Genomic DNA, 55,510 nt, shown 5'->3' on the forward strand with positions numbered 1-55,510 from the left:
CCTGAGCGTGGCGGTGGAGCGCGATGACGGCACGCTCAAGCGGCTGCGCTCGACGCCGATGCCGCCGGCCGCCTACTTCCTGGGCAAGGTCGGCCTCGTCGCCAGCACGTCGCTCGCGCAGTTCGTCCTGCTCATCGCGATCGCGAAGGTGGCCTTCGGGGTGCAGCTGCCGACGAGCGCGGCCAGCTGGGCGACCTTCGTGTGGGTGTTCCTCCTCGGCGTCGCGTGCGGCACCGTGCTCGGGGTCGCCTACTCCTCGCTCGCCTCCTCGTCGCGGTCGGTGGGCGCCACCGTCATCGCCCCGACGCTCATCCTGCAGTTCATCTCGGGCGTCTACTTCGCCTTCACCGATCTGCCCGACTGGCTCAAGCAGGTGGCCTCGGTCTTCCCGCTCAAGTGGATCGCCCAGGGCATGCGCTCGGTCTTCTTCCCCGACGACTGGCAGACCCAGGAGATGGCCGGGTCCTGGGAGCACGGCCGGACCGCCCTCGTGCTCGGGGCGTGGCTCGTGGCCGGGCTGGTCATCTGCGCCCGGACCTTCCGGTGGACCAAGCGCGGCACGACATGATGGGGCGATGAGCGCCGACCAGCCCGCGGACTGCCGCCCCGCCCCCGGGACGTCGTCCGGCGAGCTCGAGGAGATGTGGCGTCGCCAGCTGGTCTGGTGGCACGTGTTCTTCGCAGTCCTCGTGGCGACCACGGCCGGGGTCCTCGTCGCCGAGGGGCCGGAGCACCTCGGCTGGTCGCTGCTCGGCGTCGGGGTGATCGCGGCTGCCTACCTCGTGTGGGGTCGTGGCGGGATCGGCGACGAGGAACGAGCAGCCGGGATCCGCTACGTCGCCGTCGCGTGGGTCGCCCTGGTCGCGCTCATGGCGGTCGACGGTTCGGGGACGGCGTGGATCCTCACCTTCGGGCTGTTCCCGCAGACGTGGGCGATGCTGCGGCGCAACCACGCTGCCTTCGTGGTGGTCGCCGCGGTCCTGGCCATCGGCGCCGTACGCCTCTGGCAGGCACCGCGCACCGGTGACGACGTCATCGGCATCGCCCTCAGCACCGTGATCACCCTGACGCTCTCGCTCGTCATGGGCCTGTTCATCCACAAGATCATCGGGGAGGCCGACTCCCGGGCGTTCACCATCGACGAGCTGCGCCGCACGCAGGCACAGCTCGCCGCGGCGGAGCGCGCCCAGGGTGTGGCGAGCGAGCGCGAACGCATCTCGCGCGAGATCCACGACACCCTGGCCCAGGGGTTCACGTCCGTGGTGACCCTCGCGCGGGCGACCGAGGCGGCCCTCGACCGCGGCGACCTCGACGTGGTGCGCGAACGCGTGCGCCTCATCGAGCAGACCGCCGCCGACAACCTCTCCGAGGCGCGCCTCATCGTCGCCGAGATGACGCCGGGCCACCTGCAGTCACGGACGCTCTCGGAGGCGCTCGGCCGCCTCGTCGACGCCGTCGCGGCCGAGTCGGGGATGCTGGGCAGCCTCGTCGTGCAGGGCGAGCCCACGGTGCTGCCGGCCAACTCCGAGGTCGTCCTGCTCCGCACGGCCCAGGAGGGCCTGGCCAACGTCCGCCGCCACGCCCGGGCGCACACCTTCGAGGTCCGCCTCACGTATCCCGCCGACGCGCCGGTGACCCTCGAGGTCGCCGACGACGGGGTCGGGTTCGTGCCCGACACTCCCGACCGCGGCTACGGCCTCGACGGCGCCACGGCCCGGGCCGACGAGGTCGGCGGGAGCTTCGAGGTGCACAGCACCCCGGGGTCGGGCACGCGGCTGCGGATGGAGGTGCCCCGGTGACGTTGCGCCTGCTGGTCGTCGACGACCACCCCGTCGTGCGGATGGGCCTGGTGGCGATGCTGTCCGAGCACGCCGACTTCGAGGTCGTCGGTGAGGCCGCCGACGGTGCCGAGGCCGTGGTGCTCGCCGAGCGGCTGGCCCCCGACGTGGTGCTCATGGACCTGCGCATGCCGGTCCTCGACGGGGCGGCGGCCACCGCCAGGCTCCGCGCCGGGGCCGACGGCCCGGCCGTGCTGGTCCTCACCACCTACGACACCGACGCCGACATCGTCAGGGCCGTCGAGGCCGGGGCGAACGGCTACCTGCTCAAGGACTCCCCGCGCGAGGTGCTCGCGGACGCCATACGCCGCGCCGCCAAGGGGGAGACCGTGCTCGCGCCGCCGGTGGTGGCCCGCCTGGCAAGCCGGATGCGGGCGCCGGCAGGTCCGTCGCTGACCGACCGCGAGACCGAGGTGCTGCGGTGCGTGGCCAGGGGACTGTCCAATGCCGCGGTGGGGCGCGAGCTGCACATCGGCGAGGCCACCGTGAAGACGCACCTGCTCCGGGCGTTCGAGAAGCTCGGGGTCACCGACCGCACGGCAGCCGTGACCGCAGCGCTGCGCGCCGGTCTGATCGAGCTCTAGCCCGAGCCCTCAGCCCGGGGCCGAGCCCTCAGGCCCGGTCGTCGGTGAGGCCCTCGAGGGCCTCATCCGTCTCGTCCACGATCTCCTCGGCCGCGGTGTGCCCACGCCGGGCGCGGACGACCTCGACGACCATCGGGATCACCGACACGGCGACGATGGCCAGGATCGCGAGCTCGAGGTGGTCCTTCAGGGCCGGGAACGAGTTGCCGAGGAAGTAGCCGAGGAGGGTGACGACCCACACCCACAGCACCGCGCCGACGCCGCTCCACACGAAGAAGTGGCGGCGCTCCATACGGCTCACACCGGCCACGACGGTGATGAAGGTGCGCACGATCGGCACGAAGCGCCCGATCACCAGCGCCTTGGCACCGTGCTTCTCGAAGAACGCGTGGCTGTCGTCGAAGTACTTCTTCTTGAGGAGGCGGCCGTCGCGCTCGTAGAGCGGCCGGCCCACGGCGCGCCCGATCTCGTAGCCGACGACGTTGCCGGCGAACGCGGCGACGCTGAGCACCAGCAGGGCCACGACGAGGTTCATGCTGAAGTCACCGGTGCTGATGAACAGCCCGATCGCGAACAGCAGCGAGTCGCCCGGGAGGATCGGGAAGAGCAGGCCGCACTCGACGAAGACGATGGCGACGCTCACCCAGAAGAACTGGGAGCCGAAGTGGTCGAGGAGCCACTGGGGGTCCATCCAGTTGGTGCTGAGTGAGTGCATGGGGTCAAGGGTACGGGTCCGACGCGTGTGCACCCTGTGCGCCGCCTGAGGGCCAGCTGCGCTGGACCCGTGCCCAGTCGCGGACCTGGGCGAACGGGTCGGGCAGCGCCCGGGTGCGACGCGGTGGCGCGCCGGTCACCGGCGCGTGGTGGTCGAGCACCGTGGTGAGGATCCCCTCGCCCCGCGTGAGGTGCGGCAGGCGCTGGGCCAGGCCGTGCACCTCGGCCGCCGGGACGTCGCCGGTCAGGACCGCTGCGGAGGTCGCCGACGCGCCGGTGACCCGCGTGGCGTGGGGTACCGCGCGGTGGTGGGGGAGCTCGGCGAGCACCGTCCCGACCAGGTCCTGGGGCACCTCGAGCTCGAACCGGTGCACCGGCGCGCAGACGACCGTCCCCGCGCGGGCGAGGGCCTCGGCGAGGACGAGCCGCGCGAGGCTGCGGAAGTCCGCCGCGGTGCTCGACATCTTCTTGTCGAAGCCGGCGTGCATCGCGCTCTGCCTCGGGTAGTAGCCCGAGTGGGTCACGACGACGCGGCAGTCCGGCACCGCCCAGCCGTGCACCGCCTCGGTGAGGGTCCCGTCGACGCCCTCGCGGACGGCGGTGAAGAACGCCGGCGGCATCGACCCGAGCTCGACCTCCAGGGCGAGCTCGACACCGGTGCCCACTGCTGCGGGCTCGACCCGGAGCCCCACCGTGGCGAGGAACGGGTTGGGGGCGACGTCGATCAGCTGGTGAGCGCTCCCGACGCCCCGAACGCGTTCGACGCAGATCGGGGTCGTGGGGCGGAACGTCGCGGCGACGCCGTGGTCCTCCTCGAGGAAGGTCGCGATGACCTCCTTCTGCACCTCCCCGTAGAGCGACACCGCCACCTCGCCACGGCCGTCGTCGAGCCGCAGGTCGATGAGCGGGTCCTGCTCCGCCAGCTCGGTGAGCGCGCTGAACAGCCGTCCCCGCTGCCGGGGGTCGACCGGGTCGACGACGGTCTCGAGGCTCGGCCGCCCCAGCTCGACGTGCCGGGCTCGCGGCCCGTCGGGGCCGAACGTGTCGCCCACCCGGGCCGCGGTGGGACCGCGGAGCACCGCGATCCGCCCCCGCCCCACGTGTTCGGCGCGGCACAGGCCGTCCGGTCCGAAGACCTCGAGGCCGGTCACCCGCTCGGGAGCCCGCTCGGAGGCCCGGCCGTCCAGCTCGAGCCGGTCGCGGACCCACAGGATCCCGGCCGTCATCCGCACGTAGGTCAGCCGGCCGCCCGCCGTGGTCCGGTCGAGCTTGAAGACCACCCCGGAGGCTCGTGCCCCCACCGCGTCCCCGGCACCCTCGTCCGTGACGAGGTCCTCCCTGCTGCCGTCGTCCGCGACGAGGTCGGTGAGCACGTCGAGCAGGGCACCCACGCCCGCGCCGGTGATCGCCGACCCGAAGACGACGGGGTGCAGCCGAGCGGCGCGGGTCCCGGCGCGCAGGTCCACCCGCTCGGACGCTGCTACCGGGAAGGCGGTGTAGCCGGCCGCGCGGCTGCCGACGTCGCGCGCCGTACCGAGGGGCACGGCCTCCGGGGTGAGCCGGTCCGCGACTTGCGTGAGGACCCGTTCGGGGTCGGCGCCCGCCCGGTCGAGCTTGTTGACGAACAGCACCGTGGGCAGGCCGAGTCGTTGCAGGGCCCGCATCAGCACGAGGGTCTGCGCCTGGACCCCCTCGACCGCCGACACGACGAGCACGGCGGCGTCGAGCACGGCCAGCGAGCGCTCGACCTCGGCGACGAAGTCCGAGTGGCCGGGGGTGTCGACGAGGTTCACGAGGGTGTCGTGCCAGCAGAAGGACGCGACCGCGGAGCGGATCGTGATCCCTCGACGGCGCTCGAGGTCGAGCGAGTCGGTGCGGGTGTCGCCGGCGTCGACGCTCCCGGGGTGGTCGAGGACCCCTGCCTCGTGCAGGATCCGTTCGGTCAGGCTGGTCTTGCCGGCGTCAACATGCGCCACGACCCCGACGGTCAACGTACGCAACTGCCTTCACATCCATTCGGTAGGTGGGTACCTGGCGGGACGTGACGGCAGCTCGCATCGGTTTCTCCGGTCCGTGGTCGGGTGTGCGTACCGGTCCATGGCACCAGAGCGCGCCGCAGGGCGGCAACGGCTTTTCGAGGTCCGGGTGACGCCTAGGGTGGGCGCGTGAGTGAGGACGACCGGATCGAGGAGGTCGGGGTCGGGCCGTGGGTCGGCGAGTGGCCGAGCGGTGACCACTGGGACCCGGAGCTGCTGCGCGACGGCGACCGGCGCAACGTCGTCGACGCCTACCGCTACTGGCGGCACGACGCGATCGTGGCCGACCTCGACACCCACCGGCACGACTTCCACGTCGCGGTCGAGAACTGGGGCCACGACTTCAACATCGGCTCGGTCATCCGCACGGCGAACGCCTTCAACGCCAAGGCCTTCCACATCGTCGGCAGGCGCCGGTGGAACCGCCGCGGGGCGATGGTGACCGACCGCTACCAGCACGAGCACCACCACCCGACCGTCGAGGACCTCGTCACCTGGGCCGGGACCGCGGGCCGGGACGACGAGGGGCGCCCGCGCGCCATACCGCTCATCGGCATCGACAACCTCCCCGGCTCGGTGCCGCTGGAGACCCACGACCTGCCGCGGGAGTGCGTCCTGGTGTTCGGGCAGGAGGGCCCCGGGCTCTCGGACGAGGTGCGTCAGGCCTGCGAGGTGGTCCTGCACATCGAGCAGTTCGGCTCGACGCGGTCGATCAACGCCGGGGCCGCCGCAGCCGTGGCGATGCATGCCTGGGTCCGTCGGCACGTTTTCGGGCAGGCTGTCGATTAGCGCGGAGCTCGTGCGTCATCAGGGTGGAAGCACCCCACCGATGAGAGGACCAGCCATGACCGAGTACCTCGTGCTCCTGCCGAGCCCCGAGGCCAGGTACGCGACCGCGACCGACCAGGAGCTGCAGGACCTGCACACCGCCCACACCGAGTTCGTCCAGCTCCTCGCGGAGCGCGGGCACAAGATGACCGGGGGAGCGCAGCTCACCCCGTCGAGCCGGGCCCGGGTCGTGCGCGGCACCGCCCTCGACGACGTCGCCCTGACCGACGGCCCGTACGCCGAGAGCGCCGAGCAGGTCGCCGGCTACTACCTCGTCGAGACCGACGACGTGGACGATCTGGGGAAGGTGTGCGGCCGGCTGCTCGCGACGCCGTTCCACCCGGCCGTCGAGATCCGCCCGACAGTGCAGATGTGAGGAGCGAGCGATGACCGAGTACGTCGTGTTGATCGTGGGGGACGCCGACCGCTGGTGGACCACCATGGACGTCGCGCAGCGCAAGGCCGGGTACGCCGAGTACGACCGGTTCGGGGCCGAGCTCGCCCGCCGGGGCCACAAGATCACCGGCGGTGCCGAGCTGCACGCCTCCGGTGAGGCCAGGAGCATCCCGGCGGGCGGCGGCACCCCGACGGAGGGGCCGTTCGCCGAGGTCACCGAGCAGGTGGGCGGGTTCTACCAGGTGGAGACCGACGACCTCGACGACCTCGTCGACTGCTGCCAGATCATCGCCGCCCTCGGTGACGGCATCGAGGTCCGGCGGGTGGTCAAGCCGGAGGACCGGCCCTCGTGAGGTACGTCGTCCTCATCGCCTACGAGCCGGGGGCGTGGGAGGCGGCCGACGAGGCGGGGCGCCAGGAGTACTTCGACGCCCACCACGCCTTCGAGCAGTTCGTCGACGAGCACGGCCGACGGCTCGAGAGCGCCGCGCTCTCGGACGCCGACCTGGCCACGACGGTCCGGCACCGTGAGGACGGCACCGCCGTCGTCTCCGACGGCCCGTTCGTCGAGCTGGTGGAACAGGTAGGTGGCTACTACGACGTGGAGCTGCCCGACCTCGACACCGCCATCGCCGCGGCGAAGCTGCTGCCCCGCTCCTACACGGTGGAGGTCCGGCCGACCGTGCGGATCGAGGGGTACGAGAGCCGGTGACCGCAGTCGCCACGGACGACGACCCCCTCGCCAGGGTCGTGCGCGAGGAGTGGGGACGCCTGGTGTCCCTGCTCCTCGCGCGGTTCCGCCGGCTCGACCTCGTCGAGGACGCGCTCGGCGACGCGGTCGAGACCGCCGCCAGGCGCTGGCCCCGCGACGGGATGCCCGACAACCCTGCCGGCTGGCTGCACACCGCGGCCCGCCGGCGGATCCTCGACCGGCTGCGTGGCGAGGCGATGGCCCTGCGCAAGGCGCCGCTGCTCGTCGTCGAGGGAGAGGGCGACGCCGCGCGGGCCGGCGCGGTCCGCGCCGACCCCGGCGACCTCGTGGAGGACGACCTCCTGCGCCTGGTCCTCATGTGCAGCCACCCCGCGCTCGACCCCGCAGCCGCCAGCGCGCTCACCCTGCGCCTGGTGCTGGGGGTGGGCACCGGCGACGTCGCGCGCCTGTTCCTCGTGCCGGAGCCGACCATGGCCGCCAGGCTCACCCGCGCCAAGAAGAAGATCGTCACGGCGGGGATCCCGTTCGCCGTGCCCTCCGCGGCCGAGCTCCCGGAACGGCTCGACGTGGTGGCCCAGACGGCCTACCTCGCCTTCACCGCCGGGTACGCCCCCGGCAGCGGTCCCGACGCCCTGCGCACCGAGCTCGCCGGGGAGGCGGTGCGGCTGGTCCGCGTGGTGCTGGGCCTGCGGCCCGGCGAGCCGGTGCTCACCGCGCTGCTGGCCCTCATGCTGCTCCAGCACTCCCGGCGTGACGCCCGCGTGGACGCCGGCGGGGCGATCGTCCTGCTGCCCGACCAGGACCGCAGCCGGTGGCACCGCGACGAGGTCGACGAGGCCCTCGCCCTGCTCGCCTCGCCCGCCCTCACCGGTCCGGTCACCGTCCAGGCCGCCGGGTACGCCGTGCAGGCCCGGATCGCGGCCGAGCACGCCATCGCCCCCGACGCGGGGTCGACCCGGTGGGACCGGGTCGTGGCGCACTACGACACCCTCCTCGCGCTCGCGCCCACCCCGAGCGCGCAGCTCGCCCGGGCTGTGGCGGTCGCCGAGGCCGAGGGGCCGCGGGCCGGCCTGGCCCTGCTCGACGGCCTCGACGAGCAGCTGCCGAACAGCCACCGGCTCCCCGCGGTGCGGGCCGAGCTGCTGAGCCGGGCCGGCGACGTCGCGGGTGCGCACGCGGCGTACGCACTCGCGATCGACCGCTGCGCCAACGACGCCGAGCGCGCCCTCCTGCTCCGCCGGCGAGAGGCGCTGGACGCCTGAGACACGGGTGTCGTGGGCAGGCGCGGACGTGAAAGGATCGGCGCGACGACGAAGTCCCGCAGATGGCTCTAAGGAGACCCCATGCCCATCGCCACCCCAGAGGTGTACGCCGACATGCTCGACCGCGCGAAGGCAGGCTCCTTCGCGTACCCGGCCATCAACGTGTCGTCCTCGCAGACGCTCAACGCCGCGATCCGCGGGTTCGCCGAGGCGGGCAGCGACGGCATCGTCCAGGTGTCCACCGGCGGAGCGGAGTACCTCTCCGGCCCCACCGTCAAGGACATGGTCGCGGGCTCGCTGGCGCTGGCTGCGTACGCCCACGAGGTCGCCAAGAACTACGACGTCAACATCGCGCTGCACACCGACCACTGCCCCAAGGACAAGCTCGACGGCTTCGTCCGCCCGTTGCTCGCCGCGTCGGCCGAGCGCGTCAAGGCCGGTGGCACGCCGTGGTTCCAGTCGCACATGTGGGACGGGTCGGCCGTGCCGCTCGAGGAGAACCTCGAGATCGCCCGTGAGCTCCTCGACGCCTGCAAGGCCGCGAACGTCATCCTCGAGATCGAGGTCGGTGTCGTCGGTGGCGAGGAGGACGGTGTCGCCAACGAGATCAACGACAAGCTCTACTCGACGCCCGAGGACGCCATCGCCACCGCCAAGGCGCTCGGCACCGGCGAGAACGGCTACTTCATGACCGCCCTGACGTTCGGCAACGTCCACGGCGTCTACAAGCCGGGCAACGTCAAGCTGCGCCCCGAGGTGCTCAAGGCCGCCCAGGACGCCGTGCACAAGGAGTTCGGCACGCCCGACGAGAAGCCGTTCCACCTCGTCTTCCACGGTGGCTCCGGCTCGACCGCCGAGGAGATCGCCGCGGCCGTCGACTACGGCGTCGTGAAGATGAACATCGACACCGACACGCAGTACGCCTTCACCCGCCCCGTGGCCGGCTACATGCTGACCAACTACGAGGGCGTCTTCAAGATCGACGGCGAGGTCGGCAACAAGAAGCAGTACGACCCGCGCGCCTGGGGCAAGGAGGCCGAGGCCGGTATGGCGGCCCGCGTCGTCGAGGCGTGCCAGCACCTCCGGTCGGCGGGCACCCACGCATGAGCGAGAACCTCCTCGGGATCCCCGAGACGCGGCTCCCGGTCGACCCCGCCGCCGCCAAGCTGGAGGAGGGCGTCGCCGCCGACCAGGTGGCTGCTGCGTACCCGACCTCCTCGCTGGCCTGGGCGACGCTCGCCGAGGACGCGCTCGCCGACGGTCGCACCGTCGAGGGCTACGCCTACGCCCGGACCGGCTACCACCGCGCGCTGGACTCCCTGCGCAAGAACGGCTGGCGCGGCCAGGGCCCGGTGCCGTGGGAGCACGAGCCCAACCGCGGCTTCCTGCGTGCGCTCGCCGCACTGGCCAAGGCGGCCGGTGCGATCGGCGAGACCGACGAGGAGCGCCGCTGCACCGAGTTCCTCCGCGACTCCTCCACCACCGGGGCGCGCGAGCTCGGCCTGTAGGCCACGTCGTACGCAGCGGGGCCGGCGCCGTGTGGGCGCCGGCCCCGCTGCTGCGTGCGGCCGTGGGCCTCAGTGCCTGAAGACGACCTCGGCGACCGCGTGCGGCTGGCCGCGCGAGGCCAGGTCGTTGCCGATCCGCAGCTGCAGCGTGTACTCGGCACCGACCCAGGTGCAGTAGCTCGACCCGGCGGCTCCCTCGCAGTGGTCGAACCGGGGCGCTGTCCCCGGCTGCGTCGCGAAGGCGTCCTTGACCGCCGACTCGGTCCCCAGCTGCGTCGCCCGGGTGCGGTCCCCCTTCACCCAGGCGGTGACGAAGGCGATGCCGTAGTCCTGCGCCGAGCGCGGGATCGCCGGGGCATCCTTGCCGGGCGGGGGCGTGGTGGGGGACGGGTCGATGGTGGGCCGGATCGGCTTGGTCGGGACGGGCCTGGTCGCGGTCGGCGACGCCGGGACGGTGGTGGTCACGATGACCGTGGCCGGGGTCTGCGTCGTGGACGCGTCGGTGCCAGGGCCGTCCGCGCCGCCGAAGGGGCCACAACCGGCCAGGAGGGCGCCGACCAGGCCGGCGGTGGCGATCGTGCTCAGCTGTCGGCGCGTGGTCATCGGGGCCCCCGGGTCGTGGACGGTGCGGTCACCAGCATGGACGTCCGGGGGAGCCGGCAGGTTGGGCTCAGGGCGTTAGGGACGGAGACGGCGGGGGGAGGGATCTGGTCGGATCCCTCCCCCCGCCGTCGCCCCCTGGGGGAGGACCGTGGTCCGTCCCGCATTGCCGTCGCCGGTGCGTCCCCTGCGTCGTCGACGAGGTGGGCTCATTGTGCATCGGGACCGCCGCAGATGGTGGCACTATGGTGCCAATGGCCAGATGATGCCGACCGCCTCCGGAGGGCCTGTGACCAGCACCGATGAGCCGCGCCACGAGGTCGAGGCGCTGTTCAGGGACCCCGTCGAGCGGCTCCAGCGCATCCTCGAGCGCGGTGAGCAGCAGCTCGAGGCGCGGCGTTCCGACCTCGCCGAGGTGCGCTACGCGCTCTACGAGCTGACCTCGTCGGGCACCCTCGGACGGGACCGGGCGGCACGGGCGGTCGAACCCCTCCCCGCGGAGCTCGCGCCCCCCGTGGTGCGGCACCTGGTCGACCACACCTCGACGATCGTGCGCCACTGCACGATGACGGTCGACGTCGGGTCGGGGCTGGACCCGGACGTCAACCGCCGCACCCGCGAGCTGCTCGGCGCGGGGGTGTTCCGCCAGCAGACGATCTACCCGATCGACATCATGGAGACCAAGACGGGACGGGCGTGGGTGCGCGCCTGGGCGGACGCGGGGGAGCAGCAGCGGCTCAGCCTCGTGCCGCCCACCGACTTCGTCGTCTTCGACCAGGACGCCGTGGTGGCGTCCGCCGTCTGGGGGGACCCCGCGGCCGACTACGTCCTGATCCGCGACCCGATGCTCGTCGCCGCCTTCACCGCCCTCTTCGACCGGTCGTTCTCGCGGGCCCTGCCGATGGCCCCGGAGGGCGCCCCCGATCCCGCCGAGGGCCAGCTCATGCGCCTGCTGGCCCTCGGTCTCAAGGACGAGTCGATCGCCCGCTACCTCGGCTGCAGCCTGCGGACCGTACGGCGCAGGGTCGCCCAGCTCATGGAGCGGCACGGGGTGCAGACGCGCTTCCAGCTCGGGGTCGCGGCCACCCGGGCCGGTCTCGCCACACTGGTCGACGACACGGACCGGTAGCCGGACGGCCTGCGACCCGGCGTCGCGCCGCCGAGCCGGAGGGTCAACGGGGCCGGGCGAGCCCGTAGTACCTGAGCTTGCGGTAGAGCGTCGCCCGGCTCATCCCGAGCTGGGCGGCCGCGTCGCCGACCGAGGACGGGTGGCCGGCCATCACCCGGACGATCTCGTCGCGCTCGACGGTCTGCAACCGCGTCAGGCGGTGCCCTGCCGGGGCCGAAAAGGCAGGGGGGAGGTGCCGCAGGTCGATGGTCTCGGCCCTCGTCGCAGCGTCCCGCACGACGCGCACGAGCTCGTCGACGTTGCCGGGCCAGTCGTGCGCGAGCAGGGCCTGTTCCGCGGCAGGCGTGAAGCCCACCTCGCGCATCCGGGCCTGGTGGGCGACCCAGTGGGCGAGCGCCATCACGTCGTCGGGGCGCTCGCGCAGGGCCGGCACGGGCACGACGGTGTCGACGAGCGGGCCCAGCGGTGCCGGGACGGCCTCGAGGTCCCCAGCGGTCACGCCCCAGGCGAGGTCGGAGCCACCGCGGACGGACCGGCTCGAGACGGCTGCGACTGCGCGCTGGCGCAGCTCGTGCGCCGCCCACGCCGGGAGGCGGTCGACGTTCTCCACGACGACCGCGGTGTCGGGTTTGGCGAGCTCCGGCGTCCACAGCTCGAGCCAGGCGTCGACGTCCTCAGGAGCGGGGACGTCGGCGCTGAGGACCCTGATGCGCGGGTGTGCCCGGCGCAGCGCCTGCCCGAGGAGGGTCGCGCGGCCCGACCCCGGCTCCCCGACCGCGGCCACGACCCGGCCCGAGCGCAGGGCTGTCGTGACGGCGTCGAGCGCATCGTCCCAGGAGGCCGACATCGACCGCGCCGTACCGGCCGCCGGCTCCAGGCGTGCCTGCTGGACGCGGAAGACACCGCCCTTGGGCGCGGGTCGCGCGGTCCGACCACCGGACCGCGCCAGCATCAGGGCCGTGGTGGTGCTCGCGGCGGACTCGGCCAGCGCGAGCAGGAGCCCCGCGGACGAGCGCGACCACGTCGTGATGTTGACGCACCCCTCGAGGCGGCCGCCGATGGGGTCGATGACCGGGACCGCGGCGCAGGTGTAGGTGCACAGGCTGGCGCTGTAGTGCTCCTCGGCCCTCACCAGGGAGGGGGTCCGGTCGGCCAGGGCGAGACCCAGGCCGTTGGTGCCGGCCTCCCGCTCGGAGAAGGCGAACCCCGGTGCCAGGTGCACCCTGTCGAGCGCGCGCAGGAGGCTCGTGTCACCCGAGAAGCGGTTGAGGACCAGGCCGTCGGCGTCGGTGAGCATGAGGCTGAGCGGCTCGTCGACCAGGGTCTGGTGCAGGCTCTCGAGCACCTCGTGGCCGCACTCGAAGAACAACGAGTCAGTGACCACCGAGCCGGCCCACGTCGGGTCGACGGTCTCGAGCGACACGCCGTACTCCTCGCTGCGGCGCCACGACGCGACCAGGCGCTTCGACGGCGCGGCGACGTCCCCGACCCCCAACGGGGCGGACACTCGCCGCGGCAGGGCGACGTCGTCGTCGGCGGTCATCGTCGACCTCCTCTCGCTGAGGTGAACGGTAACCCCGGGCGGCGCGAGGTGCGGATCCTCGGGGTCTCAAAGTGAGACAGGCCGCTTCTCACATTGAGACGCGGCACCCCTGCCTGCCCGTTCCGGCCGCTCCTAGCGTCACTGGGGTTCGCGACGACGGCGTCGCGAGAGGGAGAAGACCATGTACACGAAGAACGGCGAGAGCTACTTCATCGTCGACGCGCACATCGCCCTGTGGGACGCGCGTCCGGAGAACCTGCGCAACGAGCACGGCAAGCAGTTCATCGACTGCTTCTACGACTACCACCGCAACCTCTCCCCCGAGGAGGAGGTGTGGTCCTACGAGGACTACCTCTACCAAGGCGGACGGCGACTCATCAAGGACCTGTTCGAGGACGGCTACGTCGACCACGCGATCTTCCAGCCGGCCGCACTCACCGAGTTCTACAAGACCGGTTTCGGGCAGACGCAGGAGGCGTTCGAGCTCGCTGCCGCGAACCCCGGCAAGCTGACGTACAACCACAACTTCGACCCCCGCAACGGCGAGCAGGGCCTGGACGACCTGCGGGCCGACCACGAGAAGATGGGCTTCAAGGGCGTCAAGCTCTACACGGCCGAGTGGCACGGCGGGTCGCGCGGCTGGAAGCTCACCGACCCGTGGGCCTACCGCTACTTCGAGGAGTGCCGCAGGCTCGGCATCACCAACATCCACGTCCACAAGGGGCCGACCATCCGCCCCCTGGACCGCGACGCATTCGACGTGGCCGACATCGACCACGTCGCCACCGACTTCACCGACCTCAACTTCATCGTCGAGCACGTCGGCCTGCCGCGGCTGGAGGACTACTGCTGGATCGCCACCCAGGAGCCCAACGTGTACGGCGGCCTCGCCGTCGCCATGCCCTTCATCCACACCCGGCCCCGGTACTTCGCGCAGATCATGGGCGAGCTCCTGTACTGGGTCGGCGAGGACAGGCTGTTCTTCTCCAGCGACTACGCCATCTGGACCCCGAAGTGGCTCGTGGAGCGCTTCGTCGACTTCCAGATCCCGGAGGACATGACGGAGTACGCACCCATCACGACGGAGCAGAAGAAGAAGATCCTGGGGTTGAACGCGGCGAAGATGTACGGCATCGACGTCCCGGCCGAGCTGCGGCTGCCGGAGGCTGACGCGACCGAGACCGGGCCGCGCGACCCTGCGGCCGCCGACCTGGCGACGGTCTGAGCCATGACCGTCCTCACCTCCGAGCAGACGGTGTCGAGGGCTGCGGTCCGACGCGCCCTCGACACCGTCATCGACCCCGAGCTCGACGAGCCGGTGACCGACCTCGGCTTCGTCCGGTCGGTCGAGGTCGACGGCCCTGACGTGACCGTCCACCTGCGCCTGCCGACCTCGTTCTGCTCGCCGAACTTCGCCTACCTCATGGCCTCGGACGCCAAGGACGCCCTCACGGCGCTCGACGGCGTCGGCCGGGTGGTCGTCGAGCTCGACGACCACCACGACTCAGTCCTGATCAACGCTGGGCTGGCGGCGGACGCCGGGTACGTCGGCACCTTCGGCCACGAGGCCGAGAGCAGCCTGGAGGAGCTGCGGATGACGTTCCGCCGCAAGGCCCACACGGCAGCGGCCGAGCGCTGCCTCACCGATCTCCTGCGCGCCGACCCGTCGCTGGACGTGTCGCAGGTCGGCGAGGTGCGGTTGCGCGACCTGCCTGCCGGTCGCACCACCGATGCCCTCCTGCGCCGCCGGGCCGCCCTCGGCCTGCCGGACGGCCCCGACGCGGTGGTGCTGGTCGACCACCGCGGCGTCGGGTACGCGCCGGCCGACGTGCCCCTCGCGCTGCGCCGGGCCCGGGCCACCCGTATCTCGATCGACGGCAATGCGCACTTCTGCCGGGGCCTGCTCCGCACCCGGTACGAGGGGTCGGGCGCCGACCAGTCGCAGCGTCCGGAGGGCGCGGAGCCGACCGACCGCCACCACCTGATCCCCCTGACCGTGAAGGAGTCCCACCGATGAGCACGATGCGAGCCGTCCAGGTCGTCGGCTACCACCAGAAGCTCGAGCTGGCCGAGGTGCCCGTCCCGGAGGCCACCGGGCCGTGGGACGTGGTCGTGAGGATCGGCGGCGCCGGGGTCTGCCGCACCGACCTGCACATCCTCGAGGGCCAGTGGGCGCAGAAGTCGCAGGTCCGGCTACCCTACACGATCGGCCACGAGAACGCCGGGTGGGTGCACGCAGTCGGCTCGGCCGTCACCAACGTGCGCGAGGGCGACAAGGTGATCCTCCACCCCCTCATCACCTGCGGGCTCTGCCGCGCCTGCCGCTCGGGGGACGACGTGCACTGCGAGAGCAGTGCCTTCCCGGGCATCGACACCAACGGCGGGTATGCCGAGTACCTCCTCACCTCGGCCCGCTCGGTCGTGCGCATCGACGACTCCCTCGAGCCCGCCGACGTGGCCGCGCTCGCGGACGCCGGCCTCACGGCGTACCACGCGGCCGCGAAGGCCGCCCGGCGCCTCACGCCGCGCGACACCTGTGTCGTCATCGGCGCGGGAGGCCTGGGGCACATCGGGATCCAGGTGCTGCGGGCGCTGTCGCCCGCCCGGCTCGTGGTCGTCGACCGCAACCAAGCGGCTCTCGACCTCGCGACGTCGATCGGGGCGCACCACGGTGTCCTCGCCGACGGGTCGCAGGTCGAGTCTGTGCTCGACCTCACCGGTGGCCACGGGGCCGAGGTCGTCGTCGACTTCGTCGGGGAGAACGGCTCGACGTCCGAGGGGATCGCCATGACGCGGCAGGCGGGCGACTACCACGTCGTCGGCTACGGCGAGAACGTCGACGTCCCCACGATCGACCTCATCTCCACCGAGAAGAACGTCATCGGCAACCTCGTCGGGTCCTACAACGACCTGCAGGACCTCATGGCCCTTGCCGCGACCGGCGCGGTCACCCTGCACACGCAGAAGTACGCCCTCGACGACTTCCAGCAGGCCATCACCGACCTCGACAACGGCGCCGTCCGCGGGCGCGCCATCCTCGTGCCCTGACCGGGCGCGCCCACCAGCTCTGAGGACAAAGGAGTCCGTCATGAAGAACTACCTCGGGATCGCCGTGTCGATCGGCGTCCTGGCCGCCGCCTGGACCCAGGTGAGCGTCGCCCTCGACCTCGTCACGTGGGTGGCGTTCGCCGCCTGGGCCTGCTACTTCGCGGCCGGCGGTGGCCGCTCCGGCTTCCAGCGGGGCCTCGCCGCGAACCTCTCGGGCCTCGTCTACGGCTTCCTCGTCGCCGCATTCATCGGTGCGGTGTCGTTCCCGGGCGCGCTCGCGGTGTCGGTGGGTGTCGTCGCCGCGCTGATGTGCCTGCAGGCCGGGTGGGCGCCGCTGTCGTTCATCCCCGGCGCGTTCGTCGGGGCGGCGGCGTACTTCGGCACGGCGTTCTCGTTCTGGCCGACGGCCATCGCCCTCGTCGTGGGCGCCCTCCTCGGGTGGGCGTCGGGTGTGCTCGGGGCGAGGCTCCAGGTGGTGACGACCAGGCGGACACCCACGGCCGAGCCGCCGTCCGCCCCGGCCGCCGCCTGACCCCGGGGAGGGCACACAGATGATCCTGATCACCGTGAAGTTCCCGATCCGCGAGGACCGGCTCGAGCAGTGGCGCGAGCTGTCGGACTACTACGCGAGGGCGGTCAACGAGGAGCCGGGCTGCGTGTTCTTCGAGTTCTCGCAGAGCCTCACGCAGCCGGGCTCCTACGTCTGCATCGAGGGCTTCCGCGACTCGGCCGCCGGTGCGGAGCACATGGCCCAGCCGCACGTCGCCCGGTTCATGGCCGAGATGCCCGACATCGTGTCGGCCCAGCCGCAGATCATCTACGTCGACGCGCAGGAGGTGACCGGCTTCGGCCCGATGGGGGAGATCTCCCCGCGCCAGGGCTGAGCACACCGGAACTACCGCCGCCGCACCGTCCTCGGTGCGGCGGCGGTGGTGCGCCCGGTAGCCTTCACCGGTACGGGCCCCGCGCAGTACGCGAGGGCCCGCTGCATTTCTGCTCGACGACCGTGGTGATGGAAGAGGTGCTGGAATGCCGGCAATCGTGCTCGTGGGCGCGCAGTGGGGCGACGAGGGCAAGGGCAAGGCGACCGACCTCATGGGCTCCGACGTCGACTACGTCGTGAAGTTCAACGGTGGCAACAACGCCGGCCACACCATCGTCATCGAGAAGGACGGCAAGCGGGAGAAGTACGCGCTGCACCTGCTGCCGTCGGGCATCCTGACGCCGACCTGCACCCCGGTCATCGGCAACGGCGTGGTCATCGACCTCGCCGTGCTCTTCGAGGAGCTCGACGGCCTGGAGGCCCGCGGGGTGGACACCTCGCGCCTGCTCGTCAGCGCCAACGCCCACATCATCGCGCCCTACAACCGCGTGCTGGACAAGGTGACCGAGCGCTTCCTCGGGTCGCGCAAGATCGGCACGACCGGCCGTGGCATCGGGCCCACCTACGCCGACAAGATGGCGCGCAACGGCATCCGGGTGCAGGACCTGTTCGACGAGAAGATCCTGCGCCAGAAGGTGGAGGCGGCGCTGGCCTTCAAGAACCAGATCCTCGCCAAGATCTACAACCGCCGTGCCGTCGAGGTCGACGAGGTGATGGACGAGCTCCTCGGGTACGCCGAGCGCTTGCGCCCCATGGTCGCCGACACCTCCCTGGTGCTCGAGAAGGCACTCAACGAGGGGAAGACCGTGCTCCTCGAGGCCGGACAGGCGACCCTGCTCGACGTCGACCACGGCACCTACCCCTTCGTCACCTCGTCCAACGCGACGGCCGGTGGCGCCTGCACCGGGTCGGGCATCCCGCCGACCCGCGTCGACCGGGTCATCGCGATCCTCAAGGCCTACTCGACGCGCGTCGGCGAGGGCCCGTTCCCGACCGAGCTGTTCGACGCGAACGGCGAGTTCCTGCGCAAGACCGGTGCGGAGTACGGCACGACGACCGGGCGCCCCCGTCGCTGCGGCTGGGTCGACACCGTCGTGGGCCGCTTCTCGACGCGGATCAACGGCACGACCGACTTCGTCATCACCAAGCTCGACGTCCTCACCGGCCTCGACACGGTCCCGGTCTGCGTCGCCTACGACGTGGACGGCGTCCGGCACGACGAGATGCCCGTCAACCAGACCGACTTCCACCACGCCAAGCCGATCTACGAGGAGCTCCCGGGCTGGTGGGAGGACATCTCCACCTGCCGCACGTTCGAGGAGCTGCCGGGCAACGCCCAGGCCTACGTCCTGCGCCTGGAGGAGCTCATCGGCGCCCGGGTCTCGGCCATCGGCGTCGGCCCCGGCCGCGACGAGATCATCAGCCGCCACTCGCTGCTCGGCGACTGACGCCGGACGAGCAACCGGGCGCCGCCCCCAGAGGAGGCGACGCCCGGTACGACGCGCTGGCTGCGAAGCCCCGTGGCGTCGGTCTGCGGGACCGTCAGTTCTCGCGGCGGCGAGCGACGACGGTCAGGCCCGAGCCGACGAACAGGAGCGCGAGGCCGCCAGCGACGTAGAGCTCGGGGTCGAAGCCGGTGAAGGCCAGGGTCGGCACGGAGCTGGCTGCGCTGGTGGTGGCCTTGGCGGCCGTCTCCGTCTTCACGGCGCCAGAGCCACCGGGGCCCGCGATCTCCTCGCCGCCGGCGTTGATGACCTCGCCGCCGCCGGACGACTCGCCGCCGCCCGTTTCGCCACCGCCGGTGACGGGGCAGGGCTCACCGGCCGGGACGGCCGGGGTGACGAGCTCCTGGCTGTCGTACGCCGGGATGGTCACGACGATGTCCTCCATGTGGGAGACCTCGTCGGTGGCCGGGATCTCGGGCGTGACCAGCACCTGGCGCTCACCCATGACCGCCGGGATCTCGGGCTGGGCCGGGGTGACCACGACGGTGCGGACCCATTCGTACTCGGTGAAGGCGGGCTTCAGGACGCTGGTCTCCTGACCCACGAGCGTGTAGCCCTCGGGGGCGGCCTGGTCGTCGACCGTGTAGACCGTGTCCGTCTGGGTGGTGACGCGGGGCGCGGCGTCGCTGCGGAACCAGCCGTCGCCGGGTGCCTCGGTCGCCGAGCTGGTCCACTGCTTCTCGTAGTGGCTGACTTCGGGGGTCGTGACGGTCTCGTCCCACGCCGCGGTGACCAGCACCTGCACGGTGTGCTCGGGCACGTCGACCACGGTCTCGTCGTGCGCGGGCACATCCACGACGGACTCGGTGTGCTCGGGCACGTCGATGACGGTCTTGTACGTCGCGGCGACGACCTCGTCCCAGGCGGGGGTGATGACCGGGTGGACGTACGGGGTGACCAGCGTCCAGCCCTTGTCGTGGCCGTCGGCCGTGTTCCAGCCGAACGTCTCGTACCGGATCGTGCCCTGCTTGTTCTGGTAGGCGTAGAGGGTCATGTCGTAGACGGCGTCGTGGTGCACGGTGTGCTCCGGGACGTCGACGACCTGCTTGTAGGTGGCCGGGACCGTGATGGTCTTGTAGGTCGCCGGGACGGTGACGGTCTTGTACGTGGCCGGCACGGTGTCGGTGCGGTAGACGGCGTCGTGGTGGACCACCGTGGACGTGGCGGGCTGGTCGACGACCTTGAGCATCCACTCGTAGTCCGTGGTGGTCGTGACCTTCTCCCACTGGTACTGCGTCTGGGTGACCGCAGCGTGCTCCTTGACCTCGCCCGTGGGCGTCCAGCCGTCACCGTCAGGGCCGGTGCTGTTGCCGACGGTCCACTGCGTCTCGGTGTCAGTGACCGCGGGCACGGCCGGGACGGCAGGCGTGATGACGTACGACTCCGTCGCGTACACGGCGGGCACGGCCGGCTGGGCCGGCTGGTCGATGACCTTCTGCTGGCCGACGACGACGTTCTCGGCGTCGTGGTGGACGGTGGTGTAGACGGCCTCGACGGCCGGTGTGCCGCAGCTGGGCGCGGCGTGGGCGGTGTTGGCGATCATCAGCGGGCCGGTGGCCAGTGTCAGGGCCAGGACAGCGGTCTTGCGCGTGGACATCATGAGTTTTCCCCTTCGCAGTGTTGGTCTCCCCCACCGTCACGAACAGGTATGGAGAATCCCCGTGCTAAGGAAAGTATTAGTAAAGGAATAGTAAAGACATCAGTCTTTTATACGTAGTGACTTCACCGTTCGGCCGATGACAAACCAGGACGAAAAGGCATGAAAAGGCTGTTTCGACACGATGGCCAGGTCGCGGAATGGTCAAGCCGCCCGTCCACGGTCGGGGGACGCGGTTCCGGGCGCGCAGCCGGGAGGACGCCGGGCGCGGTGCCGGAGGTGGGCAGGGGAGAGTGGCCGGACCGTCGCCGCGAGGGGTGGCCGGACCTGGCCTGGAAGGGCTGCGGTCAGGCGGGCCGGAGCACCGTCATGCGGTGGGCGGCGCGCGTCAGGGCGACGTACAGGACGCGGATGCCGCCCGGCGACTCGGCGGTGATCTCGTCGGGGTCGACGATGACCGTGGCGTCGTACTCGAGGCCCTTGGTGGACATCGGGTCGATGACCACGACGCGGTCGTCGAGGTCGGCCAGGCCGGCGAGCGTGGAGGCGTGCCGGGTGGGGGTGACGACCGCGACGGACCCCTCGACCTCTCCGAGCAGGGCCTCGACGGCATCGGTGGCGGCCTGCCTCCACGAGCCGTCCGGAACGACGGCGTCGACCGGCTGGACGCCGGTCTCCCGCACGGCTTGGGGGATGTCGGCGTCGGGGACCGAGGCGCGGACGACCTCTGCGGCGTAGTCGAAGATCTCGCGGGCGTTGCGGTAGTTGGTGTCCATGTGGAACAGCCGCCGGCCCTGGGTGCCGAACGCCTCCTCACGAGCCCGCCCGGCCTCCGCGGCGTCGGGCCACGACGCCTGGGCGGCATCGCCGACGACGGTCCACGACGAGTACCGCCCGCGACGGCCGAGCATGCGCCACTGCATGGGGGACAGGTCCTGGGCCTCGTCGACGAGGACGTGGGCGTACTCGCCGGGCCCCTCGACGCGTCCCAGGAGCAGGCGCTCACGCGGGTCGGTCGGCGCGGTGCGGGAGGTCCGGGCGAGGGTGCCGTCACCGCCCTGCCTGGTCGCGCGCACCTCGGCCACCCCGAACTGCGAGACGTCGTCGAGCTCCTCGATCTCGTAGAAGCCGCGCTCCTCGGCGGGCGCGTCCTGCACGGTGCCCAGCCTGGCGGCCAGGTCGTCGACGAGGGCGGCGTCGGCCACCGACCACGTGCCGGTCTCCAGCGCCACCTGCATCGAGGCCGCGAAGTCGTCGCACTCCTGGGCCGCGAGCGCCCCCTGCCCGTGGCGGCGGGCCAGGGCCGGGTCGGCGAGCCAGAGGAGGACCTCGCGGGGGTCGACCTGGGGCCACCACTGCTCGAGGAAGGTGTCCACCTCGAGGTGGTCCTCGAAGCGGTCCATGAACTCGGCGCGGTCGCCCTCGCGGACGCTGGCCCAGGCTGCCTCGGCGAGCTGGGCCCGCACCGCCTTGGCCGCGTTGTTGCGCTGGTGACCGCGGAGCACCTGGCTGCGGATGCGGTCCAGGGCCGGGGTGTCGACGCGGACGGCCTTGCCGTTGACGAAGGCACGGAACTGCTTCGGGGCCCCGGGTGGGCTGTCCGCGGCCGCGCGGGCGAGCAGGCGCCGTATGCGCAGCGAGCCCTTGGTGGCGGCCACCGCCGGCGGGTCCAGGCGCACCGCGGTGACGCCGTCGACGACGTCACCGAGGGAACGCAGGGTCACCGACTCCTCGCCGAGTGAGGGGAGGACGCGCTCGATGTAGGCGGTGTAGGCGGAGGAGGGGCCCACGACGAGGATGCCGCCGGACTCGAAGCGGCGCCGGTCGGAGTAGAGCAGGTAGGCGGCCCGGTGGAGCGCCACGACGGTCTTGCCGGTGCCGGGGCCGCCGGTGATCTCCGTGACGCCCCGGGCCGAGGCGCGGATGGCCTCGTCCTGGTGCCGCTGGATCGTCGCCACGATGTCGCGCATCTGCGCCCCGCGGCTGCGGGTCAGGGCGGCGAGCAGGGCGCCGTCGCCGACGACGACGAGGTCGTCGGGCGCCTCCGCGACCATGAGGTCGTCCTCGACCCCCACGACGTCGGGGCCCTTGCAGCGCAGCACCCGGCGACGCAGGACGTCCATCGGCTCGACGGGGGTGGCGCGGTAGAAGGCGGCAGCCGCGGGTGCTCGCCAGTCGACCACGAGGGGCTCGTAGTCGTCGTCGCGGACCCCGAGCCGGCCGATGTAGCGCGTCTCGCGGTCGGGGGCGGCGCCCTCCCGGCCCAGCGCGTGGTCGAGGTCGAGCCGGCCGAAGACCAGGCCCTCGTACTGCGTGTCGAGGGTGGAGCGGCGGCGAGCAGCGTTGAACACCAAGGCGTCCCGCTCGAACAGGCCCGTGAGCTCCTCGTCGCGGACGTCGCCGGTGCGGTCGGTGCGCCCCCGGGCCAGGCCGTCGGCCTCCACGAGGCCGGCACGCGCCTGCGCCTTGGCGAGCTCGGCGTGCACCAGGTCGACGTGAGCCTGCTCGATGGCGATCTCGCGTGCCACCTCGGCGGTGGTCGCCTTGGAGGTCGTGTGGTCCGGAGCGGTCACGGTGGTGACTTTCTTGTCGTACGGCCTGCTCGTCCTGCAGAGAACGCACGAGTCTAGCCACCTGGTCCGACGCTCCTTGGCCGGATCCCACGAGGTGGCGGGACGGGGGCCGCAGCCCCCGGCGGCCGGGCGGCGGGGGGACCCGGGCGGCCCTTCTACAGCAGCCCGCGCCGGGCGGCCTGCACCCCTGCCTGGAAGCGGGTGGCGGCACCCAGCTGGTCCATCAGGGCCCGCACCCGGCGCTCGACGGTGCGCTGGGACACCCCCGTCTGCCGGGCGATCGTCGCGTCCGGCGCCCCGGCGGCGAGCAGCGACAGGATCAGCTGGTCGCGCTGCTCCGCCGCTGCCCCTGCACCGGGCCGGCGCAGGGGCGACCCGAGGTCCCACAGGTGGTCGGCGAGGGCGATGAGGGCGAGCACCAGGGGCCGCGACCTGACCAGGGCCGAGCCGGAGCCCGTCTCCTCGAACGCGCTCACGTCGACGACGGCGGCCGCGTCGTCGACGATGACGCACGAGAACGGGACGCCGGTGGTGAAGCGGGAGCGCTCACCCCCGCGCTCGCGCGCCTCGAGGATGGTGAGCACGTCGGGGGCCTCGAGAATGCGGCTGTCGTAGACCGAGGTCATGTCGAGCACCCGCCCGCCGGCGCCGCGGCTGGGTTCCTCGTGGCTGTGCAGGGGGCTGGCGAAGATGGCGGCGGTGCGCGGGGAGGGCGCCCGGAACGTGCGCACGATCTCCTGGCCGGCTGCGATCGCATCGGCGGTGACGGCGGCCACCTCGTCGAGGGAGTTGAGGATCCGGATGGAACCCGGGTCGGGAGCCGTGGACGCCGACCGTGCCTGGAAGAAGACCTGGGCCAGCTCGTGGGCGGCGGACCGGGTCTCCCGCGCGCGGCGTTCGTAGGTCAGTGCGAGGGTGGGCAGCGAGATGTCGGGTGGCACCACCTCGACGACGCCGCCCCCGTGCAGGCGGACGAGGCCCCTCTCCTGCAGCACCCCGAGGCAGCGGTCGACGACGTCGGACCGCATCCCCTGGGCCACGAGCAGCGACCGGGAGGGGTCGGGGTGCTGCAGCGCCGCGAGGTAGACCCGGGTCACCGCGGCATCGGCGTCGCCCTCGGGTGGCTCGAGGGCGAGGGCCAGGGCGGGCTCCTGCGCGGCGGGTGCCGAGAGGGCGCCGTCAGCAGCCATGAGCCGGCAGACGTGGGGTCGTGTGGGACCTCGTGCCCAATGCTCTGCTCCTCCCGGGCGCGTGTGGGGACCATGCTGCTGTCCTGTCGAGATCCCGTCAATGGCGCAAGTCCGACAGGACAGGGCTTTACGGGCGCACGGCTGATGGTCCACTCTGGGCTGAGTCGACACAGTCGACCCGCGTGCCGTGTTGCAGGTTCCCCCGCCAGGCGACCGCACGTCGGCTGCGCGGCGTCCCCAGGGAGAAAGTCCCCCCCTGCCTCCCGGGGACGCCGCGCACTCATCTGCGGTCCGGTTCCCTACGCTGGGCACGTGAAGGTTCTCGTCGTCGGATCCGGTGCCCGCGAGCACGCCATCGTCCGAGCCCTGGGCGCAGACCCGGCCGTGGACGCCGTGGTCGTCGCCCCCGGGAACCCCGGTATGGATGTCGTGGCCCTGTGCGAGCCCCTCCCGGGTGGGTTGCTCGACGGCGACGGGGTGGTGGACCTCGCGCGTCGCCATGGTGTCGACCTCGTCGTCATCGGCCCCGAGGCGCCACTGGTGGCGGGCGTCGCCGACGTGGTCCGCGAGGCGGGGTATGCCGTCTTCGGGCCGTCCGCCGAGGCGGCCCGGCTCGAGGGGAGCAAGGCGTTCGCCAAGGAGGTCATGGCCGCGGCCGACGTGCCGACCGCCATGGCCCGGGTGTGCAGCACCGCCGACGAGGTGGCCGACGCGCTCGACGCGATCGGTGCCCCCCACGTGGTCAAGGACGACGGCCTCGCCGCGGGCAAGGGCGTGGTCGTGACGAACGACCTCGACGAGGCGATGGCGCACGCGCGCGAGTGCCTCGCCAAGGACGGCGGCCGGGTCGTCGTCGAGGAGTTCCTCGACGGGCCGGAGGTGTCGCTGTTCGTGCTCTGCGACGGCGAGACGGTCGTGCCGCTGGCGCCGGCGCAGGACTTCAAGCGGGTGTTCGACGGCGACCGCGGCCCCAACACCGGTGGCATGGGCGCCTACTCGCCGCTCGACTGGGCACCGGCCTCCATGGTCGACGAGCTCGTCACCCGGGTGGCGCAGCCGACGGTCGACGAGATGCGCCGGCGCGGGACGCCGTTCTCCGGGGTGCTGTTCATCGGGCTCGCCCTCACCGCCCGGGGGCCGCGCGTCATCGAGTTCAACGCCCGGTTCGGGGACCCCGAGACCCAGGTCGTCCTCGCCCGCCTGCAGACCCCGCTGGGCGGGCTGCTCATGGCCGCGGCCACCGGTCACCTCGCCGAAGTGGGCGCGCTGCACTGGTCGGAGCAGCACGCCGTGACCGTGGTCGTGGCCTCACACAACTACCCCGGCACGCCGCGTACCGGCGACCCGGTCTCCGGCATCGAGGAGGCGACGGACGTGCCCACCGCCTACGTCCTGCACGCCGGTACGGCGCGCGCCGACGACGGGACGCTGGTCTCCGCCGGCGGCCGCGTGCTGTCGGTGGTGGCCCTCGGCGACAGCCTCACCCAGGCCCGCGAGCGGGCGTACTCCGCGGTGGGCGCCATCGAGCTCGAGGGCTCGCACCACCGCACCGACATCGCCCTGGCCGCCGAGCGCGACGAGCTCCACGTGGGCTGAGCCCGCGGCCTCGTCCCCCTCAGCAGGGCACGCCGGTGGTCAGCCGGCTCGGCGGGAGGCGACCCAACCCAGGGCCCCGGTCGCGGCGCTCGCCACCATGACGCCGGCGAAGAGCCAGCCGGGCAGTGCCGGGGCCTGCCAGGCGATGAGCGCTCCTGCAGCCGCCAGCGCGACGGCCTGGGCCACCGACGCCGTCAGGCTCGAGGCCGCGGTGATGCGCCCCTGGTCGGCCACCGGGGCGAAGAGCAGCAGCTGGGTGGACAGCGTGGGGGACACGATGCCCATGCCGACACCGGCCACGCCCCACAGGACCAGGCCCGCGACCACCCCGAGAGCGTCGACGCTGGCCAGGGTCGGTCCGAGGAGGCCCACCGTGATGAGGGCGAAGCCCACCTGAAGGCGACGGACCGCCCCGACCCGGCGCTGGACGACGTCCAGGCCGTGCACCTGCGAGCCAGCGGCCCAGCAGAGCCCGGTCACGGTCAGGCTGGTGCCCGCTGCAGCCGGTCCGAGGTGGTGCACCGTCGTCAGCATGAGCGGCAGCAGGCTCGCTGCCGTGCCGAATGCGGCGGCCACGAGACCGCGCAGGGCCACGAGGGCGGGTATGCCGCGAGCCAGCCGCAGCGTGCCCTCCGGCAGGACCGTGCGGAGGGCCGGCGCGGTGCAGGCGAGGCCGGCGACGACGAGGGCGAGCCCGAGCAGGCGGGTGCTGCCGGTGCGCCCGAGCAGCGAGCCCCCCGCGGTCAGCGCGCCGAGGCCGAGCGCGGCGAGCCCCGCGGCGCGTACGGCCCGGTGCTCCCGGGGCGTCCACCGGGTGGGTGCGTCGGCCCGGCCCGCCGCGGCCCGCATCGAGGGCCGCAGCAGCAGCCACGCCGGCAGCAGCAGGGCGATGCCCACCGCGAACACGGCCCGCCACGACAGGGTCTCCGCGAGTGCCCCTGCGACGGGTGGTCCCACCAGCGACGGGAAGACCCAGGCGGCGGCGAAGGCGGCGAACACCTTGGCCCGCAACGCCTCCGGGAGGGCGCGTGCGAGCAGCACGGTCAGCGAGACGTCCATGAAGGCCTCCGCGACGCCCGAACCGAACCGGCCGAGCGTGAGCACCGCCATGGTCGGCGCCGTGGCCATGGCGAGCTGGGAGGCGACGAACACCAGCATCCCGGCCTGCAGCGGGCGCACGGGCCCGCGGTGGTCGGCCCAGGCCCCGGCGACGACGGTGGCCAGCACGAACGACACGAGCGGTGCGGCGCTGGCCGCGCCGAACAGCCAGAGGGCGTCGAGCTCCCGGGCCGCGGTGGGCAGGACCGTCGTCGTGGCGCGGTTCTCGAACGCCCCCAGCGTCACGAGCGCGACGGCGCCGACCGCGAAGGGCAGGTGGTCGCGGGTGAACAGGCTCAGGGGCCTTGCATCAGGACGGCGGTGCGCCGTGGCAGTGGGCATGGTCGCCATCCTCGAAGTTCAAGTGGACTTGAAGTCAAGCCGCGGGTCGGACCAGCGCACCCTCGGGCGCGGGCGGCTGGGAGGATGTCGGCCATGACGTCCTCCCAGCCGCTCGCGCTCCCCGGCTACGCCCACGTCTACTCGGGCAAGGTCCGCGACCTCTACGCCCCCCTCGACGACTCCGGCGCCCCGCGCGCCGACCAGCTCCTGCTCGTCGCCAGCGACCGCATGTCGGCCTACGACTTCGTGCTCGACACCCCGATCCCCGACAAGGGCAAGGTGCTGACCCAGCTGTCGCTGTGGTGGTTCGAGCGGCTCACCGACCTCGTGCCCAACCACGTCGTGTCGACCGACGTCCCTGCCGCGGTCGAGGGCCGGGCCGTCCTCGTGCGGCGCCTGGAGATGCTGCCCGTGGAGTGTGTCGCTCGCGCCTACCTCACCGGCGGTGGGCTCGTGGAGTACCGCGCCGACGGCCACGTCTCCGGCGTGGCCCTCCCCGAGGGGCTCCTCGACGGGTCGCGCCTGCCCGAGCCGGTGTTCACCCCGTCCACCAAGGCACCCGTGGGCGAGCACGACCAGCCCATGCCGTACGCCGACGTGGAGGCGGCGGTGGGTGCCTCGCTGGCCGACCGGGTCCGGGGCCTCACCACCGCCATCCTCGCGCGCGGCAACGAGATCGCTGCCGAGCGCGGGATCCTCATCGCGGACACCAAGGTCGAGTTCGGCCTCGACGGCGACGACGTGGTGCTCGCGGACGAGGTGCTGACCCCGGACTCGTCGCGGTTCTGGCCGGCCGACCTGTGGGAGCCCGGCCACGCCCAGCCGTCCTACGACAAGCAGTACGTGCGCGACTGGCTGACCTCCCCGGCGAGCGGCTGGGACCGGTCCTCGGGGGAGGCCCCGCCGGACCTGCCCGCGGACGTCGTCGAGCAGACCCGCGCGAAGTACGTCGAGGCCTACGAGCGGCTCACCGGGCGCACCTTTTCCTGACCCCTCGCGGGCTCCAGCTCCCACCACCTCCTGCCAACTCCCGGCACCTTCTCCTGACCGGCGGCCGGGCGTAGCCTGCGGACGTGGAGGACCTGGAGGACCACCCAGCCCTCGCGGTCGCCAGCTCGGCTGCCCGCGCCCACCTCGACGGACTGCGTGACCGCCGGGTCGGACCGACCGCTCCCGCCGCACGCCTCGACGGCTTCTCCGGTCCGCTCCCGGCCGACGGGAGCGCCCCCGAGGACGTCGTGGCACGGCTCGTGGCGGCGGCCGGCCCGGGACTGGTCGCCTCGAGCGGGCCGCGCTACTTCGGGTACGTCGTGGGCGGCACCCTCGAGGCCGCGATGGCCGCGGACTGGCTCGCGTCGGCTTGGGACCAGGTGGCCGGGCTCGAGGTGATGTCACCGGCCGCGGCAGCAGCCGAGGAGGCCGCCGGGCCTTGGCTGCTGGAGCTGCTGGGCCTGCCCGAGGGCTCGTCCTACGGCTTCCCCACGGGTGCGCAGATGGCCAACTTCACCGCGCTCGCCACCGCCCGCCACGCGGTCCTCGCGCGATCCGGGTGGGACGTCGAGGCCGACGGCCTGCAGGGCGCGCCCCCGGTCCAGGTGGTCCTCGGTGGCCAGGCCCACGCGACCGTCGCCCAGGCACTGCGGCTGGTGGGGCTCGGGAGCCGGCCCGACGTCGCCGCCAGCGACGACCAGGGACGCATGCTGCCCGGGGAGCTCGAGCGCGTGCTGCGCCGCGACCGCGGGCCGGTCATCGTCTGCGCGCAGGCGGGCAACGTCAACACCGGGGCCTTCGACCCGTTCGCCGAGATCGCGGACCTCTGCTCCGCAGCGGGGGCCTGGCTGCACGTGGACGGCGCGTTCGGTCTGTGGGCCGGGGCCAGCGACCGGCTGCGGCCCCTCGTCGAGGGCGTCGACCGGGCCGACTCGTGGGCCACCGACTGCCACAAGTGGCTCAACGTCCCCTACGACGGGGCCTTCGTGGCCACCCGCGACCCGGACTCCCACGTCGCCGCGATGTCCTGGGAGGCGCCGTACGTCGTGCCGGGCGCGGGGCGCGACCCCTACAGATACGTGCCGGAGGCCTCGCGCAGGGCCCGCGGGTTCGCGGTCTGGGCGGCGCTCGTCCAGCTCGGCCGCCGCGGTGTGGCCGACCTCGTCGACCGGTCGTGCGGGCACGCGCTGCGCTTCGCGACGAGCCTCGCCGACGCCGACCCCGGCGTCGAGGTGCTCAACGACGTCGTGCTCAACCAGGTGCTCGTCCGCTTCGACGGCTCCGACGACGTGACCCGCGCCGTGGTCGCCGGCGTCCAGGACGCGGGCGAGGCATGGCTCGGCGGCAGCACCTGGGACGGCAGGGCGGTCATGCGGATCTCGGTCTCGGGGTGGATGACCACGGCCGAGGACGTCGACCGCACCGTCGCCTCCGTCCTCGCTGCGCTCGCGGCCGCCCGCGGCTGACCGGCACCTGACGGATGCCGGGCCGGTCGCCAGAACCCAACCGGCCGTCGGGCCGATCGTCGGTGTGCGCCTCGGGCCGCGACACGTCGTCAGGACGACGGGGTCAGCAGCGCCAGCGGCATCTTCCGCGTCGTCTTCGTCTCGTACCTGCCGAACGGCGGGCACCGGACGAGCACGACGTCCGTCCAGGCGGCGTCGCGCTCGGCGCCGACGAGCTCGCGGACGGTGACCTGCCGCACCTGCCGCCCGACCTGGACCTGCGCAAAGCCGGCGGCGCGCAGGTTCTTGAACCACTGCGGGTCCTGGGGCAGGCCGCCTGCCGACCCGACGACGAGGTAGCCACCCTCGTGCTCGAAGTACCCGACGGCCGTGGTGTGCGGCTGGCCGGTCTTGCCTCCTGCCACGGTGAGCAGGAGCACCGGAACCCCTCCCGCCGCCCGCCCGCCGACACGTCCGCCCGACACCTTGTAGACGGCCACGGCGAGCTTCGACGCCGTACGCATCAGGGTCCTGGCCACGGGGTTCATGGTGCCTCCTGCTCTCCCTGCCGGACGCTCCTCCCCGCCGGGTGCGGTGTCAATCACCGCCCGCCGCGACCGCGCGGGCGGCTGCGGTGACCGGGCGCGCAGCCGCACCGCCCAGCCCGGATAGACTGCCGACGCCTTCACCCCGCGCCATCCCCCGCGCTGGACCCCGCATCAACCCAGGAGACACCCGAATGGGCCACGTCGTCATTGACGTCATGCTGAAGCCAGAGATCCTCGACCCCCAGGGGCAGGCCGTGAACGGGGCGCTCCCCCGGCTCGGCTTCGAGCAGTTCACCGACGTGAGGCAGGGCAAGCGCTTCGTCCTCACCGTGGACGGCGAGGTCACCGACGAGGTGCTCGCCGCGGCGCGGGAGGCGGCCGAGAAGCTGCTCTCCAACCCGGTGATCGAGGACGTCGTCAGCGTCCGCAGTGCCGAGGACCCCGACCAGTGAAGGTCGGGGTCGTCACGTTTCCGGGCTCGCTCGACGACCGTGACGCCGCCCGTGCGGTCCGGGCCGTCGGTGGCGAGGCCGTCAGCCTGTGGCACGGCGACGCCGACCTCAAGGGCGTCGACGCGGTCATCCTCCCGGGTGGGTTCTCGTACGGCGACTACCTGCGCTGCGGGGCCATCGCCCGGTTCGCGCCGGTCATGGACGCCCTCGTCCCCGCCGCCCAGGGCGGCCTGCCGGTCCTCGGCATCTGCAACGGGTTCCAGGTGCTCTGCGAGAGCCACCTGCTGCCGGGTGCATTGATCCGCAACGACCACCGCAAGTTCAACTGCGTCGACCAGCGGCTCGTCGTCGAGAACGCCTCCACCGCCTGGACGTCGGACTTCGCGGCCGGCCAGGAGATCGAGATCGTCCTCAAGAACGGCGAGGGCGGCTTCGTCGCCGACGAGCGAACCCTCGACGAGCTCGAGGGCGAGGGCCGCGTGGTGTTCCGGTACGCCGGCGACAACCCCAACGGCTCGTACCGCGCCATCGCGGGCATCACCAACGACCGCGGCAACATCGTGGGCCTCATGCCCCACCCCGAGCACTGCGTCGAGGAGGGCTACGGCCCCTCGACCGATGGTCTCCCCTTCTTCACTTCTGTTCTGCGACAGGTGGTTTCAGCATGACGGCCCAGGTCGACCGTCCGACCCTCGACACGGTCTCGCACGCCGCGGACACCCCCGACACCGAGCAGCCGTGGGCCGAGCTCGGCCTCAAGCCCGACGAGTACGCCGAGATCCGCGAGATCGTCGGTCGCCGTCCCACGAGCGCCGAGCTCGCGATGTACTCCGTGATGTGGAGCGAGCACTGCTCGTACAAGTCGTCCAAGGTGCACTTCTCCCTCTGGGGCGAGAACACCACCGACGAGATGCGCGAGAAGCTCCTCGTGGGGATCGGCGAGAACGCCGGTGTCGTCGACATCGGTGACGGCTGGGCGGTGACCTTCAAGGTCGAGTCCCACAACCACCCGTCCTACGTCGAGCCGTACCAGGGTGCGGCCACGGGCGTCGGCGGCATCATCCGCGACATCATGTCGATGGGTGCCCGCCCGATCGCCGTGATGGACCCGCTGCGGTTCGGCAACCTCCACCACCCCGACACCCAGCGCGTGCTGCCCGGCGTCGTCGCCGGCGTGGGTGGCTACGGCAACTGCATCGGCTTGCCCAACATCGGCGGCGAGGTCGTCTTCGACGACTGCTACCAGGGCAACCCACTCGTCAACGCCCTGTGCGTCGGCGCCATGCGCGTCGAGGACATCCACCTCGCCAAGGCGTCCGGCGTCGGCAACAAGGTCGTCCTCTTCGGCGCCAGGACCGGTGGCGACGGCATCGGCGGCGTCTCGGTCCTCGCGTCGGAGACCTTCGACGAGGGTGGGCCGACCAAGCGCCCCGCGGTCCAGGTCGGCGACCCGTTCGCGGAGAAGGTGCTCATCGAGTGCTGCCTGGACCTGTATGCCGCACACGTCGTGGACGGCATCCAGGACCTCGGCGGTGCGGGCTTGTCCTGTGCCACGAGCGAGCTGGCGTCCAACGGCGACGGCGGCATGCAGATCGAGCTCGACCGCGTGCCGCTGCGCGACGCCTCGCTGCGACCTGAGGAGATCCTCATGTCGGAGAGCCAGGAGCGCATGATGGCGGTCGTCGAGCCCGGCAAGCTCGACGAGTTCATGGCCATCACCGACCGCTGGGACGTCGAGGCCACGGTCCTCGGCGAGGTCACCGACGGCGACCACCTCGTCATCACCTGGCACGGCGAGGTCATCGTCGACGTGCCGCCGCGCTCGGTCGCCCACGAGGGCCCGACCTACCACCGCCCGCTGGCCCGCCCCGCCTACCTCGACCAGCTCCAGGCCAACGGCACCGGCACCCTCGCGAAGCCGGTCGACGGCGAAGGCCTCAAGGCCGACCTGCTCACCCTGCTCGCCTCGCCCAACCTGTGCGACAAGTCGTGGGTCACCGACCAGTACGACCGCTACGTCCTCGGCAACACCGCGCTGGCCATGCCCGACGACGCCGGCGTGGTCCGCGTCGACGAGGAGACCGGCCGGGGCGTCGCCATCTCCACCGACTGCAACAGCCGGTTCGCCAAGCTCGACCCCTACACGGGGGCCCAGCTCGCGCTGGCGGAGTCCTATCGCAACGTCGCCACGGCGGGTGCCACCCCGCTCGCCGTCACCGACTGCCTCAACTTCGGCTCCCCGGAGGACCCGGGCGTGATGTGGCAGTTCCGCGAGGCGGTCAAGGGCATCGCCGAGGGGTGCAAGACGCTCGGCATCCCCGTCACCGGCGGCAACGTCAGCTTCTACAACCAGACGGGTGACACGGCGATCCACCCCACCCCGGTCATCGGCGTCCTCGGCGTCATGGACGACGTGGCCCGCCGCACCCCGTCCGGCTGGAAGACGCCGGGCCAGGTCGTCTACCTCCTCGGCACCACGCGTGACGAGCTCGCGGGTGGCGAGTGGGCGCACGTCGTCCACGGCCACCTCGGCGGCCTGCCGCCGCGGGTCGACCTCGCCGCCGAGCAGCTGCTCGGGGAGATCCTCGTCAACGCCAGCCGCGACGGCCTCGTCGACGCCGCCCACGACCTCTCGGACGGTGGCCTCGCGGTCGCCCTCGCCGAGGCGACGATGCGCTACGGCGTGGGGGCGCGGATCTGGCTCGACGAGGTGTGCGAGCGCGACGGCATCGACGCCTTCACCGCGCTGTACAGCGAGTCCACGGCCCGCGTCGTGGTCAGCGTCCCGCGCTCGGAGGAGGTGCGGTTCACCGACATGTGCACCGCGCGCGGCCAGGTGCACGCACGCATCGGGGTGGTCGACGACCAGACCGACGGCATCGACGTCCAGGGCCACTTCTCGGTGGGTCTCGCCGCGCTTCGCGACGCGCACACCCGTACGCTGCCGGAGGTCTTCGGCCGCTAGGACGGCCGGGACCGGGGGGCGACCAGACCGGAAACGCGACCGAGGAGTTTCGTGAGCTCAGGGCAGGACCTCGCACGACGCGAGGCGATCGACGAGTACGAGGTCGTGGGAAGGCGACCGGAGCCGGAGCTGCAGCGGCTGGTGGAGCTCGCCGCGGCGGTGTGCGACGTGCCGACGGCAGTCATCAACATCATCGACGACCGGCACCAGCACCAGGTCGCGGCCGTGGGCCTCGCGGCCAGCGTCTGCGCCCGCGAGGACTCGATGTGCGCCAGGGTCCTCGCCGACCCCCACCCCGTCGCGGTGCCCGACGCGCGCCTCGACGAGCGGTTCGCCACCAACCCGTTCGTCACGGGCGACATCGCCAACGTGCGGTTCTACGCGTCCAGCCCCCTGGTGACGCCCACCGGCACGCCGATCGGCACCCTGTGCGTGTTCGACGACGTCCCCCGCGGCCTGTCCGCCCCGGCGACGCGTGCCCTCGACGTCCTGGCCGAGCAGGTCGTCGACGTGTTGGAGCTTCGACGGGTGTCCCGGGAGCTCGCCCGGTCCAACGAGCAGCTGACGCACTTCGCCGGGCAGGTGAGCCACGACCTGCGCAACCCGCTCGCCGCACTCGTCGGGTTCCTCGAGATCGCAGCCGACAGCCCGGGCATGGCCGAGATGCCCGCCACCGCCGAGGCCCTGGCACGTGCCGAGTCCTCGGCGGCGCGGATGACGGCCATGATCGGCGACCTGCTGGCCTTCGCCCGGATCGGCGGGGGAGTGGGCACGGGCCCGGTCGACCTGCAGCGCGAGGCCAAGGCGGTCCTGGAGGACCTCTCCTCGGAGGTCGACGACCGTGGCGCCGACGTCGAGGTGGGGACGCTGCCCACGGTCACGGGCGACGCGACGCTGCTGCGCGCCCTGTTGCAGAACCTCCTGGCCAACGCGGTGAAGTTCAGCGCGGCCGGGGGTCAGCGTCCTGTCGTCCGCGTGGCGGCCGAGGCCGTGGCCGGCGGGTGGCGGCTGACGGTCGAGGACAACGGCCCCGGGGTGCCCGCGGCCGACCGCGAGCGCGTCTTCGAGCTGCTGGCGCGCGGCGACGAGCAGCAGTCGGTGGAGGGCCTCGGCATCGGGCTGAGCACCTGCCGCAGGATCGTGCAGTCCCACGGCGGCCGCATCGGCATCACGGACTCCGAGCTCGGCGGGGCCTGCGTGTGGGTGTCGCTGCCCCGGCCAGAGGACGGCTGACCGCCCCGTCACGGCCCGGCGGTCCCTGACGTCCGAGCGGTCCCCTGACGTCCGAGCGGTCCCCTGACGTGCGAGCGGTCCGGTCGCGCTCCCCCGCCGCGCGGCCGGACCGTTCGTCCCCTTGGTGTCCCCTGCGTCGAAGACTACGACCGGGCGCCGACAGCGTCGATGGGTAGAACTACCCATTGCCGGGTCACCGAACGGGCCCGAGTTCGCCCACGAGTTGCGCCGCGCCGCCACCTACGATGCAGGTATGCCACCGCGTCGCCGAGTCCCCGTCGCCGCCGGACGCTCCGCGGTCGAGCGCTGGCGCAGCGAGGGCGCCGACACCGCGAGGGAGGACGTCGCCACGGCCGTGCGCTACACCCTCGAGGAGCTCGCGACCGTGGCCCCCGGGCGCAGCGTGGAGGTGCGGGTGCCCCCGTACGGCGCGGTGCAGTGCGTGGAGGGGACGACGCACACCCGCGGGACGCCCCCCAACGTCGTCGAGACGGACGCCCAGACGTGGCTCGAGGTGGCCACGGGGCTGGTGAGCTGGCAGTCGGCGTGGGACGCCGGGAGCCTGCGGGTCAGCGGCCACCGGGCCGACCTGGACCAGCACATGCCCCTCGCCTGAGGGCGCATTCGCCTGAGGGCGCTCACTCGCCGGGGAGGCGGACCCCCAGCTGGCGCCGTACCTCGTCCATGGCCGCCATGACCGACACGGTCTCCGACCACGGCATGAGCGGCGACTCGGTCGCGCCGGCAGCGATGCAGCGCGCGGCCTCGGCCGCCTCGAAGTGCAGGCCGTGCTCGCGCTCGGCGGGCTCGAGGACGTCGAGCACCTCGTCGTCGGGCCCGACCAGGCGGAGGGTGGACTGGTCGAAGAACGGTGTCGCGAGCTCGAGCCTCGCGGTGGTCCCCGACACCGACGCCGTCGTCGGCGTGCTCGCGACCATGCTGGCCCCGAGCAGTCCCAGGGCACCCGCGGCGTTGCGGACGACGACGGTCTCCTGGGCGTCGACCCCCTGCGGGGTCAGGGACCCGGTCGCCCTGACGTCGGTGAGGCTGCCCAGGACCATCGAGGCGAAGGAGAGTGGGTAGACGCCGAGGTCGAGGAGGGCGCCACCGGCCAGCGCGGGGTCGGACAGCCGCTGGGGACCGTCGGGGTGGAGCCGCTGGCCGTGGTCGGCGGCGACCATGAGCACCTCACCGAGCAGCCCCTGCTCGAGGCACTGCCGCACGACGTCCACGTGCGGCAGGAAGCGCGTCCACATCGCCTCCATCGCGAAGAGCCCCTGGCTGCCCGCCGTCTCGAACACCGCGCGGGCCTCCGCGGCGTTGCGGGTGAACGCCTTCTCCACGAGCACCGGCTTGCCCGCCTCCAGCGCCAGCTGCGCGTGGGCGGCGTGCTCGCTGTGCGGTGAGGCGACGTAGACGACGTCCACCTCGGGGTCGGCCACGAGCTCCTCGTACGACCCGTACGCCGCCGGCACCCCGAAGTCCCGGGCGAACGACGCGGCGCGGTCGGCACTGCGCGAGGCCACCGCCCGGACCTCCTGGCGCGTCCGTGCCTGCAGGGCCGCGACGAACGCCCGCGCGATGCCACCGGGGGCGATGACGCCCCAGCGCAGGACCGGCGCCTCCATGGGGTCCGGGGTACGGGTCGGCGGCAGGCACACGTGGGCGGAGGACATGGGTCGATCCTGCCGGATCAGCGCACCCGCCACCGGTCCACGGCAGGGGGCTGCGGCGAGGCCTGGGCGTCCTCGTCGCCGAAGGGCCGGGCGGACCCCAGCGCCCGGGCGAGCTGCTCGCCGTGGAGCAGCGTGGCGGAGAAGGCGGTCATCGCGACGCGGCGCGTCATCGCCTCCAGCGGCAGGGGTACGGCGCTCGCGGCCAGGACGGTGTTGCCGAAGCGGCGGCCCTTGCGCACCTCCGAGGTGGCGACGGCGGCGGTGTGCGGCAGCACCTGCGCGACCGAGGCGTGGAGCCGGGCGAGGTGGCGGCGGTTCGGCTCGTCGGCGGTGTTCATGAGCAGGAGGCCGCCGGGGCGCAGCACGCGGCGCACGTCGGTGAACCACTGCGTCGACACGAGCTCGGCGGGCACTCGGCCGTCGGCGTAGGCGTCGACCACCACGAGGTCGGCGCTGGCGTCGGCGAGGGCGGGCAGCCCGGCGCGGCCGTCGACCGGCCGCACCCGGATGCGGTGGCCGCGGGGGAGCGGGAGGTGGTCGCGCACCGCCTGGGTGAGCTCGACGTCCGGCTCCAGGACGACCTGGGGCGAGCCGGGGCGGGTGTGGGCGACGTACCGGGGCAGGGTGAGGCCGGCGCCACCGACGTGGGTGACGACCAGCGGCCCCTGCGGCAGCGCGTCGACCAGCGCGGCGAGGAACTGGACGTACTCGAAGACGAGCAGGCGGGGGTCGTCGAGCTGCACGTGCGACTGGGGGTGCCCGTCCATCATGACGACGGTGCCGCCGCTGCCGTCGTCGACGAGCTCGACGGGCGCCACGGTCAGGGCCGCAGCAGCGACTTGATGGCGCGTCGCTCGTCCATCGCGGCGTAGGCCTCGGCGACCTCGGCCAGCGGCAGCTCGAGGTCGAACACCCGGCCGGGGTCGATGACACCGGCGAGGACGTCGTCGCGCAGGTCGGGCAGGTACTGGCGGGCGGGAGCCATGCCCCCGGCGACGCCGACGTTGCGCACGAACATGTCCCGCACCGGGTACTCGACGCCGTGCGGGGCGCCGACGTAGCCGACCGTCGCACCGGGTCGGGCCGCGGAGATGGCGGTGAGCATCGACTCCTTGGTGCCCACGCACTCGAGCACGGCGTCCGCGCCGACGCCCCCGGTGAGCTCGAGGACGGCCGCGACCGCCTCGTCGCCGCGGACCTCGACCACGTCGGTGGCCCCGAACCCACGGGCCACCGCCTGCCGCGGCTGGTGGCGCGACATGGCGATGATGCGCTCGGCGCCCATGCGGGCCGCCGCGAGGACGCCGCACAGGCCGACCGCGCCGTCGCCGACCACGACCACCGTGTCTCCCTCCGCCACGCGCGCCGCGACCGCGGCGTGCCAGCCCGTGCCCATGACGTCGGACAGGGTGAGCAGCGAGGGGACCATCGAGTCGTCGGGGGCCTCGCGGGTGGAGACCAGGGTCCCGTCGGCGAGCGGCACGCGGACGTACTCGCCCTGCCCGCCGTCCGCCAGGACCCCGTCGGGGTCGGGGCCGCCCCAGAAGCCGCCGTGGTCGCACCGCGACTGGATGCCGACACGGCAGTGGGGGCAGGTGTTGTCGGAGTACATGAACGGCGCGATGACGAAGTCGCCGGGCCGCAGGCTGCGCACCTCGCTGCCGACCTCCTCGACGACGCCGACGAACTCGTGGCCGATGCGTGACGGCTCGCTGACGTCGTTGATGCCCCGGTAGGGCCACAGGTCGCTGCCGCACACGCAGGCGGCGGTGACGCGCACGACGGCGTCGGTGGGCTTGGCGATGGTGGGGTCCGGGACCTCGTCGAGGCGGACGTCTCCGGGGGCGTGCAGGACGGTGGCCTTCATGGTGCCCAGCCTCCCACGGGGTGCCGGCGCGGGTGCCGCCCGGTCGGCCCCGCGGGATACGGTCGCGGCATGCGCGTCGGCATCACCATCCTCCCCGAGCACCGCTGGACCGAGGCCGCCCCGTTGTGGCGCAGGGCGGAGGAGTACGGGTTCGACCACGCCTGGACCTACGACCACCTGGTCTGGGCCGGGCTGCCCGACGCCCCGTGGTTCGGCGCGCTGCCCACGCTGACCGCGGCGGCCACGGTCACCTCGCGGATCCGGCTGGGCACCTTCGTGAGCTCGCCGAACTACCGCCACCCCTACACGTTCCTGCGCGACCTGCTCGCGGTCGACGACGTGTCCGGCGGCCGGCTCGTCGTCGGGCTCGGCACCGGCGGCGACCTCGACTCACGCATCCTCGGCGAGGACCGGCCGCTGAAGGAGCGGGTCGACCGGTTCCACGAGTTCGTCGAGGTGCTCGACCGCCTCCTGCGCGAGGACCACGTGGACCACCGCGGGGAGCACTACACGACCGCCGACGCGAGGACGTTGCCCGGCGCCGTGCAGCAGCCGCGGCTGCCCTTCCTCGTCGCGGCCAACGGCCCCCGGTCGCTGCGGCTGGCCGCGCGGTACGGGCAGGGCTGGGTGACCTACGGCCGCGGCGGCGACACGCTCGAGCAGTGGTGGTCGGGCGTCGAGGCGCTGGGCCGGCTCCTGGACGAGGCGGAGGCCACCGCGGACAGGGACCAGCCGCTCGACCGCTACCTGTCGCTCGACGGCTCGCCGCGCTTCTCGCTCGAGAGCGCCGGGCTCTTCGAGGAGATGGTGGGCCGGGCAGCGCGGCTCGGGTTCACCGACGTCGTCACCCACTGGCCGCGGCCGGACGAGCCGTACGCCGGCTCCGAGGCCGTGCTGGCGCAGGTCGCCGAGAGGCTCGACGACCTGCGCTCGGTCAGCTGAAGGAGAAGAGCGCCAGCGGGGTGCTCGTCGGCTCCGGTGAACCGCCGGCGGGTTCGAGCGTGATGCCCGCCCCCGACGCGGTGGCTGCGTCACCCTCGAGCATGACCGTCAGCGTCGGGGCCGAGCCGTGGGGCATGACGCCGGCGTTGACCATGCCCTTGCCGGGCTGGTCGAACCAGAACTGGTAGTCCTTGCCGGTGGGTGCGGCCGCCATGTTGTCGGCGACCACCACGGCCTTGTGCAGCGAGGCGCTGCGCACGACGGTCACCCTGGCGCCGCCGATGTTCTGGACGACGCGCTGGGCGTCCTTGGCCTCGAGGACCTGCTCCGAGGCGGAGACCGGCGCCTTGCCGGCACCGTCGTCCCAGGGGCTCCACGCGATGCCCCCGGCGATGAGGGCAACGGCGGCTGCTGCACCGACGAGCCACTCGGCCACCGGGCGTCGACGCCGCATCGGGACCACGTTGGCGGGAAGGTCCGCGGCCGGGGCGGTGGGGGTCGGCTCGGCGTCGTCGTCGTCGATGACGACCGGGATGCGTGCTGCGGGGGCGTCGGGGTCCCGGCCGACACCCTGGAGCTGGTGCCCGGCAGCTGCGGGCTGCTCGAGCGGCGGCAGGGGACGGACGGTGCGGATCCCGGCGAGGACCGCGGCCCGCATGGCCGGCGGGGGAGCGGTCTGGCTCACGAGGGACAGCTGGGCACCGGCCTCGACGAGGCTGGCGACCTCGGCGCGGCACTCGGGGCACTCGGCGAGGTGGAGCTCGAATGCGGCGCGCTCCTGCTCGTCGATCGCGTCGACTGCATAGGCGCCGACAAGGCTGTGGACGTCGGCACTCATTGCTGCACCCCCAGGGTGTCTCTCAGGCGGATCAATCCGTCACGTATTCGGGTCTTGGCCGTCCCGAGCGGGACGCCGAGGAGTGAGGCCACCTCGGTGTGGGTGTACCCGCCGAAGTAGGCGAGCTCCACGGCCTTGCGCTGGGTGTCGGTGAGGACGTCCATCGCGTTGCGGACCCGCTGGGCGTCCAAGCGCCGCTCGACGGTCTCGACCGTCTGGTCGTACGAGCGCTCCTGGTGGCGGGATCCGTAGCTGCTGTCGCGGTCGGTCGACGCCTGCGCGGACCGCACCCGGTCGACCGCCTTGCGGTGGGCGATGGTGAGCATCCAGCTCACCGCGCTGCCCCGCTCGGGGTCGAACCGGGCGCTGGTGCGCCAGATGTCGAGCAGTGCCTCCTGGGCGACCTCCTCGGACTGCGCCGGGTCGCGGACGACCCGGAGCACCAGGCCGTAGACACGGGAGGAGACCGCGTCGTACAGCCGGGCGAAGGCCGACTCGTCGCCGAGGGCGCAGGCCCGCAGGAGCTCGGAGAGGTCCGGCGCCACGGCAGGACCTCCCCATGCCGGGGTGGGGCCGGGGGAAGTCGCTGCCATGGACACCATCATCACCGATCCGGGCTTACTTCGGGAGCAGGACGCCGTCGATGATGTACACCGTGGCGTTGGCGGTCTGGACGTTGCCGCAGATCACGTTGGCCTCACCGACCTTGAAGGACTCCCCGGAGCCGGAGACGGTGATGGTCCCGCCGCCCAGGGTCTTGTGGTCGCCGGCCAGCTTGTCGGGGGTCAGGCGACCCTCGACCACGTGGTTGGTGAGCACCTTGGTCAGCAGGCCCTTGGGGTCCTTCATCGCGGCGTCCATGGTCGCCTTCGGGACCGCCTTGAAGGCGTCGTTGCTCGGCGCGAAGACCGTGATGTCCTTGGCGGAGTTCAGCGTCTCGCCGAGGCCGGCCTCGCCCACGGCGGTGACCAGGGTCGACAGGACCGGGTTGTTGCTCGCGGCGGTGGCGACCGGGTCGGTGGCCATGCCGGAGAAGGAGCCCTTCCCGTCGGCGGGAACCGCGGAGCAGCCCGCCCCGAACGGCTTGGCCATCATGTCGTCAGACGAGGACGACGAGGAGGAGCTCGAGCTGCTGGAGCTCGGCATCGAGGACGACGAGGACGAGGCAGCGGTGTCCGAACCGGAGTTCCCGCAGGCCGCGAGGGAGAGCGGGAGGGCGAGGCTGAGGGCAGCGATGGTGCTGCGGCGAGCGAGTCGCATGATGTGGCTCCTTGCTTGGTGACGTTCTGACACCGGGCATTCGGCCCTGCGGCGAGGTCGGATTGGGTTCTCCCCCAACTATTTTCGAAATCGGTCTCCGCAGGCTCCCGGTGGCGCCATGGGCGCAGGGCTCACCTCCTTGGACGTGACGGAACCCCTGCCTCGACGCACGATGGCAGGGGTTCCGTTGCAGCAGTAGTGGATTCGTCAGGACACGATGACGACGATCGAGTGGTAGCCGGAGGCGCCCCCGGGGAAGGGGTCGGCGCGCTCGGCGGTCTGGACGGTGCCGGTGCCGTCGGTGGCGCGCACGGTGATGTCGTGGCGCCCGCTCTTGGCGTCCCAGGCCCAGTACCACTGCCGCCAGTAGTCGGTCCCACCGTCGGGGCCGAGCGTGGCCTTCTGCCACGGGCCCTTGTCGACCTGCACCTCGACCTCCTCGATGCCGCGGCCCTGCGCCCAGGCGACTCCCCCCACCACGATGGTGCCGGGGGCGTAGGTCGCGAGGCCGCGAGGGGTGTCGATGCGGGCCTGCGTCTTCACCCTCCCGTCCGTCGCCCAGTCGCGCTGCGTCCAGTACGCCTTGTCCTTCGCGTAGGTGGTGGCGGTCAGCTTGGTCAGCCACTTCGTCGCGCCCACGAACCCGTACAGCCCGGGGGTGACGAGCCGGGCTGGGAAGCCGTGGCGGGCAGGCAGCGGCTGGCCGCCCATGGCGACGGCCACCATGGCGTCACGGTCGTCGGTGAGGGCCTCGATGGGGGTCGAGATGGTCATGCCGTCGGTCGACTCGCTGAAGATCTGGTCGACGCCCTGCTTGACGCCCGCGCGCTTCAGCAGGTCGCGCACCAGCACGCCCTGCCAGCGGGTGGAGGAGATGTAGGGACCGCCGACCTCGTTGCTGACGCAGTTGAGGGTGATGTCGCGCTCGACCATGGGCATCTTCACGAGCTCGTCGAAGGTCAGGGAGAACGGCCGCTCCACCTCACCGCCGATCTCGAGCTTCCAGCTGGCGACGTCCACCCGCGGGATGACCAGGGCGGTGTCGACGCGGTAGAAGTCCTTGGGGTCGGTGACGAACTTCGTGATGCCCTTGACCTTGCCGTCGAGCCCGGTCGGCAGCGCCGGCGCCGCGCTGGCGGGGGCGGGCAGGCTCACCGAGGCAGGCAGCGTGGGGGCAGCGGCCAGGCGCTGCCCCAGGGCGCCCACCGCGGCGGCGCCCACGGTCGCCCCGGCGGCGCCGACGAGGAAGGTGCGGCGGCCGGTGGTCGAGGGCACCCCGTCCGCCTGGGCGGAGTGGTCGAGGGGGGACTCGTGGTCGTGCGTCGACGTCGTGGCCGGGGGGTGGCCGGGCAGCAGGCGCAGCAGGCCGTTGAGCACCCCGATGCCGACCACGGCGGCAGCGAAGGCCGGGATGACGTCGGCGGGGGAGGCCGTGGGTCGCAGGATGGCGGCGAGCCCGGCAAGGGCCGCGAGGGCCACCACCAGCACGCCGGCGAGGCCCTGCCGGCGGCGGGCGACGAGGCCGATGGCCATGGCCGCCAGGGCCGTCACCACGGCCACGCTGCTGAGCAGGACCGCCTTGTCGGCCGTCCCGAAGCTCCGGACCGCCCACTCCTTCACCGGGGTGGGCGTGGCGTCGATGACGGTCGACCCGACGGCGAGGACGGGTGAGGACGCGGGGTCGACGAAGGCGGCGACGAGGTGGCCCACCGCCATACCCGTCAGGGCGGCGAGGAGGCCGCACACGGCGTACCCGAGGCGCTGGGTCTTCGTGGTCGGCTGCATGGACGTCATTCGTACTCGCCCCCGCTGTGGATGGGTACGGGTCGGGATGCCCTGCGGCGGCCGGGTAGCGTGGTGGCGTGCCTCCCACCCGTCGCCGGCCCAACTTCGTCGCGTTCATCGCCACCGGGGCGATCCTCGGTTTCGTGCTCGGATCCGTGGTCGCGCACTTCGGGGGCAGCCGGGACACGACCGAGTACGGGCGCAGCTTCAGCGACTCCTCGGCGGTGCTCTTCCTCGGGATCCTGGGCGCCTGCGTCCTCGGGCTGGTCGCCGCGGTCGTCGCCGTCCTGCTGGAACGCCGCGACTGACCCCCTCGGCGCTGTGGGAGACTGAGCCACGTGGCACGCGGCGACGGACAGCTGACGCACGACCTCCTTCCCGGTGAGAAGGGCCCGCAGGACGCCTGCGGGGTCTTCGGCGTCTGGGCTCCCGGCGAGGAGGTGGCCAAGCTCACCTACTACGGGCTCTACGCGCTGCAGCACCGCGGGCAGGAGTCGGCCGGCATCGCGACCTCCGACGGGCGCAGCATCCTCGTCTACAAGGACATGGGGCTGGTCTCCCAGGTCTTCGACGAGCGCTCGCTGGCCTCGTTGCGCGGGCACCTCGCGGTCGGCCACTGCCGCTACTCCACCACCGGCGGCTCCACGTGGGAGAACGCCCAGCCCACGCTCGGGGGCCACGCCGAGTCCACCGTCGCCCTCGCCCACAACGGCAACCTCATCAACTCCGCCGAGCTGCGCGAGCTCGTGGCCGAGCGCAAGGCCGAGGGCTACAACCACGGCGGCGGTGAGCTGGTCCGCGGCAACACCACCGACACCGCGCTGGTGACCGCACTGCTCGCCGACGACCCCGACCGCTCGCTCGAGGCCGCGGCCATGGAGCTGCTGCCCAAGCTGCGCGGCGCCTTCTGCTTCGTCTTCATGGACGAGCACACCCTGTACGCCGCCCGCGACCCGCAGGGGATCCGTCCCCTCGTCCTCGGTCGCCTCGAGCGCGGCTGGGTCGTCGCCTCCGAGACGGCGGCCCTCGACATCGTCGGGGCCTCGCTCATCCGTGAGGTGGAGCCGGGCGAGCTCATCGCCATCGACGAGGACGGCCTGCGCTCGCAGCGCTTCGCCGAGACCGCCCGCAAGGGCTGCGTCTTCGAGTACGTCTACCTCGCCCGCCCCGACACCACCATCAACGGCCGCGGGGTCCACGAGTCGCGCGTCGAGATGGGGCGCGCGCTCGCACGTGAGCACCCCGTCGAGGCCGACCTCGTGATGCCCACCCCGGAGTCCGGCACGCCGGCGGCGATCGGCTACGCGCAGGAGTCGGGCATCCCCTACGGCCAGGGCCTGGTCAAGAACTCCTACGTGGGCCGCACGTTCATCGCCCCGTCGCAGACGATCCGCCAGCTCGGCATCCGCCTCAAGCTCAACCCGCTGCGCGAGGTCATCAAGGGCAAGCGCCTGGTGGTGGTCGACGACTCGATCGTGCGCGGCAACACCCAGCGGGCGCTCGTCCGGATGCTGCGCGAGGCCGGCGCCGCCGAGGTGCACGTGCGGATCTCGAGCCCGCCGGTGCGCTGGCCCTGCTTCTACGGCATCGACTTCGCGACCCGGGCCGAGCTCATCGCCACGGGCATCGGGGTCGAGGAGGTCTGCACCTCGATCGGTGCCGACTCCCTCGGCTACATCAGCGAGGAGGGCATGGTCGCGGCCACCGAGCAGCCCCGCGACCAGCTGTGCACGGCCTGCTTCTCCGGGCGCTACCCGATCGAGCTGCCCGACTCGAGCCGTCTCGGCAAGAACCTCTTCGAGACCCTGCCGCTCGACGTCGACGGCGTGAGCCTCGGGGTCGCCGGCGGCGCGTCGGACGCCCTCAGCCGACCCTGACGCGGCGCGCCGCGCCCCGTGACCCGATGTCCAGCGTGACCAGACCCGACGCGTGACCACACCGACCAGCCGCACCAGCCGGAGGACCCCTCGATGACCGAACCGATCACCTATGCCTCCGCCGGGGTCGACGTCGAGGCCGGGGACCGGGCCGTCGAGCTGATGAAGGCCTCCGTCCGGCGGGCCACCCGGCCCGAGGTGCTCGGTGGCCTCGGAGGGTTCGCCGGCATGTTCGACGCGAGTGCCCTCGCGGGGATGACGCGTCCCGTGCTCGCCACGAGCACCGACGGGGTCGGCACCAAGGTCGCCATCGCCCAGGCGCTCGACCGCCACGACACCATCGGGTTCGACCTCGTCGGCATGGTCGTCGACGACATCGTCGTCTGCGGGGCCGAGCCGCTGTTCATGACCGACTACATCGCGACGGGCCGCGTCGTGCCCGAGCGGGTCGCGGCGATCGTCTCCGGCATCGCCGCGGCGTGCGAGCAGGCCCGGGTCGCCCTGGTGGGCGGCGAGACCGCCGAGCACCCCGGGCTCCTGGAGCCCGACGAGTACGACGTGGCGGGCGCCGCCACCGGGGTCGTCGAGTACGCCGACGTGCTCGGCCCCGACCGGGTCCGCCCCGGGGACGTCGTCCTGGCGCTGGGCTCCAGCGGCCTGCACAGCAACGGCTACTCCCTCGTCCGGCGCGTCGTCGCCTCGGCGGGCTGGCAGCTCGACCGCCACGTCGAGGACTTCGGGCAGACCCTGGGTGAGGAGCTGCTCACCCCCACCCGCGTGTATGCCGCGGACCTGCTCGACCTCGTCCGCACCGACGGGATCGACGTCCACGCCCTGTCGCACGTGACCGGCGGCGGCCTCGCGGCCAACCTGGCCCGCGTCCTGCCGCAGGGCGTCCTGGCCCGCCTCGACCGCTCGACCTGGACCCCGCCGGCCGTGTTCTCCACCATCGGCGCGCTCGGTCAGGTGCCGCGGGCCGACCTCGAGCGCACGCTCAACATGGGCGTCGGCTTCGTCGCCATGCTCCCCGCCGAACAGGTCGACGCAGCCACCCGTGAGCTCTCCTCCCGAGGCATCCCCGCCTGGGTCCTCGGCGAGGTCGAGGAGCTGGAGGGCGCGACGCCGGAGGCCGGCGTCGAGATCGTGCACGGCGCCAAGGGCGTCGACGGCGGCGCGGTGCAGGTCGTGGGGGACCACCCCGCCTGAGTAGCGGCGCGGATGGGGCGAGCCCCCGGTCGGCCGCCACACTGGCCGCCATGGACAGCCCCCGCAGCCCCCGGTCGACCACGGCGTGGTGCTGGTCGGCGGCCGTCGGCTCGCTGGGTGCCCTCGTTCTCGTGCTCGTGGCGATGGCGTTCACCGCGCTGCTGGGGTTCGTGGGTGCGGTGGTGGGCGCGGTGACGCCCGAGCACCCCCTGGACACCACGCGGATCACGGCGACCACCGGTGCGGCCGTCCTGGTCTGCCTCGGTGTCTCCTGGGGCCTCGGGTGGGTGGTCGCGGGAGCAGCCGAGGGCCTGACCCCGCGGTGGCTCGCAGGCCTCACGACCGGCCTGCTCGGGGCCGCGGCAGGCGGGGCCGTCCTGGCCCTCGGGCTGGGTCTCGGCCCCTTCTAGATGGGCAGGCGCCGGCGTACCGTCGTGACGTGGACGCGGGGTCGGCCGAGCGCGAGGACGTCGTGGTGCGCCAGTACCGCTACCTGCTGCGCACCGCACCCGCCGATGCCTTGGAGGTGGCGCACGTCGAGGCCCTCCCGCAGCTGCGGTGGCGCGAGCGCGGTCTCGTCCTGGCAGCCGTGCAGGACGGCCTCGTGGCGGGCCTGCGGCTCGACCGCGACCAGGTCAGGGCGCTGGCCCACCTCGTGACGCTGGGGGAGCGGCGCTCCCCGGGGGCCTTCCTGGCCGCCGTCGACCCTGTGACGCTGCGTCACCTCGCCGACCTCGTGGTCGTCGCCGAGGCCTCGTTCGGCCTCTTCGGCGGGTATGCCACGTGGGACGGCAGCGACCCCGTCGCGCCCGAGGAACCGTGGACCGACAGCGGGTTCGCCGAGCGGTGGAGGACCCCGCTGACCGTCCGCGTCGTCTACCTCGACTACACCGGTGGCCCCAGCACTCCGGACTCCTTCGGGCGCGGTCGCTGACTTCCCGAGGCAGTCCGCGCCCGCGGACGGCCCTGACGACCTACCCTGTGCCATGGCCAAGAAGGACCGTGGAGGGGACCGGCCCGGCGAGCGCGCGCAGGCGCCCGGGCGGGTGGTGGACGAGGACCCGGTGGTGCGGCAGTACCGCTACCTGCTGAGGACGGCGCCGGTCGACGCCCTCGAGGCGGCGCATGTCGAAGCCCTCGCCGGGGCCCCCGACGGGGTGCGTGAGGCCGTGCTCGACGCGGTGCGGGAGGCGTTCGTCGCGGGCCAGCGGGTCTCGCCCGACCGCGTGGCCGTGACCTCTCGCCTCCTCGTCGCGGGCGAGCGTCGCAACCCCGGGGCGTTCCTCGTGGCGTGCGACCCCGGCACGCTCGGGGTCCTCGCGAAGGACGTCGTGGGCTCGGAGGCGGCGTTCGGCCTGTTCACCGGGTACGCCACCTGGGACGGCGCGGAACCGGGCCCTGCCGACGTCGGCGTCGACCACGGCGGGGCCCCGGTCATCGGCACCCAGCCCGACCCCGCCGCCGAGGCCAAGGCCTTCGCAGCCGGCCACGGCAGCACCGTCCTCCCGTGGGGAGGAGCGGGCGTCGGTTTCTGAGGCCGGGACCTTCCACGCTCCTGCATCTGGCGCAGCCGGCGGACGCTTTCCGGGTGAGGCGCGTCCCCGGGCGCGTGCCTAGCCTCGTACGGTGCCCCTCAAGAACCCCTTCAGGCGACCCCCGGAGGAGCCCGAGCCGGTCGAGCCCCCGCACCTGCGCGCCTACCGCTACCTGCTGCGCACCGCGCCCCCGGAGCAGCTGGACAAGCTGCACCGCGACGCCCTGCGGTCGCTCGACCCGGCCGTGCGCGGCATCGTCCTGCGCACCGTGCAGGAGCGGCTGCTGTCCGGCCGCGACGTCACGGTCGACGACATCCGGCAGCTGGCCCGACTCATCACCGCCGGGGAGGTCCGCACCCCCGGGATCCTGCTGTCGGCCTTCGGCGACGTCGCGCACGAGCGGCTGGCCCGGGCGGTCCTGCGCCAGGCCGAGGGGAGCGACCTGCTCGATGCCTACGACACCTGGGACGGCGCGGAACCCGCGATGCCCGCCCCGCCGACGACTGCGACGTCTGCGCCTACGGGGCCGGCCGTATCCTCCTCGCCCGCGGAGGAGCAGGGCCGCACGCGGCGGACCCGTCGGGCGCCCCTGCTCGAGGAGGCCTGAGGGGACTGCGCCGCCCGGTGCAGGTCCTCTGTCAGTGCGCGAGCTCCTCGAGCAGTGCCTCGGTGGTCGTGAGCCGCACGAGCGGGCCGTAGAGCGCCATCACGTCGAGGGCCTTGGCGTGGTTGGCGTCAGTCGAGCCGGCACACGCATCCGTCACGACGGTCACCGAGGCGCCGGCGTCGGCCGCAGCCAGCACGGTCGAGATGACACAGCAGTCGGTGGCCACCCCCGTGATGACGAGGCGAGGGCTCTCGCCCACGACCGGCAGCAGCTCGGCCCACTTGCCGAAGGTCGGTGCCGTCACGGTCCGCGCGGGCAGCCCGGCCACCTCGTCCGTGAGCGCGTAGAGCGGGTCCTCGTCGCCCACGAGGGCCCAGGGGAACTCCTCGTAGTAGGGCGCCCAGGCACCTTCGGGTCGCTCCGGCGCGACGAACCGCGTCAGCACGGTGCGCTCGCGGAAGGCGGGGGCGAGGCGAGCCACCCGGGCCGCGGCGGCGCCGTACCGGGGGGCGCACCAGGGGCTGGTCGGGTCGCCGAAGACGCGCTGGAGGTCGATGCCCACCAGCCACGCCGGCTGGGTCACGTGCCGGACCCGGCGCGCTGTTCCTGCCGGCGCACCGTCCCGCGCCGCAGCACCAGGGTGGCGACGAACGACAGCACGAGCGCGAGCAGCACCCCGAGGTTGGCGTAGGGCCAGTTGCCGTCCCAGTAGGCGCCCGAGGGGTCGTCGACGAACCTCCCGAGACCGAGCGGCTCGAGCAGGTAGCCCTGCCAGTTGTTCCACGAGGCGTCCGTGGCGAAGTTGTTGACGACCAGGCCCCAGCCGAGCACCGACGCCACGACCATGGTGCCGATCGACGCCCAGTCCCACGCGCCGTAGCGGCCGGCGGGGTCGAACAGCGCCTCCTCGTCGTAGTCGCGCCTGCGGAGCACGATGTCGGCGATCATGATCCCCGCCCACGAGGCGAGCGGGACGCCGAGGGTGATGAGGAACGACTGGAACGGGTTGATGAAGCTGTCGGCGAAGAAGACGACGTAGATGGTGCCGAGGGTGAGGATCACGCCGTCGACGAAGGCGGCCCTCGGCCGGGAGATGCGCACCCCGAGGGAGAGCAGCGTCAGGCCGGAGGAGTAGATGCCGAGGACGGCGCCGCTGACCAGCGCGAGGATCGCCGCGAGCAGGAACGGCACGAGGAACCAGGTCGGCAGGATCGTGGCCAGGGTGCCCACGGGGTCGGACCCGATCCCGTCGAGCAGCTTCTTGTCGGAGCCCGCGAGGGCCAGCCCGAACGCCACGAGCAGGACCGGGGCGAGCGCCCCGCCGAAGGTGTTCCAGGCGACGATCGAGGGGCCGGAGGCATCGCGGCGCTGGTAGCGCGACCAGTCGGCGGCGATGTTGATCCAGCCCAGGCCGAACCCGGTCATCACCAGGACCAGCGCCCCGACGACCTGCTGGGTCGAGCCCGAGGGCAGCGCGGTGACGGCGTCCCACCTGATGTGGCCGACGGTCAGGGCGATGTAGACGAGCGTGGCCACCCCGGTGATCCAGGTCAGCCACGACTGCAACCGCATGATCACGTGGTAGCCGGCCACGGAGGCCGCGACGACGAGCCCGGCGGTCACGAGGCTGGCCACGACCTTGGTGGTGGTGCCGCCGCTCCAGCCGAGCTGGGTGAAGATCGTGGCGGTGGCGAGGGTGGCGGTGATGACGAGGAACGTCTCCCAGCCGATCGAGGTCAGCCAGGACACGACACCCGGCACCTTCTGGCCGGTGACGCCGAAGGCCGCGCGCGACAGCACCATGGTCGGTGCCGACCCCCGCTTGCCGGCGATGGCGATGACCCCGCAGAGGGCGAACGACACCACGACCCCGACCAGGGTGACGACCAGCGCCTGGGCGAAGGAGATGCCGAAGCCCAGGACGAAGCCGGCGTAGCTCATGCCGAAGACCGACACGTTGGCCGCGAACCAGGGCCAGAACAGGTCGGACGGCCGGGCGGTCCGGTCGGCCTCGTCGATGATCTCGATGCCGGTCGTCTCGACCCCGAGGCGTCGCGTCTGCTCACGCGTGTCTGTGCTCATGGCGCGAGCGTAGACCTGTGGGTCTGCCGCACCACGGCGCCGCGGCACGCGCGTATGACGGCGTGCCGCGGGGCCGCGGTGGTGACACACGGACCCGAGGGTCCGCGCATGAGGTGTGGTGGTCGGTCAGGCGCTCAGGTCATCGCTGACCCGACGCCCACTTCCCGTACTCGTCGTACTCGTCCTCGCCCGCGGAGTCGTCGGAGACGCGCTCCGGCTCCGCGTAGGAAGACCCGTGCAGTTCTCGCTCAAGCGCGCTCAGGTCGGTGTTCGGGGAGAAGTACTTCAGTTCCCGAGCAACCTTCGTCTGCTTGGCCTTGGCCCGGCCGCGCCCCATGGCGTGACCCCCTCATGCGTCTGCCGGGACGGCATCGCTCGGGCCGAGGCGTCATGCTGACGTCTCGACTCCGCGGAGCGGTCCCGGGAATCGTGTATATGTCGTGGGGCCAACGCTACATGAGCGTGGCAAGTTTGGCCGCAGGACTCCCGGGTCCGGGGCCCCCGGAGGGGCCGGGAACCGGTGTCACCCGGGCAATCCGGGCCGAAGGAAGCCGCACGCGGGCGGTCGGCGCCTCCCCGTCGGCCCGGCGCCGGCTCAGCGGGCCGGCAGCCAGATGCCACCGGCGGCCCTGGCGGCCATGCGCTCCTCGGCGATGTGGTCGGCGGCCGCGGCAGGGGTGCTGCCGTGCGCGTCGGCCGTCTGCAGCACCTCGAGCGTGTGGTCGAAGATGGCCGTCGCGGCCTTCTTGGCCCGCTCGAAGTCGAAGCCGTGCAGCTCGTCGCTGACCTGGATCACGCCGCCGGCGTTGACGAGGAAGTCCGGGGCGTAGGTGATCCCGCGGGCCTTGAGCTGGTCGGCGGTCCCGCCGGGGCCCTCGGTGACCAGCTGGTTGTTGGCGCCACCGCACACGACGGTCGCCTGCAGGGCGGCCACGGTCTGCTCGTCGAGGGCGCCGCCGAGGGCGCAGGGGGCGTAGACGTCGATGTCGGAGCGGATCAGGGTGTCGGTGTCGGCCACGACCTCGATCTCGGGGTGCGCGGCGACGAGGGCCTCCAGTGCCTCCTCGTTGACGTCGGTGACGACGACGCGGGCGCCGTCCTCGAGCAGGTGGCCGGCGAGGATGCGCCCGACCTTGCCGACGCCGGCGATGCCCACGGTGCGGCCCTCGAGGGTGGGCTTGCCCCACAGGTGCTGGGCGCAGGCGCGCTGGCCCTGGAACACGCCGTACGCGGTGAGGACCGAGGAGTCGCCCGCGCCGCCGTTGGCCTCGGAGCGTCCGGTGGCGAACCGCGTCGTCTCGCTCACGACGTCCATGTCGGCGACGTAGGTGCCCACGTCGCACGCGGTGACGTAGCGGCCGCCGAGGCTCTCGACGAACCGTCCGTAGGCGCGCAGCAGCTCGGGGGTCTTGTCGGTCGCCGGGTCGCCGATGATGACGGCCTTGCCGCCGCCGAGGTCCAGTCCCGCGACGGCGTTCTTGTAGGCCATGCCCTTCGACAGGCGCAGCACGTCGCTGAGCGCGGCCTCCTCGGAGGCGTACGGGTAGAAGCGCGTGCCGCCGAGGGCCGGTCCGAGGGCCGTGCTGTAGATGCCGATGATGGCGCGCAGCCCGGTCTCCCGGTCGTGGCAGAACACGACCTGCTCGTGCTGGGACATCGAGGCGACGGCGGACGGGGCGGTGGGCGACGAGGACGTGGTCACGGTGGTGACTCCTGGAGCTCGGGGAGGGCGCTGACGGGTGGGTGACGGCGCGGGTCGCGCGCCTCCACACAGCGTATTGCGACCACATGCTGGTCGGGTGACTAGTCCCAACGGACCATCACGGATGACCCGTAAGGAATGTTCCCAAGAGGTCCTGCTTGTCCGATTATTGAAGGACGTCCCCCTGCACGAGGAGAAAGTCATGGTTACTCGCACCACCGAGGTCGAGAAGTTGCTCACCCCCGCGGAAGTGGCATCGCTGTTCCGCGTGGACCCCAAGACCGTCACCCGCTGGGCGAAGGCCGGGAAGCTCAACTCGATCCGCACGCTCGGAGGCCATCGCCGCTACCGGGAGGCCGAGGTCAGGGCACTTCTCTCCGACGTCATCTGAGCCGCTGGGCCGGCAGCCGGGAGCAGGGCCCGGGTGCCGCAGGCCAGCACTCGACGAACGTCACGGCCTCGCCGCTGTGGGCACTGCCCCCTGGTGAGGGTCGGCGCCGGTTCCGGTCGCCACCGTGCCCCCGCACGGCGCCACCGGGCTCCGGTGTTCGCTAGGTTGCCCCGATGGCACCCGACTCCGTACGCCGCGCGGACCAGCCCGCGCGGCCGGGCCGAGGCCCGCTCGCCGGCCTGACGGTCGTCGAGGTGGGGGGCATCGGCCCCGGTCCGTACGCAGCGATGCTGCTCGCGGACCTCGGGGCCGCGGTGGTGCGCGTCGACCGCCCCGAGGAGGACCTGCGCGGCACCCATGCCGTGCTGCTGCGCGGCCGGCGCTCCGTGGTGCTCGACCTGAAGTCCGACGAGGGGCTGCGCGCCGTGCTGGCGCTCGTCGAGCGCAGCGACGTGCTCATCGAGGGGTTCCGCCCAGGGGTGGCGGAACGGCTCGGCCTCGGGCCGGACGTGGCGCTGCGGCGCAACCCCCGGCTCGTCTACGGCCGGATGACCGGGTGGGGCCAGGACGGCCCGTACGCCGCGCTGGCCGGCCACGACATCACCTACCTCGCGGTGAGCGGGGTCCTCGACGCCTTCGCGGGCGACGACGGTCGCCCGGTGCCGCCGCTCAACCTCCTCGGCGACTTCGGCGGCGGTGGCGCCATGCTCGCCCTCGGTGTCGTGTCCGCGGTCCTGCACGCCCGGGCCACCGGTGAGGGCCAGGTCGTCGACGCCGCGATCGTCGACGGGGTCGCCAGCATGACGGCGATGCACCAGTCGATGCTCGCCTCCGGCCTCTGGGCGTCTCCCCGTGGCGACAACCTGTTCGACGGCGGTGCCCCGTTCTACCGGTGCTACCGCACCCGCGACGACCGGTGGGTGGCGGTCGGGGCGATCGAGCCCCCGTTCTACGCCCGGCTCCTCGACGCCCTCGACATGTACTCGCCCGAGCACCTCGCGGGCCAGCTCGACCGCACGTGGTGGCCGCAGATGCACCGTGAGCTCGAGATGAGGTTCGCGTTGCGCACGATGGCGGAGTGGACGCAGGTCTTCGGCGGGCGCGACGCCTGCGTGGCGCCCGTGCTCACCATGGCCGAGGCCTGCGCCGATCCCCACCTGCGGGCTCGTGGCACGTACGTCGACCAGCAGGGTGACGGGCCCCCGGGTCACCAGCCCGGCGCCGTACCGAGGTTCTCGGCGACCCCGGGGCAGCCGGGTGGCCCGGCTCCCGAGCCCGGAGCCCACACCCGGGAGGTCCTCGACGAGCTCGGGCTTGGGAGGACGGACTAGCCGCGCTCACCCGAACGGGGGACCGGACCTTCAAGGGTTGGCAAAGTCCGGTGACCCGACATCCCCCACCCGTGTTTCATCGTCACGTAACTTGCGCACGTGAAATCAAGGAGCCATCAGTGACCAACAGCCTCGGCGTCTTCGTGCAGGACCAGATGAACCTGCTCGGCTGGAACCGTGCCGTCCTGGCTGAGCGCACCGACATCGACGAGTGGATGATCGCCACGATCCTCGACTCGCCGGTGCTCGCCGGCTGGCCCGAGGGCGAGGACATGCTGGCCCTGGCCCGGGCCTTCTCCGTCCCCGTCCGCGAGGTCGTGCTGCGCGCAGCCGAGGGGTGCGGCCTGCACGTCATGGCCCCGATGAACCCCACCGAGACCCTCCTCCTCGCCTCCAACGAGGAGCTCATGCGCGAGGTGCGCCGGCGTCTGGCCCTCGGGGCCCGCACCGGCGGCTACCTCGCCACCCCGGCCCAGCGCTGGGACGTCGAAGCGGTCTGACGGGCCACACCGCCCGGCGAGCGCAACCCGCTCGCGCCGAGTACTCCCCCAGCTCGGCTCGGACCACCCGCTCCGTCGTGGGGCCTGCGTGTCCTCAGGCCCCACGACGGAGGGCGGCGGCGAAGTCCTCCAACGCCGACACCGACTCCTCACGAGCCCTGGCCAACCCGGCCAGGGCTTCGTCGTCGGCGAGGCCGCCCTCGTCGCCGAGGTCCTCCAGCTCCTTGCAGAGCGTGGCCAGGGCAGTCGCGCCCAGGTTCGCGGCGCTGCCCTTGAGCGCGTGGGCCGCCCTGCCCATGTCGTGGGCGCACCCGGCGTCCCGGGCCTCGACCAGCGTCGCCAGCGTCTGGGCGGAGCCGGTGCCGAAGCGGCCGATGAAGCGCAGCAGCATCGACGGGTCACCGGGGTCGAGGTCGAGCAGCTCCTGCAGCCGGGCGCGGTCGAGGACGCCGGCGTCGACCTCCAGCACGTCGCTGGGGGCGTCCGACGGCTCCGACGTGCTGGTCGGGACCTCGGTGGTGCCGGGCTGCTCGTCGGCGTCGTCCGACGGTGCGGGCACCCACCGGGCGAGCGTGGCGCGCAGCAACGACACGTCCACGGGCTTGGTGAGGAAGTCGTCCATGCCGGCCAGCAGGCACCGCTCGCGCTCACCGGCAATGGCGGCGGCGGTCATGGCGACGATCGGGACGCGGGTCCCCGCCGGCTCGGCCGCGCGGATGGCCCGCGTCGCGGCATACCCGTCCATCTGCGGCATCTGGCAGTCCATGAGGATGGCGTCGTAGGCGCCCGGGTCGGCGGCGTGCGCCGCGACCCCGACCGCGCCGTTCTCGGCCACGGACGCGGCGTACCCGAGGCTCTCGAGGATGCCGACGGCCACCATCTGGTTGACGGCGTTGTCCTCGACGACGAGGACGTGGCCGAGCCGGCCGACCGGCTCCCCGGGCTCGGGCCGCTCGACGACGACCGGTGCGGGGTGGCTGGCGTGGCTGGTGCCCGACGGGGCGGACGCGACCGTGGCCAGGCTGTCGAACAGGTGCGAGGCGAAGACGGGCTTGGTCAGCGCCAGGTCGATGCCGGCGTCGAGCAGTGCGGCGGCGTTGAGGTCCATCGAGGAGCTGAGCAGGATGATGCGGGTCTGCGCGAACCGGCCGTCGCCGCGGACCATCCGGGCGAACTGCTCGCCGTTGACGCCCGGCATGAGGTAGTCGAGCAGGACGATGTCGAAGGGCGACCCCCGTCGGTCGGCCTCGTCGAGCATGCCGAGGCCCTCGACCCCGGACGAGGCCAGCGAGGTCT

Annotated in this window: 57 protein-coding genes (2 of these 57 only partly in view); 36 read left to right on the forward strand and 21 right to left on the reverse strand. The window is 72.9% G+C overall.

The window, feature by feature from the left end:
• The 3 genes in view from ABEA42_RS09715 to ABEA42_RS09725 are tightly spaced (at most 7 nt apart) and all read left to right on the forward strand, a layout consistent with a single transcriptional unit that may run on beyond the window.
• Positions 1-568, forward strand: the 3' portion of a protein-coding gene (locus ABEA42_RS09715) for an ABC transporter permease (protein WP_345502855.1). It extends 242 nt beyond the left edge of the window; the window shows 568 of its 810 coding nt (coding positions 243-810); the start codon falls outside the window, past its left edge; the stop codon is at positions 566-568.
• A 7-nt stretch (positions 569-575) separates the two neighbouring features.
• Positions 576-1,799, forward strand: coding sequence for a sensor histidine kinase (locus ABEA42_RS09720; protein WP_345502857.1), 1,224 nt, complete (start codon positions 576-578; stop codon positions 1,797-1,799).
• Positions 1,796-2,422: a response regulator transcription factor gene (locus ABEA42_RS09725; protein WP_345502859.1), complete on the forward strand. Its 627-nt coding sequence runs from the start codon at positions 1,796-1,798 to the stop codon at positions 2,420-2,422. The genes ABEA42_RS09720 and ABEA42_RS09725 overlap by 4 nt, the downstream gene beginning before the upstream one ends.
• A gap of 28 nt (positions 2,423-2,450) precedes the next feature.
• On the opposite strand, the gene ABEA42_RS09730 is transcribed toward ABEA42_RS09725, so the two are convergent.
• Both ABEA42_RS09730 and ABEA42_RS09735 read right to left on the reverse strand, forming a co-directional pair.
• The gene (locus ABEA42_RS09730) at positions 2,451-3,137 is read right to left on the reverse strand and encodes a DedA family protein (protein WP_345502861.1); all 687 of its coding nucleotides are present in this window, start codon (positions 3,135-3,137) and stop codon (positions 2,451-2,453) included.
• 4 nt (positions 3,138-3,141) lie between these two features.
• Entirely contained in the window at positions 3,142-5,136 is a 1,995-nt protein-coding gene (locus ABEA42_RS09735) for a translation factor GTPase family protein (RefSeq protein ID WP_345502863.1), read from the reverse strand.
• A 165-nt stretch (positions 5,137-5,301) separates the two neighbouring features.
• Between ABEA42_RS09735 and ABEA42_RS09740 the strand changes: the two genes are divergently transcribed.
• The 7 genes from ABEA42_RS09740 (at position 5,302) to ABEA42_RS09770 (ending at position 9,878) form a co-directional block, all read left to right on the forward strand.
• A complete protein-coding gene (locus ABEA42_RS09740) occupies positions 5,302-5,961 on the forward strand; it encodes a TrmH family RNA methyltransferase (RefSeq protein WP_345502865.1) in 660 nt (219 codons plus the stop codon).
• Positions 5,962-6,016: 55 nt separating this feature from the next.
• Entirely contained in the window at positions 6,017-6,376 is a 360-nt protein-coding gene (locus ABEA42_RS09745; protein WP_345502867.1) for a YciI family protein, read from the forward strand.
• A 10-nt stretch (positions 6,377-6,386) separates the two neighbouring features.
• Positions 6,387-6,749, forward strand: a complete 363-nt coding sequence (locus ABEA42_RS09750; protein WP_345502869.1) for a YciI family protein — start codon at positions 6,387-6,389, stop codon at positions 6,747-6,749.
• Positions 6,746-7,108, forward strand: coding sequence for a YciI family protein (locus ABEA42_RS09755; protein WP_345502870.1), 363 nt, complete (start codon positions 6,746-6,748; stop codon positions 7,106-7,108). The genes ABEA42_RS09750 and ABEA42_RS09755 overlap by 4 nt, the downstream gene beginning before the upstream one ends.
• Entirely contained in the window at positions 7,105-8,370 is a 1,266-nt protein-coding gene (locus tag ABEA42_RS09760; protein ID WP_345502871.1) for an RNA polymerase sigma factor, read from the forward strand. Before ABEA42_RS09755 ends, ABEA42_RS09760 begins: the two co-directional genes overlap by 4 nt.
• Positions 8,371-8,451: 81 nt before the next feature.
• Positions 8,452-9,477: a class II fructose-bisphosphate aldolase gene (fbaA, locus tag ABEA42_RS09765; RefSeq protein WP_345502873.1), complete on the forward strand. Its 1,026-nt coding sequence runs from the start codon at positions 8,452-8,454 to the stop codon at positions 9,475-9,477.
• On the forward strand, positions 9,474-9,878 hold the full coding sequence (locus tag ABEA42_RS09770; RefSeq protein ID WP_345502875.1) for a DUF3151 domain-containing protein: 405 nt from the start codon (positions 9,474-9,476) through the stop codon (positions 9,876-9,878). The genes fbaA and ABEA42_RS09770 overlap by 4 nt, the downstream gene beginning before the upstream one ends.
• Before the next feature lie 69 nt (positions 9,879-9,947).
• On the opposite strand, the gene ABEA42_RS09775 is transcribed toward ABEA42_RS09770, so the two are convergent.
• Positions 9,948-10,481 carry a hypothetical protein gene (locus ABEA42_RS09775; RefSeq protein WP_345502877.1) on the reverse strand — a complete coding sequence of 178 codons (534 nt, stop codon included), beginning with the start codon at positions 10,479-10,481 and terminating at the stop codon, positions 9,948-9,950.
• Between the two features lie 286 nt (positions 10,482-10,767).
• On the opposite strand from ABEA42_RS09775, the gene ABEA42_RS09780 reads away from it, so the two are divergent.
• Entirely contained in the window at positions 10,768-11,607 is an 840-nt protein-coding gene (locus ABEA42_RS09780) for a helix-turn-helix transcriptional regulator (RefSeq protein WP_345502879.1), read from the forward strand.
• 43 nt (positions 11,608-11,650) lie between these two features.
• Here ABEA42_RS09780 and ABEA42_RS09785 read toward each other — a convergent pair whose 3' ends face one another.
• Positions 11,651-13,150 carry an AAA-type ATPase lid domain-containing protein gene (locus ABEA42_RS09785; RefSeq protein WP_345502881.1) on the reverse strand — a complete coding sequence of 500 codons (1,500 nt, stop codon included), beginning with the start codon at positions 13,148-13,150 and terminating at the stop codon, positions 11,651-11,653.
• A 181-nt stretch (positions 13,151-13,331) separates the two neighbouring features.
• Here ABEA42_RS09785 and ABEA42_RS09790 point away from each other — a divergent pair, with 181 nt between their 5' ends.
• From ABEA42_RS09790 to ABEA42_RS09815, 6 genes are all read left to right on the forward strand, one after another.
• Positions 13,332-14,375: an amidohydrolase family protein gene (locus ABEA42_RS09790; protein ID WP_345502882.1), complete on the forward strand. Its 1,044-nt coding sequence runs from the start codon at positions 13,332-13,334 to the stop codon at positions 14,373-14,375.
• 3 nt (positions 14,376-14,378) lie between these two features.
• Positions 14,379-15,167 carry an iron-sulfur cluster assembly protein gene (locus ABEA42_RS09795; RefSeq protein ID WP_345502883.1) on the forward strand — a complete coding sequence of 263 codons (789 nt, stop codon included), beginning with the start codon at positions 14,379-14,381 and terminating at the stop codon, positions 15,165-15,167.
• Entirely contained in the window at positions 15,164-16,198 is a 1,035-nt protein-coding gene (locus ABEA42_RS09800; RefSeq protein ID WP_345502885.1) for an NAD(P)-dependent alcohol dehydrogenase, read from the forward strand. The genes ABEA42_RS09795 and ABEA42_RS09800 overlap by 4 nt, the downstream gene beginning before the upstream one ends.
• 40 nt (positions 16,199-16,238) lie before the next feature.
• Positions 16,239-16,730 (forward strand): DUF1097 domain-containing protein, encoded by a 492-nt coding sequence (locus ABEA42_RS09805; RefSeq protein WP_345502887.1) that lies wholly within the window; start codon positions 16,239-16,241, stop codon positions 16,728-16,730.
• A 19-nt stretch (positions 16,731-16,749) separates the two neighbouring features.
• A complete protein-coding gene (locus tag ABEA42_RS09810) occupies positions 16,750-17,082 on the forward strand; it encodes a putative quinol monooxygenase (protein WP_345502889.1) in 333 nt (110 codons plus the stop codon).
• Between the two features lie 145 nt (positions 17,083-17,227).
• Complete coding sequence (locus tag ABEA42_RS09815) at positions 17,228-18,529, forward strand: adenylosuccinate synthase (RefSeq protein WP_345502890.1); 1,302 nt, start codon at positions 17,228-17,230, stop codon at positions 18,527-18,529.
• A gap of 94 nt (positions 18,530-18,623) precedes the next feature.
• On the opposite strand, the gene ABEA42_RS09820 is transcribed toward ABEA42_RS09815, so the two are convergent.
• From ABEA42_RS09820 to ABEA42_RS09830, 3 genes are all read right to left on the reverse strand, one after another.
• Positions 18,624-20,186: a hypothetical protein gene (locus ABEA42_RS09820; RefSeq protein ID WP_345502891.1), complete on the reverse strand. Its 1,563-nt coding sequence runs from the start codon at positions 20,184-20,186 to the stop codon at positions 18,624-18,626.
• A 344-nt stretch (positions 20,187-20,530) separates the two neighbouring features.
• Entirely contained in the window at positions 20,531-22,756 is a 2,226-nt protein-coding gene (locus ABEA42_RS09825) for a HelD family protein (protein WP_345502892.1), read from the reverse strand.
• A gap of 155 nt (positions 22,757-22,911) precedes the next feature.
• The gene (locus tag ABEA42_RS09830) at positions 22,912-23,946 is read right to left on the reverse strand and encodes a helix-turn-helix transcriptional regulator (RefSeq protein WP_345502893.1); all 1,035 of its coding nucleotides are present in this window, start codon (positions 23,944-23,946) and stop codon (positions 22,912-22,914) included.
• 312 nt (positions 23,947-24,258) lie between these two features.
• Here ABEA42_RS09830 and purD point away from each other — a divergent pair, with 312 nt between their 5' ends.
• Positions 24,259-25,542: a phosphoribosylamine--glycine ligase gene (purD, locus tag ABEA42_RS09835; RefSeq protein WP_345502894.1), complete on the forward strand. Its 1,284-nt coding sequence runs from the start codon at positions 24,259-24,261 to the stop codon at positions 25,540-25,542.
• A 39-nt stretch (positions 25,543-25,581) separates the two neighbouring features.
• Here purD and ABEA42_RS09840 read toward each other — a convergent pair whose 3' ends face one another.
• A complete protein-coding gene (locus ABEA42_RS09840) occupies positions 25,582-26,982 on the reverse strand; it encodes an MFS transporter (RefSeq protein WP_345502895.1) in 1,401 nt (466 codons plus the stop codon).
• 93 nt (positions 26,983-27,075) lie between these two features.
• Between ABEA42_RS09840 and ABEA42_RS09845 the strand changes: the two genes are divergently transcribed.
• Complete coding sequence (locus tag ABEA42_RS09845) at positions 27,076-27,972, forward strand: phosphoribosylaminoimidazolesuccinocarboxamide synthase (RefSeq protein WP_345502897.1); 897 nt, start codon at positions 27,076-27,078, stop codon at positions 27,970-27,972.
• 83 nt (positions 27,973-28,055) lie between these two features.
• Complete coding sequence (locus tag ABEA42_RS09850) at positions 28,056-29,438, forward strand: pyridoxal phosphate-dependent decarboxylase family protein (RefSeq protein WP_345502899.1); 1,383 nt, start codon at positions 28,056-28,058, stop codon at positions 29,436-29,438.
• 89 nt (positions 29,439-29,527) lie between these two features.
• Here ABEA42_RS09850 and ABEA42_RS09855 read toward each other — a convergent pair whose 3' ends face one another.
• On the reverse strand, positions 29,528-29,956 hold the full coding sequence (locus tag ABEA42_RS09855; protein ID WP_345502901.1) for a nitroreductase family deazaflavin-dependent oxidoreductase: 429 nt from the start codon (positions 29,954-29,956) through the stop codon (positions 29,528-29,530).
• Between the two features lie 200 nt (positions 29,957-30,156).
• On the opposite strand from ABEA42_RS09855, the gene purS reads away from it, so the two are divergent.
• From purS to ABEA42_RS09880, 5 genes are all read left to right on the forward strand, one after another.
• A complete protein-coding gene (gene purS, locus ABEA42_RS09860; protein ID WP_345502903.1) occupies positions 30,157-30,417 on the forward strand; it encodes a phosphoribosylformylglycinamidine synthase subunit PurS in 261 nt (86 codons plus the stop codon).
• Positions 30,414-31,085 (forward strand): phosphoribosylformylglycinamidine synthase subunit PurQ, encoded by a 672-nt coding sequence (gene purQ / locus ABEA42_RS09865; protein ID WP_345502905.1) that lies wholly within the window; start codon positions 30,414-30,416, stop codon positions 31,083-31,085. The genes purS and purQ overlap by 4 nt, the downstream gene beginning before the upstream one ends.
• A complete protein-coding gene (purL, locus tag ABEA42_RS09870; protein WP_345502906.1) occupies positions 31,082-33,382 on the forward strand; it encodes a phosphoribosylformylglycinamidine synthase subunit PurL in 2,301 nt (766 codons plus the stop codon). Before purQ ends, purL begins: the two co-directional genes overlap by 4 nt.
• A gap of 51 nt (positions 33,383-33,433) precedes the next feature.
• On the forward strand, positions 33,434-34,615 hold the full coding sequence (locus tag ABEA42_RS09875) for a sensor histidine kinase (protein WP_345502907.1): 1,182 nt from the start codon (positions 33,434-33,436) through the stop codon (positions 34,613-34,615).
• A 253-nt stretch (positions 34,616-34,868) separates the two neighbouring features.
• Positions 34,869-35,231, forward strand: coding sequence for a sterol carrier family protein (locus ABEA42_RS09880; RefSeq protein ID WP_345502909.1), 363 nt, complete (start codon positions 34,869-34,871; stop codon positions 35,229-35,231).
• Positions 35,232-35,253: 22 nt separating this feature from the next.
• Here the strand turns inward: ABEA42_RS09880 and ABEA42_RS09885 are convergent, their stop codons facing one another.
• The 3 genes from ABEA42_RS09885 to ABEA42_RS09895 are packed head-to-tail and all read right to left on the reverse strand — an operon-like array spanning position 35,254 to position 38,158.
• Positions 35,254-36,291: a Gfo/Idh/MocA family protein gene (locus ABEA42_RS09885; RefSeq protein WP_345502911.1), complete on the reverse strand. Its 1,038-nt coding sequence runs from the start codon at positions 36,289-36,291 to the stop codon at positions 35,254-35,256.
• A gap of 17 nt (positions 36,292-36,308) precedes the next feature.
• Entirely contained in the window at positions 36,309-37,109 is an 801-nt protein-coding gene (locus ABEA42_RS09890; protein WP_345502913.1) for a spermidine synthase, read from the reverse strand.
• A gap of 2 nt (positions 37,110-37,111) precedes the next feature.
• Positions 37,112-38,158, reverse strand: a complete 1,047-nt coding sequence (locus ABEA42_RS09895; RefSeq protein ID WP_345502915.1) for a zinc-dependent alcohol dehydrogenase family protein — start codon at positions 38,156-38,158, stop codon at positions 37,112-37,114.
• A 69-nt stretch (positions 38,159-38,227) separates the two neighbouring features.
• Between ABEA42_RS09895 and ABEA42_RS09900 the strand changes: the two genes are divergently transcribed.
• On the forward strand, positions 38,228-39,100 hold the full coding sequence (locus tag ABEA42_RS09900; protein ID WP_345502916.1) for an LLM class flavin-dependent oxidoreductase: 873 nt from the start codon (positions 38,228-38,230) through the stop codon (positions 39,098-39,100).
• On the opposite strand, the gene ABEA42_RS09905 is transcribed toward ABEA42_RS09900, so the two are convergent.
• The 4 genes from ABEA42_RS09905 to ABEA42_RS09920 all read right to left on the reverse strand — a co-directional run bounded on the left by ABEA42_RS09905 (position 39,093) and on the right by ABEA42_RS09920 (position 42,983).
• The gene (locus ABEA42_RS09905; RefSeq protein ID WP_345502918.1) at positions 39,093-39,938 is read right to left on the reverse strand and encodes an anti-sigma factor; all 846 of its coding nucleotides are present in this window, start codon (positions 39,936-39,938) and stop codon (positions 39,093-39,095) included. The genes ABEA42_RS09900 and ABEA42_RS09905 overlap by 8 nt on opposite strands.
• Positions 39,935-40,531, reverse strand: a complete 597-nt coding sequence (locus ABEA42_RS09910; RefSeq protein ID WP_345502920.1) for a sigma-70 family RNA polymerase sigma factor — start codon at positions 40,529-40,531, stop codon at positions 39,935-39,937. Before ABEA42_RS09910 ends, ABEA42_RS09905 begins: the two co-directional genes overlap by 4 nt.
• A 25-nt stretch (positions 40,532-40,556) precedes the next feature.
• Positions 40,557-41,198: a fasciclin domain-containing protein gene (locus ABEA42_RS09915; RefSeq protein WP_345502922.1), complete on the reverse strand. Its 642-nt coding sequence runs from the start codon at positions 41,196-41,198 to the stop codon at positions 40,557-40,559.
• A gap of 207 nt (positions 41,199-41,405) precedes the next feature.
• Positions 41,406-42,983 (reverse strand): molybdopterin-dependent oxidoreductase, encoded by a 1,578-nt coding sequence (locus tag ABEA42_RS09920; RefSeq protein ID WP_345502924.1) that lies wholly within the window; start codon positions 42,981-42,983, stop codon positions 41,406-41,408.
• Positions 42,984-43,060: 77 nt separating this feature from the next.
• Between ABEA42_RS09920 and ABEA42_RS09925 the strand changes: the two genes are divergently transcribed.
• The 7 genes from ABEA42_RS09925 (at position 43,061) to ABEA42_RS09955 (ending at position 48,208) form a co-directional block, all read left to right on the forward strand.
• Positions 43,061-43,291 carry a hypothetical protein gene (locus tag ABEA42_RS09925; protein WP_345502925.1) on the forward strand — a complete coding sequence of 77 codons (231 nt, stop codon included), beginning with the start codon at positions 43,061-43,063 and terminating at the stop codon, positions 43,289-43,291.
• 30 nt (positions 43,292-43,321) lie between these two features.
• Positions 43,322-44,860: an amidophosphoribosyltransferase gene (gene purF, locus ABEA42_RS09930; RefSeq protein ID WP_345502926.1), complete on the forward strand. Its 1,539-nt coding sequence runs from the start codon at positions 43,322-43,324 to the stop codon at positions 44,858-44,860.
• Positions 44,861-44,953: 93 nt separating this feature from the next.
• Positions 44,954-46,066, forward strand: a complete 1,113-nt coding sequence (purM, locus tag ABEA42_RS09935) for a phosphoribosylformylglycinamidine cyclo-ligase (protein ID WP_345502928.1) — start codon at positions 44,954-44,956, stop codon at positions 46,064-46,066.
• Positions 46,067-46,116: 50 nt separating this feature from the next.
• The gene (locus ABEA42_RS09940; protein WP_345502930.1) at positions 46,117-46,476 is read left to right on the forward strand and encodes a hypothetical protein; all 360 of its coding nucleotides are present in this window, start codon (positions 46,117-46,119) and stop codon (positions 46,474-46,476) included.
• Between the two features lie 29 nt (positions 46,477-46,505).
• Complete coding sequence (locus ABEA42_RS09945) at positions 46,506-47,000, forward strand: hypothetical protein (protein WP_345502931.1); 495 nt, start codon at positions 46,506-46,508, stop codon at positions 46,998-47,000.
• 52 nt (positions 47,001-47,052) lie between these two features.
• The gene (locus ABEA42_RS09950; RefSeq protein ID WP_345502933.1) at positions 47,053-47,601 is read left to right on the forward strand and encodes a hypothetical protein; all 549 of its coding nucleotides are present in this window, start codon (positions 47,053-47,055) and stop codon (positions 47,599-47,601) included.
• 91 nt (positions 47,602-47,692) lie between these two features.
• Positions 47,693-48,208 (forward strand): hypothetical protein, encoded by a 516-nt coding sequence (locus tag ABEA42_RS09955; RefSeq protein WP_345502934.1) that lies wholly within the window; start codon positions 47,693-47,695, stop codon positions 48,206-48,208.
• Between the two features lie 31 nt (positions 48,209-48,239).
• Here ABEA42_RS09955 and ABEA42_RS09960 read toward each other — a convergent pair whose 3' ends face one another.
• From ABEA42_RS09960 to ABEA42_RS09975, 4 genes are all read right to left on the reverse strand, one after another.
• Positions 48,240-48,791 (reverse strand): cysteine hydrolase family protein, encoded by a 552-nt coding sequence (locus tag ABEA42_RS09960; RefSeq protein ID WP_345502935.1) that lies wholly within the window; start codon positions 48,789-48,791, stop codon positions 48,240-48,242.
• Entirely contained in the window at positions 48,788-50,290 is a 1,503-nt protein-coding gene (locus ABEA42_RS09965) for a purine-cytosine permease family protein (protein WP_345502936.1), read from the reverse strand. Before ABEA42_RS09965 ends, ABEA42_RS09960 begins: the two co-directional genes overlap by 4 nt.
• A gap of 139 nt (positions 50,291-50,429) precedes the next feature.
• On the reverse strand, positions 50,430-50,627 hold the full coding sequence (locus ABEA42_RS09970) for a DUF3073 domain-containing protein (RefSeq protein ID WP_345502938.1): 198 nt from the start codon (positions 50,625-50,627) through the stop codon (positions 50,430-50,432).
• 258 nt (positions 50,628-50,885) lie between these two features.
• A complete protein-coding gene (locus ABEA42_RS09975; protein WP_345502939.1) occupies positions 50,886-51,992 on the reverse strand; it encodes a Glu/Leu/Phe/Val dehydrogenase dimerization domain-containing protein in 1,107 nt (368 codons plus the stop codon).
• A 202-nt stretch (positions 51,993-52,194) separates the two neighbouring features.
• Here ABEA42_RS09975 and ABEA42_RS09980 point away from each other — a divergent pair, with 202 nt between their 5' ends.
• The 3 genes from ABEA42_RS09980 to ABEA42_RS09990 all read left to right on the forward strand — a co-directional run bounded on the left by ABEA42_RS09980 (position 52,195) and on the right by ABEA42_RS09990 (position 54,214).
• Complete coding sequence (locus tag ABEA42_RS09980; protein ID WP_056884367.1) at positions 52,195-52,383, forward strand: BldC family transcriptional regulator; 189 nt, start codon at positions 52,195-52,197, stop codon at positions 52,381-52,383.
• A gap of 173 nt (positions 52,384-52,556) precedes the next feature.
• The gene (locus ABEA42_RS09985; RefSeq protein ID WP_345502941.1) at positions 52,557-53,714 is read left to right on the forward strand and encodes a CaiB/BaiF CoA transferase family protein; all 1,158 of its coding nucleotides are present in this window, start codon (positions 52,557-52,559) and stop codon (positions 53,712-53,714) included.
• Between the two features lie 119 nt (positions 53,715-53,833).
• Positions 53,834-54,214 (forward strand): hypothetical protein, encoded by a 381-nt coding sequence (locus tag ABEA42_RS09990; RefSeq protein WP_345502943.1) that lies wholly within the window; start codon positions 53,834-53,836, stop codon positions 54,212-54,214.
• A gap of 94 nt (positions 54,215-54,308) precedes the next feature.
• On the opposite strand, the gene ABEA42_RS09995 is transcribed toward ABEA42_RS09990, so the two are convergent.
• A protein-coding gene (locus ABEA42_RS09995) for a response regulator (RefSeq protein WP_345502944.1) crosses the window boundary here: on the reverse strand, positions 54,309-55,510 show its 3' portion. The gene runs 2,083 nt beyond the window's last position; only the last 1,202 of its 3,285 coding nucleotides appear in the window; its start codon lies beyond the right edge, outside the window — the gene reads right to left on this strand; it ends in the stop codon at positions 54,309-54,311.

This window comes from Pedococcus ginsenosidimutans (assembly GCF_039544395.1).
Taxonomy (GTDB): domain Bacteria; phylum Actinomycetota; class Actinomycetes; order Actinomycetales; family Dermatophilaceae; genus Pedococcus; species Pedococcus ginsenosidimutans.

Bases quoted from the DNA above. Each gene is read 5' to 3' on its own strand.
- purL (WP_345502906.1), top strand. From the start codon at position 31,082: ATGACGGCCCAGGTCGACCGTCCGACCCTCGACACGGTCTCGCACGCC.
- ABEA42_RS09920 (WP_345502924.1), bottom strand. From the start codon at position 42,983: ATGCAGCCGACCACGAAGACCCAGCGCCTCGGGTACGCCGTGTGCGGC.
- ABEA42_RS09790 (WP_345502882.1), top strand. From the start codon at position 13,332: ATGTACACGAAGAACGGCGAGAGCTACTTCATCGTCGACGCGCACATC.
- ABEA42_RS09895 (WP_345502915.1), bottom strand. From the start codon at position 38,158: ATGAAGGCCACCGTCCTGCACGCCCCCGGAGACGTCCGCCTCGACGAG.
- ABEA42_RS09795 (WP_345502883.1), top strand. From the start codon at position 14,379: ATGACCGTCCTCACCTCCGAGCAGACGGTGTCGAGGGCTGCGGTCCGA.
- ABEA42_RS09830 (WP_345502893.1), bottom strand. From the start codon at position 23,946: ATGGCTGCTGACGGCGCCCTCTCGGCACCCGCCGCGCAGGAGCCCGCC.
- ABEA42_RS09815 (WP_345502890.1), top strand. From the start codon at position 17,228: ATGCCGGCAATCGTGCTCGTGGGCGCGCAGTGGGGCGACGAGGGCAAG.
- ABEA42_RS09970 (WP_345502938.1), bottom strand. From the start codon at position 50,627: ATGGGGCGCGGCCGGGCCAAGGCCAAGCAGACGAAGGTTGCTCGGGAA.
- ABEA42_RS09915 (WP_345502922.1), bottom strand. From the start codon at position 41,198: ATGCGACTCGCTCGCCGCAGCACCATCGCTGCCCTCAGCCTCGCCCTC.
- ABEA42_RS09940 (WP_345502930.1), top strand. From the start codon at position 46,117: ATGGACAGCCCCCGCAGCCCCCGGTCGACCACGGCGTGGTGCTGGTCG.
- purM (WP_345502928.1), top strand. From the start codon at position 44,954: ATGACCGAACCGATCACCTATGCCTCCGCCGGGGTCGACGTCGAGGCC.
- ABEA42_RS09880 (WP_345502909.1), top strand. From the start codon at position 34,869: ATGCCACCGCGTCGCCGAGTCCCCGTCGCCGCCGGACGCTCCGCGGTC.
- ABEA42_RS09810 (WP_345502889.1), top strand. From the start codon at position 16,750: ATGATCCTGATCACCGTGAAGTTCCCGATCCGCGAGGACCGGCTCGAG.
- ABEA42_RS09750 (WP_345502869.1), top strand. From the start codon at position 6,387: ATGACCGAGTACGTCGTGTTGATCGTGGGGGACGCCGACCGCTGGTGG.
- ABEA42_RS09800 (WP_345502885.1), top strand. From the start codon at position 15,164: ATGAGCACGATGCGAGCCGTCCAGGTCGTCGGCTACCACCAGAAGCTC.
- ABEA42_RS09745 (WP_345502867.1), top strand. From the start codon at position 6,017: ATGACCGAGTACCTCGTGCTCCTGCCGAGCCCCGAGGCCAGGTACGCG.
- ABEA42_RS09820 (WP_345502891.1), bottom strand. From the start codon at position 20,186: ATGATGTCCACGCGCAAGACCGCTGTCCTGGCCCTGACACTGGCCACC.
- ABEA42_RS09965 (WP_345502936.1), bottom strand. From the start codon at position 50,290: ATGAGCACAGACACGCGTGAGCAGACGCGACGCCTCGGGGTCGAGACG.
- ABEA42_RS09885 (WP_345502911.1), bottom strand. From the start codon at position 36,291: ATGTCCTCCGCCCACGTGTGCCTGCCGCCGACCCGTACCCCGGACCCC.
- ABEA42_RS09845 (WP_345502897.1), top strand. From the start codon at position 27,076: ATGACGTCCTCCCAGCCGCTCGCGCTCCCCGGCTACGCCCACGTCTAC.
- ABEA42_RS09840 (WP_345502895.1), bottom strand. From the start codon at position 26,982: ATGCCCACTGCCACGGCGCACCGCCGTCCTGATGCAAGGCCCCTGAGC.
- ABEA42_RS09985 (WP_345502941.1), top strand. From the start codon at position 52,557: ATGGCACCCGACTCCGTACGCCGCGCGGACCAGCCCGCGCGGCCGGGC.
- ABEA42_RS09900 (WP_345502916.1), top strand. From the start codon at position 38,228: ATGCGCGTCGGCATCACCATCCTCCCCGAGCACCGCTGGACCGAGGCC.
- ABEA42_RS09950 (WP_345502933.1), top strand. From the start codon at position 47,053: ATGGCCAAGAAGGACCGTGGAGGGGACCGGCCCGGCGAGCGCGCGCAG.
- ABEA42_RS09905 (WP_345502918.1), bottom strand. From the start codon at position 39,938: ATGAGTGCCGACGTCCACAGCCTTGTCGGCGCCTATGCAGTCGACGCG.
- ABEA42_RS09805 (WP_345502887.1), top strand. From the start codon at position 16,239: ATGAAGAACTACCTCGGGATCGCCGTGTCGATCGGCGTCCTGGCCGCC.
- ABEA42_RS09785 (WP_345502881.1), bottom strand. From the start codon at position 13,150: ATGACCGCCGACGACGACGTCGCCCTGCCGCGGCGAGTGTCCGCCCCG.
- purS (WP_345502903.1), top strand. From the start codon at position 30,157: ATGGGCCACGTCGTCATTGACGTCATGCTGAAGCCAGAGATCCTCGAC.
- ABEA42_RS09720 (WP_345502857.1), top strand. From the start codon at position 576: ATGAGCGCCGACCAGCCCGCGGACTGCCGCCCCGCCCCCGGGACGTCG.
- ABEA42_RS09980 (WP_056884367.1), top strand. From the start codon at position 52,195: ATGGTTACTCGCACCACCGAGGTCGAGAAGTTGCTCACCCCCGCGGAA.
- ABEA42_RS09770 (WP_345502875.1), top strand. From the start codon at position 9,474: ATGAGCGAGAACCTCCTCGGGATCCCCGAGACGCGGCTCCCGGTCGAC.
- fbaA (WP_345502873.1), top strand. From the start codon at position 8,452: ATGCCCATCGCCACCCCAGAGGTGTACGCCGACATGCTCGACCGCGCG.
- ABEA42_RS09775 (WP_345502877.1), bottom strand. From the start codon at position 10,481: ATGACCACGCGCCGACAGCTGAGCACGATCGCCACCGCCGGCCTGGTC.
- ABEA42_RS09910 (WP_345502920.1), bottom strand. From the start codon at position 40,531: ATGGCAGCGACTTCCCCCGGCCCCACCCCGGCATGGGGAGGTCCTGCC.
- ABEA42_RS09730 (WP_345502861.1), bottom strand. From the start codon at position 3,137: ATGCACTCACTCAGCACCAACTGGATGGACCCCCAGTGGCTCCTCGAC.